Consider the following 57,671-nt stretch of genomic DNA (forward strand, 5'->3'; position numbering starts at 1 on the left):
CCCATCCCTGTACATACTACACGGCCCTTACAAGCCAAAATCATATTTACAGCATTTACAAAATTGTGATCCAAACGAGAACTTAATTCTTCAATAGCACGAGCTTCCTCATGAAGCACCTGTGCCGCTTGTTCTAAAATAGTCACAAATAACCGCCCCTAACCTTTTACGATTTTATCAATAGCTACTAAATCTTTTAGCAAAGCTTCAAAATTATCCAAGTATAACATGTTTGGACCATCGGATAATGCTTCCTCTGGATTATCATGTACTTCAAAGAACAGACCATCTACACCACTGGCAACGGCAGCACGCGCCAAGTTTGGTACGAACTCGCGATTACCACTGGATTTTGTACCTGCACCACCTGGTAATTGAACACTATGTGTAGCATCAAAGACTACAGGATAGTCAAAGGAACGCATAATAGGGAAAGATCTCATATCCACAACGAGATTATTATAGCCAAAGCTAAATCCACGTTCTGTAAGCATAAGATTTTCATTGCCTGTTTCTTTCATTTTATTTAGGACATTTTCCATATCCTTAGGTGCCATAAATTGACCTTTTTTTACATTTACGCATTTACCAGTTTTAGCAGCGCCGTATACAAGGTCAGTTTGACGACATAAGAACGCTGGAATTTGTAAAACATCCAGTACTTCTGCAGCAGGTTCAATTTGCTCAATGGAGTGAATATCACTTACCACCGGTACATTGAGTTCTTTTTTAATAGAAGCAAGGATTTTTAGGCCTTCTTCAAGGCCTGGTCCGCGGAAAGAGCCGTAGCTAGAACGATTGGCCTTATCAAAAGAAGCTTTGAAGATATATGGAATACCTAAGCGCTCACAAATTTCTTTTGCTCGTTTACCAATAGCCAATGTGCGATCATAATCTTCAATAACACATGGCCCAGCAAGGACGAAAAGACCTTTGCCGCCACCAACTGTAATATCTTTAATTTGAACTGTTTTCATTTATTTCTCCTCTTGCTCGTAGATTGCATTTACACGAGCTAAGTCTTCCGGTGTATCAACACCGATAAATCGTTTATCTGTAAGAATAACACGAATAGTATAGCCATTTTCAAGAGCGCGCAATTGCTCTAACGATTCTGTTTGCTCTGCTGGTGTTGGTTCCATCTTTGCATAATTTAGCAAGAAATCTCTACGATATGCATAGATACCAATATGTTTTAGTGGAGCACGTACAAAATCATGACGTGGATACGGGATTAAGGACCGAGAAAAATACATCGCATCATTGCGATTATTTAAAATAACCTTTACTGCAGATGGCTCATCGTATTCATCCTCTAAGAGAGGAGTCGCAACAGTTGCCATCTGTAAGTTTGGATCTTCTTCAAAAAGTTGAGCCAAGTCATCAATGAGTTTTGGCTCAATCATAGGTTCATCACCTTGAACATTAATAATGACATCTAAGTCTGTATAATGACTAGCAACCTCTGCTAATCGGTCAGTTCCAGTAGGGTGATTAGGATCTGTCATCATAACAGCTCCCCCAAAGTTTTGAACAGCAGAATAAACACGATCATCATCTGTAGCAACAATAGTACATTCCGTTTTTGTCGCTTGTGATACCCTTGCATAAACCCGTTCAATCATTGGTTTGCCCGCAATATCCGCCAATGGTTTACCTGGTAATCTTGTAGAACCATAACGAGCAGGAATAACGCATCCAAACTTCACAATAAAACCCCATTTCTGTTATTCGTGTATCTTATTATTATACACTAAATCTCTAAATTTTCTATGAATTCTTGCTTTTCAGCGACAAACTCAATCCCTATGGATAGCACGAGAATCGGTATTTTCAAGTCTTCAATTGCATGCAATTGACTCAGTTTCACTGCATCTTTTTCAGTGATACAAATAACATCCGCTTGATGAGCAAATGCCTCTTTCCAAATATCTACGACATCATCATTTTCAAAATTATGATGATCACCAAAAGGCATTGTATGAACAACATTGTACCCAATATCGGTCATCGTTTGTGTAAAGGATTGAGGATTTCCGATACCACTAACTGCCATAATTCGATGCTCTTGATACGCATCGACAGAAGAACCAGGTTCCCCATTAGCCCACTCTTCTAAGGTATACATAGATTGAGGCTTGTGGATTGTTTCATATACAGGTGTATTAGGTAACATATGCGCTAGACGCTTACGAATTCCAGAAACAACACCAGGCGCCACTTGATCGACCTTGGTCAGTATAATTATATTAGCTCGTTGTAAACCACTAAGCGGTTCGCGTAGTAAACCTCTAGGCAATACATGGTCATAACCAAATGGATTAGACGCATCAATGAGAACGATATCAATATCTCGGGCTAATGCGCGATGTTGAAAACCATCATCCATAACTAAACAATCTGCTCCGAGCTCATCTATAGCAATTTTTGCCGATAGAGCCCGTTCTCGGCCGATAATTACATTGGACTTTTGCAATACCTTAGCCAATAGCCACGCTTCATCACCACTGATAGATGGCTCTACTAACATCGTACCATCTTTGGAAATAATGATATTTTTCTTATTGTCCTCAGCTCGATAGCCACGGCTAAGTACGGTAGGATGAAGTCCTTTTCGGGCGAGTACATCACATATAAATCTCACCATTGGCGTTTTGCCAGTACCACCGGCAGTAATATTACCAACACTGATAACAGGCACGGTAACTCTAGTAACCCCCTTGCCCGCATCAAATCGAGCATTTCGTATGGATACAGCCTTTTCGTAACCTTTACTTAGAAAGCCCAAGCTAGAACGAGCTATATCACCTAATATGGATTGATTTTCACCACTAACGATGGATTTGAATAATGCTTCCCCACTCATAGGTGACTCCTCCTATTATGTAATATCATAGATGAATCTAATAAATCATATCGATCTTATGGAACAATATGGTGTTTTTCAAAGAGTTGACGTAACTCTTGTGTATTACGTTGTGTTGCACCGCGATTTTCACGAATAATATCAAGACAATTTTGACCCATTTCCGTTGCCAAACCTTTGTCTTTACATAAGCGCAACACCATAGCGGTTAATTCTTTACCATTCTTCACTTGTTCACAAGCATGACGAGAGTTTAATAATGCGAAAATCTCTTTGAAATTAAACATATATGGCCCCACAAGAATTGGTTTACCATGTGCTGCCGGCTCGAGAATATTATGGCCTCCAGTCTTCACAAGAGAACCGCCTACAAAAATAATATCCCCTAAGCTATATAAACGACCTAGTTCACCAATAGTATCTAAAACAACTACTGGTATCCCTTCATGAACTGGCTCTGTCATATCACTACGACAAATAGCATTTAATTCATAATGTTTCGCTAACGTTTGAACATCATGACCGCGATATATCTCACGAGGTGCAATTAACAAGCGAGCTTGAGGATATTCTTGTAAGACTTGTTTAAAGGTCTCAAAGATTGTTTCTTCCTCACCCTTATGTGTACTACCAGCAATGATGATTGGATGATTATTACCAAAGCCAAACTCTTCAAGAAGTGATTGTTTTTCTTCAGCTGATACAGTAGCATACGTTTGGTCATATTTCATATTACCTGTTACGGTAATATCAGATGTTTTTGCACCTAATACTTCAATATGCGCTGCATCAAATTTTGATTGCATACAGAAACGCTCAATGGAACGCAACATTTCTTTCGTGAACGCACTAATATATTTATAGCGTTTCATACTACGATCAGAAATACGACCATTAACCATCATAACAGGAATATTTTCTGATTGAGCGATTCGCAAGAAGTTAGGCCAAATTTCTGTTTCTACAAGCAAGATAGCAATCGGCTTAATAATATGTAAAATCTTACGTGTCAAATACGGCAAATCAAGAGGGAAGAAAATAATTCCTTCTGCCTCAGGAATGATGCGATGGGCCATTGCATGGCCTGTTGCAGTTACAACAGACACCACAACAACCGCTTCAGGAAATTCCTTTTTTACTTCCTTTACTAATGGACTAGTAGCTACAATTTCCCCTACAGAAGCAGCATGAATCCAAATAGCACGACGTCCTTCAATTTTTTTTAGTAGTGAGGCTGGCATATAGCCTGCACTCTGTTTGATACGCTCATAAAATCCATCTTCAAAGGCAAGGCGGTATAGAATAACCGGAATCAAGCCAATCCAATAAAATATGAGCAATACGTTATATATCCAGTACATGATTATCCTTTGTTGGAGAATTGAACGGAATAGAGATGATTGTACAATCCGCCATCAACAGCTAATAGCTCTTGGTGAGTCCCCTGCTCTACCAAGTGGCCTTGATTAAGTACAACAATTTGATGAGCATTTTGAACTGTGCTCAATCGATGGGCAATTACAAATGCAGTACGCCCTTTCATAAGGCGATCTAGCGCCTCTTGTACAAGCTTTTCACTCTCAGTATCTAATGCAGATGTCGCTTCATCTAGAATTAGAATACGTGGGTCTTTCAAAATAGCACGTGCGATAGCTACACGTTGACGTTGACCACCAGATAAGGAACTGCCTCGCTCGCCCACCACTGTGTCGAGACCATCAGGCATCTTTTCTACGAATTCAAGTACATTGGCAGCCTTAGCAGCTTCATATACTTCTTCATCAGTAGCATCTAATCGACCATACAAGATATTCTCTTTAATTGTGGCATTAAACAACACAGTTTCTTGTGGTACAAGCCCGATTTGTTCACGTAACGATTTAAATGTAACATCTTTTACGTCATAACCATCAATCGTGATAGCGCCACCCGTTACATCGTAGAAGCGAGGTAACAAATTCGCCAGAGTCGTTTTACCAGCACCAGATGGACCAACAAGAGCTACGCTTTCACCAGCCTTAACAGACAAAGTAAAGTTTTCGAGCGCTGTTTTTTCACCATCGTAAGAGAATGAAACATCTTTAAATTCTACATTGCCTTTGATAGATGGCAACGTAATAGCATCAGGTTTTTCCACAACGTCAGTTTTAGTATCTAAAATTTCAAATACACGATCAGCTGCAGCCAATGCTTTTTGAATATTGCCGTACACTTGGCTCAAGCGTTTAACTGGGTTAGACAAGTTGATTGCATAAATTAGGAACGCAATCAAAGAACCTGCTGTAATAGTCCCTGTTACTACAGAATAGCCACCATACCAAAGGATGACTGCCACCGCAATGGCTGCAGAAAACTCAACCATTGGACTTAACAAGCTAGTTAACTTAGTCGCTTTAATAACAGCTTTAAAGTTGCGATCATTTTCATCTTCAAAACGCTTCCGTTCAAAATCTTCACGAGCGAATGATTTTACTACTCGAATAGCGCTGATTACCTCTTGTAAAAGTGCTGTAATGTCAGCCACACGACCTTGTACATCATGACCTGCTACACGAAGCTTTTTACCAAATACATTTATAATTACTAGCACTACTGGAACTGTAATAAAGGTAACAAGTGTCAATTTCCAGTCAATAAGTAGCATAGACACGAGAGAACCGATAAGTGTTACAGATTCCGTAATAAAAGAAATCAAATTATCAACTACAGCAGTCTGAAGTGCAGCAACGTCATTAGTAAGATTACTCATGATAACGCCAGTCTTACGGCGATCAAAATAAGATAAGCTTAATTTTTGTAGATGATTAAAGATGGCCTCCCGTACATCGATGATGACACGTTGTCCAATGTAAGACATATTATAGGTTTGACCATACGTAGCAAAGCCACGAATTAAGAATATAAGAATGATAGACCCTACTATGAGGTTCAACATAAACATATTCTTATCATCTAATACTTGGTCTACTACATTTTTAATAAGCCAAGGCACTACCAAGTATGCCGCAGCTGCGACGATCATGCAGAACACTGCAAAAATCATACGCTTATAATAAGGCTTTACAAAATATAAGAGCCTAGAATAACTATTCATTACATTTCTCCTTACCGAGGTTATATACCAGTTCTGCTACGCGCTTTACAGCACCTGGTTCACCTAATTTATGATGTACTTCACGCAATTCACTACGCATCGCTTCATTGCGTTCCACATCAGTTAGAAGAGGTTCCACAAGAGATACAATAGCCTCAGGTGTCACTGCATCTTGTAATAACTCAGGAATTACTTCTTTGCCAGCTACAATGTTCGGCAAACCTACATGGGTCACATTGACGACCATCTTACCAATGCCATATGTAATTGGAGATACACGATACAATAAAATAGTCGGTAACTCCATCATAGCTGTTTCTAATGTAGCAGTACCTGATGCGGCTAGACATACATCACAAATCTGCATCAAATCATACGTATGATCTTCTGTAATCGTCACCGGCACTTTGTGAGCATCAATGAAAGTTTCTAATTCACTACGGTCGATGGTATGTGCGCGAGGCAAGAAGAATTGAATATCCTCATGGTTCGCCATCAACTGTTCGCCACTTTTTAACATCGTATCTAGCAAGGATAACACCTCTTGCTTACGGCTACCTGGCATGAGTAATACTTTTTTAGCATCCTTACGAGCTCCAAAATATTCCTCAGCCTCTTCTTTGCTCATCGTAGGATGTACAATATCCAATAGTGGATGGCCTACAAAGTCTACATCGCATTTATATTTGCGATACGCTTCTGCTTCAAAAGGAAATATAGATGCCACCTTAGTGACATACTTACGAATTGTATTTCCACGGCTACTATGCCATGCCCAAATCGTAGGAGCAATATAATAAAGAACGGGAATTCCCAATTTATGAGCTACAGCTGTTAGTTTCATATTAAAACCAGGATAATCTACACAGACGAGAATATCTGGTTTTTCCTTCATCATGACACGTTTTAAGTAGGTGCGAAGTTTAAAGAATTTCGGTAGTGATTTTACAATCTCTACAATCCCAATAACGCCTAAATTTTTAATATCATATACGATGCGAACACCAGCGCGTTCCATCAAGGTACCGCCCATGCCAAACATGTCAACCGAAGGATCTATTTCTTTCAGTGCATTAGCAACACTGGCTGCATGAGTATCACCGGATGCTTCACCGGCGGAAAACATGACTTTCATTATGCATCCTTTCTGGAATCTACAAACTCTTGGTCAACAGCACAGATAACAATACCATGACGGTTTGCCAAATCTAGTACATCTTGTTGTTGAACAAAAATAGTCTTTTCAGCCTCTACAGCAAGGACTTTACACCCACTATCAATCATGGACATTAATGTTTTTATCCCTACAGCAGGAACATCAAAACGAACATCTTGATTTGGCTTTTCCGTTTTAACCACAACCGCATCGCCACGACCTAATTCACCACCGCGCAAAATGCACTTATCAGTGCCCTCAATAGCTTCAATAGCCATAGCCGCTTTATGTTTTACAACTACTGTTTGACCAATATCAAGTCCACCCATTTGCTTAGCTAGTTCAAAGCCAAAGCAAATATCTGCCCATTGTTCATCAGTAGGCTGTGTTTTTGAAAGCACCCCCACCTTTGGCATAAATGGTTTAAGGTATACAGTTTGATCTAACACTTTAAACCCTTCTCGTTCGATTTCATCTACGATAGCGAGCATGATAGTGTCATCTTTACGATTTTTAAGGCGTTTAAGAACACCTAAGGTTTTTAAATCAGGGAATGTAAGACCTTTGAAGAGAATTTCCTTAGTCACTTTACCTAACATAGTTAATTCTTCAACGCCTTCTTTTTTCAAGGTTTTAAAAATCTTACCTAATTTGGCAACACCAATATCATAGAAAGCATCGGCCTCAGCCTTTAAAGCCGGGTCTACATCTGGAACTACACCGATAACCACTACCTCATGACCTAATACATGAGCAGCGCGCATGAATTCTACAGGCAAAACACCAATGCCTGCAATCAATCCTACCTTTGCCAAGACTATACCTCCTAGATGACCTACGGCCTATATATCAATGAGTGATTACAAATTTACAATACTTAATGCCTCAAAAAAGACATAATCATATACAATATATTGTACTATAAATAGGCATTTTTTACCATTAAAACACCATGTTTTATGCCTATTTCTTCAACATTTTAGTAGATTTTTTTTATTCCTCTTTTTACGTCTTATGAACGCAAAAAAACTTCAAATATTTTATCAAAATATTTTATATGTATGACCTAATGTTATAAATTTCACATCCCATTAAAAGCATGATATTTATTAAGTACATAAAAAGACCTCGTACATAGTACGAGGTCTTTTGAATTAGTCACGACGTGTACGCATAATACCACGATCGGCATTGCGTAAGAAGCGTAATAAATTTTCAATTTCTACAGAAGAATCAAGTTGCATTTCCATTTCTTCGATAGCCTTAGATAAACTAAAGCCAGAACGATAAATAATACGGAATGCTTGTTTTAAATCTCGGCGTACTTCTTCTGAAATGCCCGCACGAGACAATCCAACAGAGTTAAGGCCAATAACACGTGCTGGTTGACCATCAGCAATGACATATGGTGGAATATCTTGAACCACCTTTGCCATACCGCCAACCATTGCATTACGACCAATTTTAACAAACTGATGGATACCTGCAAGGCCGCCAATAACAACGCGATCTTCAACGATAGCGTGACCAGCAAGGCCTGCACAGTTACTCATAATTACATTATTGCCAACGATACAGTTATGAGCCACATGTGTACATGCTTGAAGCAAGCAATTATTACCTACACGTGTTTCTTCACCTTCTCCAGTAGCGCGGCTAATAGTTACGAATTCACGGATAACCGTTTCATCGCCAATATTACAATAGCTTTTTTCGCCTTTAAATTTTAAATCTTGCGGTTCCAACCCAATAGATGCATTAGGATAAATCTCACAACGCTTACCAATGGTTGTCCAACCACCAATTACAACATGTGCACCGATTTGTGTGCCATCGCCAATCTCGACGTGTTCGCCGATTACGGCGCCAGGACCTACGATTACATCTTTGCCCAATTTAGCATTTGGATGGACTATGGCTGTACTATGGATGTTGGATTCTGCATTTTCCATGCCTACAACTATCACTACAATCACTCCTCAATTATTATACAAGGGCAAACATGTATTCACCGCTAGCGCACAATTTGTCGCCAACATAGGCACGGCCTTCAACCTTACCCATTTTACCTTTGATTTTAACAATATCCACTTCCATGCGCACTTGATCACCAGGTTTTACAGGGTGACGGAAACGCACTTTATCAATACCTGTAAACATAGGTGTAAGACCGCGATTTTCTTCAGGATATAGTAATGCAATACCACCAACTTGAGCAATAGCCTCAGTCAATAGTACACCTGGCATTACTGGATTACCTGGGAAGTGTCCTTGGAAGAACAATTCGTTGAATGTAGCATTTTTAATGCCCACAGCACGTTTCATTGGTTCTAACTCAACGATGCGATCTACCAAAAGCATAGGATAACGATGAGGTAAAATTTCTAAAATGTCTTCGTGATTAAGAATCATGGCTGTGTCTCCCTTATTTCTTCCATTATACTGCGAGCCAATCTAGAATTTAATTCATGACTCGATTTTAAAGCAATTACATGACCTTCAATTGGTCCCAATAAGAATAAGTCGCCCATTACATCTAATGCTTTGTGACGAACTAATTCGTCGTCAAAGCGAGGTACAGACAAACACTTCTCATCATCATAAACTAAAGCATTATCAAGGTTACCACCTTTTGCAAGGCCCATAGCCTGTAATTGTTCTAATTCCTTCATAAATCCGATAGTTCTAGCAGCACTGATGTGTTCTTTAAAGTATTCTGGCGAAACTTCAAAATCACAATGTTGCGTGCCAAGTAACGGATGGCTGTTAATCGATGTAAATGTAATGCGATAGCCGTCATATGGCAAAATAACTACAAAGCGATCACCATCATAAATAGCGTGAGATCGTGTCACTTTATATACATGACGTGGCGCTGTTTGTTCTTGAATGCCTGCCTCTTCTATGAGACCTATAAAAACTGCACTACTGCCATCACCTACAGGAGGTTCAGGAGAATCCATCTCGATATAACAGTTATCAATATTCATAGCACTGAACGCAGCCATCACATGTTCTACAGTGAAAACCTTCGCTTCACCATTTTCCAATGTAGTAGCGCGCATAGTGTTCGTCACATTATCAATGTGTGCTCGCACAGAAGGATGACCTTCAATGTCCGTGCGGACAAACACAATTCCTGTATTTTCAGGTGCAGGTTTAAAAACCATATTTACTGGTTCACCGCTATGAAGGCCAATCCCTTGATATGAAACAGCCTGTTTAATTGTTTGTTGTGGCTTACTCATAAGAAAGTCCTTTCATAATCTGAATTCACGTTTACTATACACCAATATGTATTATACCCTATTTGCATAGGTGATACAAGAAATTTACCATATATTCAGTGATTTTGAAAGCATTTTTCACATAATTAAATTTATATAAATTTAATTATAAATACTGTATTATACACCATAAAAATAAAAGAGACTTTACTATGCTTAATTTATGCGGTATTTAAATCAATACTACATAAGTAGGCATGTAAAATCTCTTTATATTTATTAACTAGTGAAATACATCTGGAGGTGTTTCAATTTGTTCGCCATAGAAACGACGTGTCCACTTCCAACGATTGTGAAGCCAGAACCAATCTTCAGGATATCGACGAATATAATCTTCAATAAACTCATTTAAAAGAGTTGTGGTAACCGCTATATCACGCTTTTTATCATCTGTACGTTCCACATAAATTGGCGGATGTACCTCAATCTCATATTTTTCAGAAAACGGACTATAATGTATAGTCACAAAAATGATTGGTACATCTTGCATACGAGCTAATACAGCTGGACCTGCAGCCGTCAAAGTTTCATAACCAAAGAATGGAACAAGTACACCATCATCACCAGGATCCTGATCCATAATAAGGCCTAAGAAAGCACCTTTTTTAAGTTCATTGATCATTTCTCGTACACCAGTTTTATAGGTTACATGTTGGTGCATGATACGACGATATTCATTGATAAACTTGTCCGCATCACCATTCTGTTTCATTGCCACAGAAATCAACGGATACCCTTCCGAAGCAAGAACACCACCAAGGAGTTCCCAGTTACCACTGTGAACAGCGGCTAAGATTGCACCTCGACCATTTTCCAAGGCATCATCTAAGTACTCTCGATTAATAAACTCCACCATATCTTTGTATGCGCCATCCTTAATCTCTGGATAGCGTAATACATCAATAATCATGCGACCAAAGCGTGTAGTACTAGCTTTCGCAATACGTCGAGCTTCTTTTGGATCATCTGTAATATTACAGAATAGAATTTGGCCGATTGCTAGGCGCTTGCGTTTAGGCGGCACCGCTAGCCACGCAATTTCACCAAGCAATGTACCAATAGCATATTGCAAACCTTTAGGTAATAAGCAAATAAAGGCACTAAAGATTTTCATAAACCTATACATGGATTATTAGCTCTCCTTAAGCTGTGCTTTCAAAGCGTCAATTTCTTTTTGTAATTGTTTTACAGTTTTCACCATATCTGGCAAACGATTTTCATAAGCAGCCAATTTTAACCATTCTTTATGAGGTCTCATTGGATAGCCTGCCATAATAGAGTTGGATGGTACATTACCTGTAATACCAGTTTTACCAGCAAATTGTACATTATCACCAATCGTAATATGACCAGTACAACCAGTTTGTCCAGCAAAGATAACATGATTACCACATTTAGTACTTCCTGCAATACCAACCTGAGCGATTAGGAAGCAATCTTCACCAATCTCAACATTGTGACCAAGATGAACAAGATTGTCAATCTTCGTACCACGACGTACTAAAGTAGAGCCCATTGTAGCATTGTCGATAGTTGTACAAGAACCAACTTCAACATCATCTTCAAGAATAACATTACCAACTTGTGGTATATGTGTATGTACACCATTTTCTGTAGCAAAACCGAAGCCTTCGCCACCAATTACTGCTTTAGCACGTAATACAACGCGTTTGCCTAAAATACAATTTTCATGAACAATAGCACCAGCGTAAATATCAGAACCTTCACCAATACGCACATTATGTCCAATATAAACATATGGACGTATTGTTACATCATCACCAATGACTGCATTATCATTAATTACACAATAGGCACCAATAGCTACATTTCTGCCTATTGTTACATTTTTACCAATAATAGCTGTGCTATGCACTTCTCTAGGAACAACAACAGGTGGATGGAAGAGTTCTAACACTTGTGCAAATGCTGCTTTTGCATTATCGACTACGATTTGTGCTATCGGTGCATCTTTCACTTCAGATTCAACGATCACAGCACCCGCTTGGCATAACGCAATATGTTCAACATATTCACCTACTGCAAAAGTTATGGATTGTTTTACTGCTTGTTCAAAGCTACGTGTTTCAGTAATAACAATAGAGCCATCACCTACAACACGACCGCCTACTAATGTTGCGAGTTCCTGTAAAGTTTTTTCCAAGGTAAACTCCTCCCCCTGTGATAATTCTTAATTATTGTGCACTTTCTTCAGTATTAACTGCTGTAGCTTGACCAGATTGTTGAGCATTTTGTTGCGCATCTTGTTGTTCTTGCGCTTTAGCTGCATTTTCAGCTTCCTTGATTTGGTCATCAGAAGCTTTACCCATTTTAGCGATCAAGTCGTCAGTTACATCAGAACCGCCACCTACAACAGCACCTTTTTCAATAACTACATCAAGTTTTTTCTCTTTTACAAGTTCACCAACTTTTTGTTCCTGATATTGACGATATTCTTGAGCTTTTGCATTTGCAAAGGCATTTAATTCTTGATTAGCTTGGTTAAATACATTTTGTTTAGATGCTTCATCAGCAGCAGCAATTTTAGCATCTAGTTCAGCTTTTTTAGCGTTAATTTCTTTAGTAATTTCAATACCTTTTTCAGTACTATTTGCTACTTTCACGCTATCAACGTAACCAACATTATTAGAACCACAACCACCTAAAATAGCCATGGAAGCTACTAAAGATGCACCTAATACTAAAGATTTAATACGTTTATTCATAATATAACTCCTTATTGAACTCGATAGGACGCCTTCACTGCATCAGTAATATCAAGCCCCTTAATATTACCACCATCATCGATGATGACTAAATCCAAATGTTGTTCCTCTGCAATAATTGCTACGCGCATACGAACATCTTCTAAAATGGCTTCATGAAGTGCACTCACTTCAGCTTCTTTATCTGAAAGCTTTTTAGCCCAAGAATCATTCCAATCCTGTGCTACAGGTAAGTTATTATTAGCAATGATCGATTGTGCTTGTTGTTGAACCATAGTATCTCGTTTAGCCGCCAATTCCTTTTGTAAGGATGCAGCATATTGGTTAAGTTCTTCTTGACCTTTTTGTTGCATAGGCGCAAGTTCTGCCTGTACTTTAGCCTTAATAGAGTCTACATCAAGATTCGATGGTTTTCTCTTAGCTAATAATTCCTTTAATCGCTCCTCTTTCTTAGCCTTCTCTGCCATAGCTGCTTCTTTTTGTGCATCATTAATGTATACACGAGCATCATAAGCATAAAGATCTAACTGTAGATTAACGATTTCTAAATCATATTCATTAGAGCTAACTTTTAACTCAGCCAAATATTTTTGCATAAGTTCGTTCCGCTTTGCATTTAATTGCTGATTCAATTCATTTTCTTTTGTTGCAATACGAGTTTGTAATTCCACCGTAAGAGCATCTGACAAGGTTGAATCTAATGCAAGAGATTTCAACTGTTCCTCTTGTGTCTCTGACTTGGCATTTAGAGCTTGTTGTTCAAGTTCATACTGACGTTGTAAAAGGTCCAATTCATTTTTAGCTTGTTTATAATCCTCATAAGAAGGATTAAACTCTAATACATCATCAATACGTACAACACCTATTGATACCCCATCAGGACTCTGCTGACGATTCGTCACAAATCCATAGGCCCAAACCATAGCACATAATGCAACAACGAGAAATATGGCAAATCCGATATATCGTTTATTCCCGTTCATTGTCGTTCTCCCTTACATAGAACTACAGTTTATTTTTTCGCATCATTAGCTAATTTTTTCAATACTTGATCTGTAATATCTACACCACCATATAATACAGTGTCTTTAGTCATTACAACGCTAAGGCCTTTTGCATCACCTACAGCTTTTGCTGCTTCCATCGCTTTATCTTGAACGGATTTAGCAATTTCTTGATCTTTTTTTGCCAAGTTTTGACGTGCTTCTTCAGCTAATTTTTGTTTAGTCGCATCATCTTGTGCTGCATCAATTTTTGCTTGTGTTTCTTGTTGTAATTTGCTTTGATAGCTCATATATTCTTGAGCTGCAGAGATATAAATTGGATTATCTTGAGACATCATACGAGATGTATCGATAACACCAATTGTGCTGTTACCACTACTACCAGTTGGCGTAGCCATTTGAGTATATGCCAATGCACCAATACCGATAATAAAAATAGCAGCAATGACGATGGAGAAAATTTTCACATTCGCCTTGTTGTTCATCATTCGCATCATAATAGAGTGCCCTCATTTCTTTAAATTACTACATCAAAGGATGCCATATAGAGATATTGGTGAAAGCCTCTTTAGAAAAGAGGCCTCCACCATATACATTTACTATATTAGAATTGTGTGCCGAAGCTGAAGTGGAATTTATTTTTATGTTTACCCACGCCATAATCAAGTTTAACTGGACCAATAGGTGTAGTAATACGAACACCAGCACCAACGCCATAGTTGAATGTTTTCTTGCTATTGTACCAAGAAACATTTGGTGCATCCCATGCATCACCGATATCAGTGAACAATACACCACTAACCTTTTTAACGATTGGGAAGCGGAATTCCAATGTAGCATTGTACATATACTTGCCACGGAATTGATCATCTTCGTAACCACGTAAGGAGTCTGCACCACCCAATGTGAACAATTGGCTATAAGGAGCATCACCTTGGATAAAACCACCACGCGCGCGGAATGCCAATACATTCTTAGCACCTAGTTTTTTATACATACGTGCTTCAGCTGTGAATTTGTAGAAGTCGAAGTCACCGCCTAAGCCATGACCAGCCCATTGTGCTGTATAAGAAATACGACGACCACGTGTAGGTTCATAAATATTATCACGGGAATCGTATACCTTTTGCCATGTAATGGAATTGATACGGCCAAAGTTTTTATCTACATATTTATCATTTGCAAAGTTGTAGGAACCATTATTCCAATTTTTACCTTTGCCCGCATTTTTATCATAACGGAAGCCGGAGCTGTCATCATCATCCCATTTATAAGAATCTTTACGGGATTCAAGAGTTAAGTAATCACGAGTATATTCCCCTGTTTGACGACCGAAGGAAATATTGAAACCACGAGATTTCTTGTTATATTCAGCTACTTCATTACCATCTTCGTTGTAATCAGTGTATTCATCTTCACGGTTGAAGAAGGAGAAGCCCAAGGATGTACCTTTGCTATCAATCCAAGGTTTCAAGTAAGAGATTTGGTAGTTTTTGTATTTTTTCTTACCACCGATTTCCCAGTGAACTTTGAATTTATCACCAGTACCACGGAAGTTATCTTCACCAAATTCAATGATACCCATCAAACCATCAGATTTAGAGTAACCAGCACCTAATGTAATAGTACCTGTTTTATGTTCCAAAACATCGATTTCAATGATTACATTGTTAGGGTCTTGATCACCTGGCAACATGCGAACATTTACATCATCAAAGAAGCCTAGGTTGTATACGCGTTCTACAGAACGGCGTACCAAGAATTTATTGAAAGGTTTACCTTTCTTTTGAACGAATTCGCGAGTAATAACTTTATCGCGAGTTTTCTTGTTACCAGCAGGAACGATATCTTCAACAATGCCTTCTACGATATGAACATGAAGCACGCCTTGGTCATCTACGCGAATACCATCAACGTGTGCCAACATGTAGCCATCACGAGCGTATGCTGCGTTGATACCTTGAACCTTTTGGCCTACGTATACAGAGTTAAGAACTTGACCTGGTTGAAGATCCATGAATTTAGTCAATACTTCAGAAGTATAAACTGTATTACCTTCGAATGCCACGCCAGTAGTAATCGGATTTACTGTAACAGCAAAGTCCAATTTAACGCCTTCAGGTACTGTTGTAAATACAGGGTTTACTTCAGAGAAGTAACCAGTATTACCAAGGTTAGTTACGTCTTTAAATACGCCATCAACAGATACAGCATCGCCGATTTTTTCTGTCAAGATAGGCAATAATTGTGCTTGTTGTTCAGCTGTTACACCAGAGATAGATAAACCAGTAATCAATTTACCTACATATGGATTAATAGACTCAGCATTAGCAGATGTAACATATTGAGCTTCTACAGTTGTAACAGCTTGAGTTTGGCCATTTTCAGCAGCCTTATCAAGGTCAGTACCACCAGTAGTTTTAGACACCATTTTTACTTGTTTGTCATCTGTTTTCAAAGCAGCATTATTGACTGTAACAGTTCCGTCAGAACCTCTAACTACAGTACCATCGCTAGATACAGTTGTATCACCACGAGCTGCTAAGATAGCTGCATCAGTTTCATCTTGTGTTGTTGCAGGTGTAGCTGCATCAGCATTGTAAACAGCTTGTGTAGTAGTAGCATCATTAGTAGTTGCTGCACTAGTTGTTGTTGTGTTATTTAAATCTGGAGTATAGCCAGCTTGTACCTCTGCAGCAAATACACTGCCTGTCCCCATGACAGCAGTCAACACAGATGCTGCAAGCATACTTTTATAGGCTTTTGGTTTAAACATAAATTCCTCCTAGAACTCATCCCCATAAAAAGTTTACATCTTGTTTTATAAAGACTAATAAATCCTTATTATTATAGCATAAAATACTGGGAATGAGTACTATATTAAACAAATTTTATGAAATTAATATGACTAGAATGTGCATACCCATGGGATTTGCACACTCTAGCCATAAACTTAGAAGCTTCTTGTCCAACGACCACCTAAATAATTGTTTCCTTGCGATGTACGCCATGCAGTAAACTTGAGGTTTCGTTTTACAGAATACTCAACACCATATTTATTTTGTTTATTATTGATACCTTGAGAATAAGTAAGCATTACCTTTGGCACAATATACTTGCCAATTTCAATATTATAATTACCTGCCGTTTCCCTATTAGTTGGTTCATCAGGGTCAATGGAACCTGTCGTAATATTAATCCGATCTAAACCTAATGTATTTTGTAATGCATCTTGCACATAGCCAAAGGCAAACATTTGTAAGCCTGCTGTAGCAACAGCATTCACATCATCATTTGTCAATGTACTACTATTAGAATCGGCACCACGACCAAAGGTTAACATGGAAATAATTTGCTTTCTAGACAAACTAGGATTAGACGACAAAGTAAGATCCATATGGTCTACAGTCCCTTTTACACCAAGCATAATATTGTAGTTGCTTACATTCGTTTCAGCCTCTAATTGTAAGTTTGGTAAATAAGAGCCACCTACAAAGTGTGCATTCCCCTTCGTAATATTAAATACATGACTTAAGTATTTGAACGTACCAGATTTAACATCGAACTGGCCACTAGCAGTTGGGTTTTGTAATGTGCCACCGAAATGAACATCACCACCGATAAACATGTTATATAGAGTTCGATCATATAAGCGTACGCCCTTGCCAGCATGAATATTAACATCTACGCCCATGTTGGTGCTACTTTCACTAGACTGCAAGGAAAGAGGAATCTTAAATTGGATGTTTTCTAGGTCCAAATTCCCTATCAAGGTAGGTAATCCATCACGTTCCGCAATGTAAAGTTCACCATTTAATGGACCTCTCACATATTCACTACGAACATCGAGTCCATCAAGTTGAACGGCAGCCTTATAGTTGGTAAGCTCATGACCAGACCAATTTACCTTAGCAGCTAAACCAGCACTACCTTTCCCCATATTGATACGAGATTGGAAATCCCCTTGTTGTCCAGAGAAGATTAAGTCTCCGTCAATGCCTGTAATTTCATTATCTACATTGGCCAATTTCATAGTACCATTACGTACAGATACTGTGCCGTATGCCTCAGGTTGGTCTATAGTCCCCGTAAGCCTAATTGCACCCTTTAACGGCCCCGTTGCATCTTTAACCCTAGTAGTAACAAGAGGAATAACAGCCATATCAGCTTCGTTAAAGTCAATTTTTACATCCATAGATTTAGCATCACTAGCTTCTAAATAACCAGATGTATAAAGAGCCGCCAATGGAATTTTGCCATAAATACTGAGTTTATAACCACTCTTAGCACCTTGAATACGCTGAATTTGAATGACATGATCTTGCATTGTAGCTAACGCAAAGCCTTCATCAATGCCAATTCCATTAAACGAACCGGACTCTACGGCACCGGATAATTCAACCTTAGGATTTTTCGTTTCTCCAGTAACATTCACAACACCTGTTACCCAGCCTGTTGCTTGAATATCCTTACCTACGAGTGGTAGGAATGGCACTATGTCGACATCCTTTAAAGCTACTTGTAAATCAGCTTGCCCATCAAGATCCAAAGTACCACCCATTGCAATGAGTCCTTCACCAACAGGTAGTTTTAAGGTAGTAATTTTAAATTTACGATTTGCAAGACTCGCATCAATTGTTGCATCCCCTACTACCTTATCATCAATGCTAACATCGTTAATTTTACCATTTACAATAACACTTGGATTGTCCTTCGTACCTCCAAGTTCAACGGAACCATTCAATTGACCATCGAGGTGCTCATCGGCTCGATCTAGTAATGCCAACAAATTCTTTACACTACCATTGGTAACATCTAAAACGCCAAATAATTGTTTGCTATCGTCAAGCTTCATGCCACCTTTAGCAACATAACGACCACCATTCGATTCAGCAAACGAAAAATCTTGTACATTTACAACAGACTTATCGGCATAAACATGGCCATGAATATCCGTCAATAGCTGTCCATTAATGGATAAAGCATCTGATAAAATATAGCCATTAAACTGAGGGTTATCCATGGAACCCGTTATAGTACCACGGCCTGCTAGTAAACCATCCACCTTATAATCGGTATTGATGAGCAATCTACCCATATCGATTTTCTTACCTTCGAAGTCAATATTAATAGCTTCTTTTGATACAGTACCGCCACCAGTAATGGTCGCACCATAACCTTCAATATCAAAGCGATAAAATTCTAATCTTTCATTTTTATAGTTGTATTTGGCAAAAGCATTAGTAATAAGCTTGCCATAGGCAGACCCATCCCATAAATGAGCTCGCCCTTCTACAATCGGACTAGCAACAGTCCCTGTTATATGGTTGTCAGTTTCAAACCAACCTGTAATAGGAATATCTGTTACAGGACGAATTAAATTTTCAATGCGTACAGCACGAGCTTTAGCATTTAAATCTAATTCATCAGTATTGATATTATACCAACCAGTAATATCATAACCGCCACTACCGTCACCAATATGACCATTTGTAAGCGTCAAGACATGGTTATCTAATGTAATATCGCTATGAATATCATTAAAATGAGCACCCTTATAGAGAATTTCTTGTCCCCATACTGTTCCAGTCATATTAGGGTTATCTAAGGCCCCTTTTACATTAATAGAAGTGCTAAGTGTGCCAGCTACATCTTCACCTATGATCGGACTAAGTGATGTCAACGGTAAGGCATTACCAGAAACTGTGGCATCCACTTGACCATTTTGAATCGAACCATATCCACTAAAGGAGCCAGCGCCCATATTCCCAACCATAGTAATGTTGGTAAGATTATCACTATGAGTTAAATCTGCTTTTACAGAGTCAAGGATGACACCACGCACACCAATGTGATGACCTTGAACAGCACCAACCAGATCGGTAAGTTGATTATTCTTACCCAAAACGTGGATTTCTCCATCAATGGTTCCCGTAATAGGCATAGTCATATCTTGTGTGAAAGTATCCAACGATAAGGCATGAACATTTGCAACCGCATCAAAATCACCTGTGTCTACGACATATTGACCTTTAACTTTGGCATTACCAGCGCCAATAGATAATTGGGCATCATCGATACGAACCAATCCTTTATCGTATACTACATTTCCTTGCACTCGGTCCACATGGTACCCTTTGTAAGAAATACCATCACCACCGATTATCGCATCTACGCGAGGCGCTACAGTGGTACCACCAATATGTGCGCGACCGCCAACAACACCTGTAATCCCCACATCAGTAATAGCTTCTAGCGCTACCTTATCCGCCACAACATTAAGGTTTAAATATTCTTCCTCTTTTCCTAACGTAATGAGACCATTAAGTTTTGCTGCTTGATCATTAATACGCCAAGAGCTATGGCTAATAACAATTTGGTCATGATTGAGCATAATACGACCTTCACCATCAGTAATGGTATACATCGTATTTCCTCGCTTAAAAGTGCCTGTTAAACCTTTAAAGCCTACATTGCCACTCATAACATATTGTCCATCTTCACTTTTAATATTGAGATGTAAATCTTGTAATTTCCCCTTCGTTACAACAAGATCTTTGCGCAACGGAACAAAGCTCATAATACCAGCAGTATCAATTTCATCAGCTTGTACAAACACATCAAAATTAGACACATCATCCATATCTATTTTGCCATTTACAAGGACAGATGAACCATCTACATCAGCAGTAAAAGCCCCTTTGGACATACCACTCATATTAAGAGCAACGGTACCATCAAGGTTTTCAACATTGCGTTTAATGCCATCTTTAGTACGTAGCGCTACATGGCCATTATTAATGGTAATATCACCATCAAAACCACCCGATTTATTCGGATCAGATGGTTTTACTAATTTTTTTATACTCCAAGATTCATCGTTCAATTGCCATATATGAAGATCAGGTGCCTCTACAGTAACAGTCGATATAGCTGTTGCCCCTGATGTATTACCCCCAATTATACTTGGTAATGCAGATAGTTTAACCCCAACGGCTACATCTTGTGCCGTCCCTACTAAGTGACCATCCCGATCTTTAATCACCACATCTGATAAAACTACATCACCATTCCAATTGATACGAAGAGAATCATAGTCCACAGATCCGTTTATGGCATTATTTACTTGTTCTTTAACCATAGGTGCTACATAGGTCTGAGCTATAGGGTTTATACTAGCACCAACTGCAGATAAGCCTAAAATTGCAGCCCCTATGAGACACCACTTTTTACGGGTCATAATGATCTCCCATACACATTATGAATAATATAAATATATATACTAATCTTACCACACACAAAGTAATAACTATAGTATTTTAAGGGTAAATTTTATAAAACTAATATATTTTTTTACTAATCATTTTCTGCAATAACTACAGATAAAATTATTTTAAACATTACCATAACATAAAAATGAAAATATACAATGAATTTACGCTTTATAAATCTATAACAAAAAAAAGACGACCGAAGTCGTCTTTTTTAGTATTCTATTATTGATTGCCACCAAGTTGTGCTAATTGTTCAGCTGCACCACTGTTTGCAATAATTTCTGCACCTTGTCCAACTGGAGTATTCAATGGAACACCTGTCAATTGTTCAAGAGCTGCAATGCTAATATTGTAATTATAAAGAGCTTGTACATAGTTATTACGAGCATCTGTTAATTTAGTTTCCGCATCGAGTACATCAAGGTTTGTACCAACACCAGCACGATAGCGAAGTGTAGCAATACGGAAGCTTTCTTGACCTTGAGCAACTGCAGTTTGAGTGCTTTGGATTGTTTGCTCTGCAGAACGCAAGTTCAAGTATGCTTTTTGTACTGCTAATAATACAGCATCAACAGTAGCTAAATTAGCCTCTTTCGCTTGTTCAAGTTGTGCATTTGCTTTTTTAATAGCATTTTGTGTTGCACCGCCATCCCATAAGCTCCAAGATGCAGTAGCACCTACACTCCAGGATTTTGTACTTGTTCCAAAGTAACCATCTGGATCGGCATAACCACGACCAGCTTTTACAGCTACAGTTGGCAAGTAGCCAGATTTAGCAGATTTTACAGCCTCTTCTGCAGATTTTACATCGAGAGCAGATTTTACAAGGGCAGAACGGTGAAGCAAAGCATATGCTTTAGCTTGTTCCAACGTAATATTGTAAGGTTTATATTGTAAGTCATGTTCTGCTGTATTAATAGCTGTTTGTGCAGGATATGCAATGACTTGATTCAAGCTAGCCTCTGCTAAATTTGCAGAATTTTGCGCTTTTACAAGATTTGTTTCAGAATCAGCAAGATTTGTTTTAGCAGCCAATACATCAGAACTTGCTACCAAACCAACATTATATTGAGCTTGAACATTTGTTACATGACCTTGGTAATCTTTAACAGCTTGTTGAGCCACATCAACAAGATTACGATTCATGATCAATGTATAGTAACCACTAATAGCATCATATTTTGCTTGTTGCAATGCTTCTTCATAGCTAGCGCCAGTGCCTTCACGAGTATAACGTGCAGAATCAATACTTGCATCGAGTTGAGGATTAAATACGGGAGCACTAATGGAGAAGTTATGACTACCAGATTTACCACGTCCAGTGTCACCGCCTGTTTTTTGAGCAGACCAACCATAGCTTACACTAGGGTTCTTGCCTGCTGCTACTTGGCTCACTGCAGATTTAGCAGCTTCATAGCCCCATTTAGTTTGTTTTGCTGTACGGTTATTCGCCAACGCCAACTCTATGGTACGAGACTCATCGAGGTCCAATTTGCTCTCATATGTTTTGCTATCTTGAACAGATTTTTCGGCTAATTGCTTTTGTGTTAATTGAATCGCTTCTTTTTGATATTTGCTTAATTGGTCTCCATTATTAACGGAAGTTGTAACTACATCAGCAGCCATTGCACCTGTAGTAGCCAAGGAGAGCATTACACCTAAGGATAAAACCTTTTTATTCATAATATGTACCTCCATACTCACCTAAAGTGAATGTATTAGTCTTTAAAATACTTGTTTGATACCAAAGTAGGTACCACCATTCGTGGAACCGAACGGTCTGGTCATTTGAATAACCCCATAAGTATCTTTATGTAAACGTATATCACTACGAATACGATATTTGCGATTGTTAAGGTCATATACCGCTGCGGATAATGAAACTGGACCACGTAAATTATAGTCAACGCCAAGTCCTAATTCACTTTCAAAAATACCGCCCCGTACTAGCCATTTAGAGCTAATGAATCGACCTGCATTTAAATCGAATTTAGTGCCATCGCCGATATTGGAAAGGCCAAGCTCAGCCATACCTTTATCATTATAAGCACGAACGCGACCATTGATGCGGAATTCATCATCTGTTGTGTTATATAACAAATCTACAGAAGGCTCAACTTTAGTAGATGACTTTTTTTCAACATTATTTCCATCTACTACATTTCCACTTGCATCAGTTTGATAGGCTTTACCACCCATCAATTTGTTGATGCGAGCTGAAATTTGTGCCGTATTATGTAATGTTTCCTTAATATTTTCCTGTGCTTTAGGATCTGTTACAGTTGACTCCATAGAACGAGCCATATTATCTACACGATCCGTAGTTTGTTTTAAGTTAGTCAAAATAGCACGCATATCATTGCCTGCATTACCATCTGCATTAAATTGTTGAGCAGCTTGATTTAGCTGTGCCGTTACATCAGCCATATTTTGTGTAATCGCTACAGCATTATCAGCCATCGTCGCAGTAGATTGCAAGGAATGTTTAAGTGCATTTTGCGTTGCTGGATCACCAATAATATTATTGATAGATTGCAACATTTTTTCGGTGCCATCCATTAGTTTTTGAGCGCTTTGCATCGCTTTATCCATAGCGTCTGCACCTTCGCCCTTAACAGAGTCACCATCTTTTAAAAATACCTTAGATTGGCCTGGTGAAATTTGAATAAACTTATCACCTAAAAAACCATCTGATCCCAATGTGAACGTAGAGTCACTTGGAATTTGTGTTTTTTCATCAAGCTTCATTTTTACTACTACACCATGTGGTGTAATCTCGATATCAGAGACATTACCGATGGCCACACCTGAGTATTTAACTTGATTGCCATTTTTTAGGCCATTAACTTGAGCAAAATCACCGGTAATTGTCATTTGCGGTTTAGCCCATATATCAATGCGGCCTACAAAAAGTATTCCCGCAATAAATAGAGCTATACCTATTATTGTGAAAGCCCCTACCTTGGCCTCCGTCGTCCACTTCATTACACATCTCCCATCGCAGATACATTAATTGGTTCTGCTTCACCATGAATAAACTGTTGTACCTTTTTATTTGTAGAATTCTTAAAGTCTATTGTATCAGAAATTTCCACAAATTTCCCCTTATCAAGTAAGGCTATGCGATCTGCCACGTAAAACGCGGATTGCATATCATGTGTTACTACGATAGAAGTACAACCAAGCCGTTTTTGCATCCCCTTAATTAGCATACTAATCGTACCAGATGTAATAGGATCCAAGCCGGATGAAGGTTCATCATAGAGAATTAAGCTTGGGTCTAGCGCTATGGCGCGAGCTAAGCTAACGCGCTTTTTCATACCGCCGGACAACTCGTTAGGCATATAAGATTCATAACCTTTCAAACCTACCCAATCTAGTCTCTCTGCTACAATGCGTCGTATCTCATCATCCCCTAAGTCCGTATGTTGACGTAAACCAAAGGCTACATTTTCGCCTACCGACATAGAATCAAATAGAGCAGAGTATTGGAATACCATCCCCATTTTTCTTCGTACTGTATTAAATTCATCTTCAGATAATGTTGTAATATCTGTGCCATCTACAATAATCTGTCCCGATGTAGGGCGCTGCAAGCCAATTAATAATCGAAGCAATGTACTTTTACCACTGCCACTACCACCTAATATAACCAACGTCTCCCCATCATTGATAGTAAGATTAATGGAGTCTAAAATCACACGTGACTCATAGGCAACTACAACATCGCGTAGTTCTATCATAAATCCCTCTAGCGTATCTACTAATATAACAAGGTAGATAAAAAGTAATTTAATACAAATACTAAAATAATACTAGTTACTACAGAACTAGTTGTGGAAAAGCCTACGGCTTCTGCGCCCATTTTAGTTTCCATCCCCTTATAGGAGCCTACCAATGCAATAACAGCACCAAACACACTGGACTTAACTAAGCCTAATGTGAAGTCTGAAATAGTAGAAAACATTTGAATAGAATCTAAATAGGTACTTGGCGCTAAACCCTTAATTGCAGTAGCCACAAAGTAACCACCTGCAATGCCAATTACTACACCATAAAACGCCAATATAGGCACCATAATCATACATGCTACTACACGAGGTACCACAAGATAACCAATAGGATCGACAGCCATAACACGAAGCGCATCGATTTGTTCGGTTACCTTCATTGTACCAATTTCAGCCGTGATGGCAGCGCCAACACGGCCAGCTAGTACTACCCCTACTAAGATGGGACCTAATTCACGTCCCATAGCAACAGCCATAAGACCACCTACAGTGCTTTGTGCACCATATGTAATCAATACATCTGTAATCTGTAAGGTCATAACTGCACCTGCAAATAGTAGCGTTAAGCTAATAATCGGCAATGAATCTACACCTAGGTGAGCCATCTGCTGGAATACATGCCACAGATTAATCATTTTCAGTTGTCTAATTGTGTGCCACACCAATAATGTAGCACTCCCCATCTGTGATAGGCCGTTCATTACAGCTCGTCCTATCGATTCTAGCCAATTCAACAGTTTAGCCCTTTCCCCTTACATTTTCAGCTTATTCAGCTGCATTAGTATCATTTACTTTAGATTCATCCTTTTTATCAGGTGTTTTTTGGTCTTGTTTATCAGATTTTTTCACATCTTGTTTATCAGACTTTTTCACATCTTTTTTACTGGATTTATCCTTTTTGGATTGGTCTTCCAATTCTAATTTATGTTCCATCTTGCTTTGATTTTTAACTTCTTTTACGCGTTTAGCTAATGCTTTATCGCGATCGGCTGGTTTCATAACATGAATTGTAAATTGACCATCACCTTGAACGATGTATTCCGTATCAATAGCAGTTTTTTCTATTTGATTATCATCGTCCTTACTAGAACTCAAATCTTCTTGACCTGTTTTTTTCTTTACATCCCCTGGCATAGGTTTTGATTCCACATCTTTAAGTTTAGCTTTTTTAACAGATTGGGAACCATCTTCATCAACAAGACTAATGCCATCTTCTAAAAACTCTACAACGATTTGATTATTTGTATCAGTCTTTTGAATTTCATCATAAAGTTCATTAAAATCTTTATGAACTTTTAAGCGACGTAAAATTTCATCAGTTAAATTATATTTTTGCTTTTCTAATACATAAGGTAATGGGATTTCACCGCCCCCACGCACCTCTAAGGTATACTTGCCAACAGCTTGATCCTCAGGAACCTTAAAGAAGATTTGTTTAACGACCTTCTCACCGCGGAACGGCTCCAACGTTACATCTACAACGATTGTATCACCAGGGGAAACAATGGTTGAAGATGCAGAGGCATCAACAAGCTTAGCTGTTTTCTTATCTTGTGTCACCTCAGTTTCTACAGAGATGTCAGAAATTTCATAATTAATGAATCGGTTATTCATAAGAACGTCGATAACATTATAGAACTCATCAACAGCCTTCTCAGAGATAGAGTCAGAGCTATAGAACATATTAGTTCGCGTCAACGGTTTATGCTCTTTACCTCTTGGTGTGATTGTATAAGAAATGGTAGCCGTACCAGCGCCACTACGATCCAACGTTTTATTCAACATGTTATATAGAGATGTAGCCGCTAAAGTCGGTGTCATCTCACTATCTTCAATAACCTTAACAGAGCTAGTTTTATCACGCCCCATATCAAGGTCTTTCAAATGGAATCGCATAGGGATCCCTGGAGAAATCACACCAGAAACACCTGCAATACCAGCACCTCTATCTTCAGTTACAGAGCCAACTTCCTTGCCCATAGAGCCCAATTTGAAAGCAGCATCATAACTTTTAACTACTGTAAAGATGCTTGCATTATGCATGAAGTAGTTTGAGGAGCCATGTTTTAAGAATGGATGACCAAAGGCAACAATCTTTTCCCCATCTACATAGGTAACAGTACCAATGGCCCCCAGTTTTAGGTCACCATCAACTAGTAATGCTGCTACAGAACCACCGGCTTCTAGAGGTTTAGCAATTTCATCACCACTAGCACTAGCCGTATCATATGTTTCATATTTATATTGTGGCAACTTGGATTTGAAGTAATCCATGGATGCTGCATCAAAGCCATAAGCCATAAGTGGCGTGCCAAGAGGGATCAATTGTTTATCATCCCATGGTTTGGATAAGTTCTTCTCATATGGAATATTCCATAATTTCACCATATCCTCGATAGGGGTAATCATCCCAATCGTACCATCTGCAAAGCCCCAGCCATAAGCAACAGCACCAACGAGCTTACCATTTATATATACAGGACTACCACTCATGCCATGAGCGATGCCGCCTGTTTTTTCCATAACAGGACCAGAGAACTTCGCTAAAATAAGATGACCAGATGGTCCCTTATCCTTCATGACACCAAGTACCTTTACATCAAAGGTAGAAATGGTATCTCCTACAATTACAGTTTTTGCAATGCCTTCCATACCTGTAGTTACATCATTGACAGGCATGAAATCAACAGCCTGTGCAGCTGTAAGTGAAGTACAGAAGAAAAGCGCCAGTATCGCTTTTCTATACCGACGCCAAGAATGAGAAAACTTCATTCCTTCTCTCCTTTATTTACTTTCTACTGTGACAACGATTTGATCACGAGAAACGTCTGAGCCCACTGTAACATTGACCGCCGTTACAGTACCAGTTACAGTAGATTTAGCAGCAGCCATAGGGCCAGCCAATGTCTCTACAGTTACCAATGTTTGACCTTCTGTTACAGCAGAGCCAACAGAAACTGTAGAAGCAACTTTACCTGTTAATACACTTTGGTATGATACAGGGGCCGCCATTACAGAGCTAACACTTAAAATGCCTAAAGCAGCTAATGCCAACACTACTCTTTTCATAACGATCCCTCCTTTTACAAAATTAGTTATGTATTTATAGTATACTAAATTATTACTAATATTTCAAACAAAATTGTATGCAACGAATTCATTTTATAATTACAATATCCTCATAGGTCGTAGGATTTGAAGTCGCTTTATGAACATATGTATCATTGACTACTAAATCAACACTACCTTGATTCGATAATTCAGCACCATCCACGACGCCTAGTTTGGATAATAGTTGAGCCCCTTCTTGTTGTGTAACCCCTACGGATTGAAGCCCAGCTTTATCAACAGTAAGAACCACCAAATTATGATCTTTAGTAGTTCCTATAAAACTACGAGCTTTATTATGGGTCCCATCAGCACCAACATAGTTACCATTTTTCAAAACCATAGTACCTGCTTGTAAAGCTGCTCCACCAGTGGTATTCACTTGTGCCAACTCCGGTCTATTTTGAATCGTAATCGGTGTGCCCACCTTTAATTTACGTAACGCATCCCTAGATTCTCCATGACCAGATAATACGTATTGGTTTTCTCCAATTTTAGAATTCCCTTTTTGACCACTAACCACCTTGCCATTAGCAACAGTCACTTCGTATCCAAAGTCATTAGTCTTTGTAGATGCCCCATACGCTGATGTATATAGAGTCAAAGCATTTTCTTTACGACTTGTATTAACAGAGGTAATCAGGAATGTATCCTTCTGTGTTTTAGCCTGTAGTAAAGGTCTTTTTTCTTCAATAAAATATCCACGATTTGGTGTATATCGCAAGGTGCCACGGTTAGAAATACGCTCTAAATCAATAGTTCCATCACTTGCTACCGAATAAGGGCGATCAAAACTACTACCTTTTACCTTTGCGCCAATTATAGCAGTATGCGATTGAATCACAGATGATAAGGCTTTTCCTTCTGAAACATGGGCTACTACCATAGGTGAATCATTATCAACAGATAGCGCAAAGGCTTGAATCTTACCTTCTGCTACAGTGTTATTAATCTTACTATACGTAACGGATTTATTTACGTCTTTTGTAGTTTGTTGGGCATAGCTAGAAAATAAATCGACTACAATACGCGATGGCTTTTCCAATGTAAACTCATGGTGTTGTACATCCTTATTAGCTGTCAATGTTACTTGTAAAGCTCCCTTAACAGGTTGCAAGCCAATACCTTTTAAAACACCTGTTTTCGTATTATTTTGAGCTATAGGTCCAGTCAATCCATTTGTCGTACCCCCTAGGTTAAGAGTAAGAGCATGTGTGGACTCATTATAAGATTTCGTCCAAGATACAGGCATTTCAGATACATCTAATACAATTCGACTTGTACCGTCGTGATTAGATACACGTACACCTGTTAAATTTCCAGCTTCAGCATAAGGTATTGTACTGCCTAAAAAGCCTAACACAGCAAAAGTCATATATAAATATCGTTTCATTTACAATTCCTCTATAGCGACAATCCATATTAATAGGTTTATATTCATACATCAATTTTATACAATATACTTTTACTATAGTATACATCATAAAGATGAAAATTTCAAAAAGGATGCACTAAAAAAAGGAGTTACTATCTACAGTTATTCCATTCTACAATGGCCTATCTATAAATAGTAACTTCCTTAAATTCTACATTATTTCAATAAAATATTTTATTGTAATTCATCCAATGTATCACGCAATTGTGACATTTCATCAAGAGCCTTTGCAACCCCTTTGATAACAGCATATCTTGGAGACTCTACCAAATAAGACGCAATACCAACAGAACGTGTAATAACACGATCTAAACCATCGATGAGAGCACCGCCACCTGTCAGAATGATACCATGATCATTAATGGCTGCTACAAGTTCTGGAGGTGTTTTTTCTAAAATCGATTTAATACCTTCTAGAATATTCATCACTTGCGCCTCTAAGGCACGTTGAATTTCTAAGGAATTAACAGCAACCATCTTAGGTAATCCAGAGCTAGCATCACGTCCTCTAACCTCTATAGTTCGCTCCTTAGCACGTCGATCTACAGTACCTACAGAAATCTTAATCTTTTCTGCTGTTAATGGTCCGATAACTAGTCTCTTCTTACGGCGTATATAACGGATAATCGATTCATTGAAAGAATCGCCCCCAATACGAAGGGATTCACTTACAACAACGCCCGTATCACAAAGAACAGCAATATCTGTAGTACCGCCTCCTACATCGACAACCATGGCGCCAACTTGGTCAGCATCATTAAGGCCTGTACCCATAGCTGCCGCTAATGGTTCCTCTATAAGAACAGTCTTTTTAGCGCCTGTTCTAAGTAATGCCTCTAAAATAGCACGTTTTTCAACAGGCGTAATTCCAGACGGTACGCATACGATAATACGTGTTTTCATTAATCTGGAAGCAGGCACAACTGATCGAATAAAGTATTTTAACATAAATTCGGTCATATCGTAATCTGCGATAACTCCCGCTTGAACAGGACGAATAACAGATATTCCTTTAGGTGTACGTCCAACCATAGAACGTGCAGCTTCACCTAAGGCAAGAATATCTCCAGTTTTATCATCCCGTGCAATATAGGCAGGCTCATCTAAGACTAGCCCTTTCCCTTTAGCAAAGATAAGAATATTAGCAGTTCCCAAATCTATGCCTAAGTCAAAGTTTAAAGAACGATTCAATCGCCCCATTAAATCGCCCACCTGCTCAGGACGAACTAGACGCTTTAATGTCATAGCAGGTGTAGTTTTCGCTATGGCAACGGTTTCACGATTACGACGCTCAATACGGCGCATTTTGGTGACTTTAACCATGGCTTCACGCATATTGGAAGCTAAATGGCTAGCTTGCTTTGCTACACCCTCTGAAAGCTTCGTAGACTTGCGTTTCGTCCTCCGTAATGGTTTACGATTAGAACTAGTTTTAGCATTTTCAACCTTTGCAGCACCTAAGTTTTGTTGCTCGTTGTATAAAGCCGGCCCTTTTGAGCGCCGGCTTCGTTTCTTTTTATTCTGTTTTGGCTCTGTACTTTTATTCGTCAACCCGAACAATATCAGCACCTAACCTTTGCAATTTACCTACAAAATCATCATAACCACGATCGATATGATGTAGACGACCAACTTCAGTTTTACCTTCTGCAGTCAATGCAGCACAAACAAGAGCTGCACCTGCACGCAAGTCTGTAGCATTAACTACAGCACCATGTAATCGTGGCATACCTTCTACAATCGCTTGACGATTGTCGATATCGATATGGGCACCCATTTTGCGAAGCTCCGCAACGTGCATGAAGCGGTTTTCAAATACAGTTTCTGTTACAGTACTTGTACCTTCAGCGATTGTAGTAAGCGCCATAAATTGAGCTTGCATATCTGTTGGGAAACCTGGGTATGGCAATGTTTTAATATCAACAGCTTTAATGCCTTTACCAGTGCTGATAACGCGAATACCATCAATTTCTTCCTCTACAGTAACGCCAGCTTCTTTTAACTTAGCTACTACTGGTTTCAAATGTTCTGGCAATGCATTTTCTACAAATACGTCGCCACCAGCCATAGCAGCGGCAATCAAATATGTACCAGCTTCGATACGGTCTGGAATAACCGTATGAATTGCACCATGTAATTGAGGCACACCTTCAATGCGGATTACATTTGTACCAGCACCGCGAATATTAGCACCCATTGCATTCAAGAATGTTGCCAAATCAACGATTTCAGGTTCTTCCGCTGCATTTTCGATAACAGTTTTACCTTCAGCCATGGAAGCCGCCATAATTACGTTTTCTGTAGCCCCTACACTTGGGAAATCCAAGTAAATTTGAGTACCTTTAAGGCCTTCTGGAGCATGAGCATATACATAATCTTCAGTAACCTCAATTTTAGCACCTAACGCTTCGAAAGCTTTTAGATGAAGATCAATAGGACGTGCACCAATCGCACAACCACCTGGCATAGAGATTTTAGCCTCCCCTTTGCGCGCCAAAAGTGGCCCCATCACAAGGAAAGATGCACGCATTTTGCGTACAAGCTCAGAAGGAGCTTCCGTACCAGTCAATGTAGACGCATCGAAGATAATTTCATCATCTGCTTTATTACGAGTAATTTTAACCCCCAAAGACTCGATAACTTGGCAAATTGTACCTACATCTTCCAAATTTGGAATTTCAAGTAATTTACTAGGTGTTGATGCTAGCAAAGTACCGGCAATAATAGGGAGTACCGCATTTTTAGCACTACTAACACGTACACGGCCTTCCAACCGGTTGCCACCTTGAATGATTAGCTTTTCCAACAGAATTCCTCCTACACTTTATATCGATCATCTTGTATAAACTACAAGACGTTGTATTTATAACGTCATATACTAATTGTTATTATACTATTTTTCGATATATCTCATCAAGAGACTGTGAGAAAATACTGAGAAAAAAAGCCCCTCATTTTGAGGGGCCTAATTATTATTTTGCTTTTAAGGATTTTAGCTTCTCATCCATATGCACTGTATCTAAGAAACGAACAGTACCTGTTTTAGAACGCATTACGATAGTATGTGTACGCGCACCACCTGGGAAGTATTGAATAGCATTCAATAAGTTACCGCGAGTAATAGCAGTAGCCGCAAAGATAACATCATCTGTACGAACTAAATCATCCAATGTAAGCACTTGATTTACATCGGTAATCCCCATTTCATGACAACGACGAATTTCTTCTTCTGTTTCTGGTTTCAAACGCGCTTGCATATCGCCACCTACGCACTTTAAAGCTGCCGCAGCCAATACGCCTTCTGGTGCACCACCAGTACCAACAACCATGTGCACACCAGAACCTTCAATACAACATTCCATAGCTGGATTAACATCGCCATCAGAAATTAACATAATACGTGCACCAAGATCACGCGCTTCTTTCATCAAACCATGATGACGCTCACGATCGAGCATTACAAGTGTAATTTCATCAACATTGCGATTCATTTTTGCAGCTACATTTTTAATATTTTCTGTTAAAGATTTAGTAATATCGATAGCACCTGCACCACGAGGACCAACACAAAGTTTTTCCATGTACATATCTGGCGCATGTAACAAGCCACCTTTTTCAGCAATAGCCATAACTGCAATCGCACCATTTTGGCCTTTTGCAATCAAGTTTGTGCCTTCAATAGGGTCAACTGCGATGTCTACTTCTGGGCCACCTGCACCTACATGTTCACCAATATAAAGCATAGGCGCTTCATCGATTTCGCCTTCCCCAATAACAACTGTACCAGAGATACGAACAGAGTCAAATGCTTGACGCATTGCGTCTACAGCAAGACCATCCGCTGCATCCTTTTGACCGCGACCAAGCAAACGACCACTGCGCAAAGCAGCCGCTTCAACGACACGAGCAAATTCCAAAGATAATGTACGATCCATAATAGGCCTCCTTATAAGTCCTGTGTGTATTGTAATATGACCCTTACATCGAGCCGAATACTTAACTTATTGATTAGCTTGTTTCCAATCTGCCATAAATTTTTCAAGCCCTGCATCTGTTAGTGGATGTTTCATAGCTTGCATAAGCACTTTAAATGGCACAGTTGCAATATGAGCACCAGCTTTTGCACATTGAATGATATGCAATGGTGTTCTCACACTAGCCGCAATAATTTCAGTTTCAATGCCATGAATAGCAAATATATCTGCAATATCTTGAATCAATGTAAGACCATCCATACTGATATCATCAATACGGCCAACAAATGGGCTCACATAGGTAGCACCTGCACGAGCTGCTAATAAGGCTTGGTTGGCAGAGAAGATTAAGGTTACATTAGTTTTAATGCCTTCTTTGCTTAAAACTGCAACAGCTTTAAGACCTTCTGGAGTCATAGGCACTTTAATAACTACATTAGAGCCTAATTTTACAAGCTCATGAGCTTCCCCGATCATACCTTCTGCATCAGAAGCAATAACCTCTGCACTCACAGGGCCCTCTACCAAATTAGCGATTTCAGAAATAACTTGTTTTAAATCGCGTTTAGCTTTCACGATAAGGGATGGATTAGTAGTAACACCATCGATAAAACCAAAAGCATACGCCTCTTTAATCTCATCAAATTCTGCTGTATCAATAAAGAACTTCATAGAATGCCCCCTCTTATTTTCCAGCCTTAATTACTTCTACGCCGCCCATGTAAGGTACAAGTACTTTAGGAATCACAACAGAGCCATCAGCTTGTTGATAGTTTTCCAAGATAGCTGCTACTGTACGACCTACAGCAAGACCAGATCCATTTAATGTATGAACGAATTCTGGTTTACCTTTAGGACCACGACGGAATTTAATATTTGCACGACGAGCTTGGAAATCAGTCATATTAGAACAAGAAGAAATCTCTCTATACTTGCCTTGAGCTGGCATCCATACCTCTACATCATATGTTTTAGCAGAACCAAAGCCAATATCACCTGTACAAAGTGTAATTACACGGAATGGCAACTCCAATAAGCGCAATACTTCTTCTGCATTATCAGTCAATGTTTCTAATTCTTTGTAAGAATCTTCAGGTTTAGCTAATTTAACCATTTCAACTTTGTTGAATTGATGTTGACGGATAAGACCACGAGTATCACGACCTGCGGAACCTGCTTCAGCACGGAAGCATGCAGTAAATGCAGTATAATATTTTGGCAATTCCTCTTCGCTCAAGATTTCGCCACTATGGTAGTTAGTCAATGTAACCTCTGCGGTAGGAATCAAGAAATATTCAGTATCTTCTACATGGTACATATCTTCAGCAAATTTAGGTAATTGACCAGTACCTGTCAAAGTTTCACGCGTTACCATGTATGGAGTCATCATTTCAGTGTAGCCTTGTTTATCTACATGAAGATCAACCATGAAGTTAATGAGAGCACGTTCTAAACGAGCACCCAAACCTTTATATACAGTGAAACGAGCACCGCTCATTTTACCAGCGCGATTAAAATCAAGAATATCGAGATTTTCACCTAAATCCCAATGAGCTTGTATATCAAAGTCGAATTGACGTGGTTCGCCCCATTTGCGTTGTTCTACATTTTCATCTTCATCAGCACCAACAGGAACAGATGCATCACACATGTTTGGCAACATCAATGCCGCATCACGTAATTTTGCTTCTACATCGCGAATACGATTATCAAGCTCAGCAATATCATCGCCTACTTTTTTCATTTCTGCGATTTTATCATCCGCATTTTCTTTATTGCGTTTTAATTGACTAATTTCTTCAGTTACGGAGTTACGAAGAGCTTTTAACTCCTCTACTTTACCAATCAACTGACGACGTTCATCATAAGCGGATACAAAGGTTTCTAAATCGCCTTTCGTATGACGATTATCTAAGTTTTGTTGTACTAAATCAATATTTTCACGGACAAATTTCAAGTCTAACATACTATAAACCTCATCTTCCAACTATGCTACGAACAATATATTCAATACGTTTAAGTATACCATATATTGGTGTATTTATCATTAAATTATAAGCTACCTACTAGATTACTAGTTAATTTTTATACTATTCATCATCATCTTCTTCTAGTAAATAATCTTTCGCCATCCATTTTCGGGTTCCTGTGAAAGAAATGGTAACCCATTTTTCTGAAGGATTCCCTCCGATTTCTTGGTCTATTTCATTGCGAATCGCATCGATTTCAGCAATCGTTTGATACGGAAAATTCTTGCGAACTAAAATATCAATTTCAATAATTCGAGTGTTGCCATATACTTGTACGCTAGAAACATAATCCTTGAAATTGTACTTTTCCATAAAGCGATCCATTATTTTTTGCACTTCATTATGTAATGAAGTTGGTGCCCACCCCAACACTTGTTTTACAGATGGGATGATAATGCGGAACGCAGACGGTATCATTTGCACCGCTAATACAATGAGAACAATCGGGTCAATATAAGCTGCCCAATCAGCATATTCAGTTCCTTCTAACATGATGGCCACGACGAAACTGATCAAGATAGCTGCTTCTAACAAAGCATCAACATACCAACTTACATTATCAAATTTGATTAAGTTGGACTGCAGACTCTTATTAATGCGACGCACATATAAATAATATATTGTGTCCGCCACGGTAAAGAAGATAGCATAATAAATAGCGGGTCCAAAATCTACATGACGACCACCCGATATAAGATCTGTAATACCACTAGATAAGGCATAGATTACAATGAGTAATATAAAAAATCCTTCTACGGCCAATACTAAAGGTTCAAACTGCCAATATCCAAACTGAAAGCGCTTACTCGTTTCACGGGCTATTAATTTGGCTGTCATTAACATCATGATTTTAATAACAACATCGACAAAGGAAAATACACCATCTAATAATACCGCACTAGAACCTGTGACAATCCCCATTATAGTACCGCTTACCGCTACTAGAGCCATCAGGCCAACGGATTGCATAAGTAACTTCTGCTCTATAGAGCGCCTTGCCCCTAATATATCCATCAAGTACCCCACTTTCTTAATTTATATATTATTTTATTATACACCAAGGGTATTGATGCGCAACATGAGGCCAAATCAAAACAGGTAGTTTGCCTTATATACAAACTACCTGTTATAAATAGTATTTAATTTTATTTTATATTCCCATGCTATTACATATCACATATTAACCTTGAGGATTAGGTACTATATGGCCAGCTACATAGCGCTCAACAATATGTCGATCATCACCAACATATAACCAACGTTCAAGCCGTTCCTCTAAGGTGCGTTCATTAGGGTCAAATATTGATGTATCGTCAATGATAAGGGCATCTAAGTCACAACCTTTTTCAAAGCTACCAACCTTACCAAAGAACTTGCCGCCCCCCTTTGTAGCCATATAAAAGGCTTCACTTAATGTAAGTGGCGCATATGTTTGATCAACTTCTACCCATTTCATTTTTGACAATCCAATAGCTTCCGTAAGAACCTTCGCCATCGATACAATATGACCACCAGAGATATCGGAGCCCAAACCAATCGGTATATTCCGTTTCATTAGCTTACGAATCGGTGCAATACCACTTGATAGATTTACATTAGAATATGGACAGTGAGATACCATAGTTTGAGTTTCTGCCATACGATCTATTTCTACATCGCTTAAATGAATGCAGTGAGCCATCACTGTAGGTACCTGTCCCATTAAGCGGTGTTCATAGTACACATCTGTATAATTTGGTGACTCTGGATGTAATGATGCAACCCAATTAATTTCACCGTGATTTTCGGACAAGTGAGATTGAATTGGTACATTATATTCTTCTGCTAATTTCCCTAGTCCACTCATTAATTCACTTGTACAAGATGGTACAAATCTAGGTGTAATAATGGGTTTAACCAATGGACCAAACTGCGAGGATGCATCCACCCATTCTTTTGTATCAATCAAGGACTGTTGTGTTTCCTCAATCAAGAATTCTGGACTGTTACGATCCATATTTACCTTACCTACATAGGCTGATAGTCCTGCTTTTTGTAAAAGCTCCATCAATACTAATGTGCTTTCTTTATGGATGGTACCAAATAGTATACTTCTAGTAGTCCCATTGCGCCATAAATCCTGTACAAAGGCGCCATATACTAACCGTGCATAATCTGGATCACTAAACTTTGCCTCTTCAGGAAATGTATAGGTTTCTAACCAAGGCAGCAATTCTTTGTCCATGCCAAGACCACGATTACAATACTGCGGAGCGTGAGCATGTGTGTCTACAAAGCCTGGAATGATGAGATTATCACCATAATCAGTGACCTCACACGCTGCATAAGCTGGTGGAATACTTTCCCCACAATATACGACCACGCCATCAACGGCAATGATATATCCATGTGGAATAGATATAAATTCTGAAGGCCGCGGTGTATATAAGATATTTCCTTTTAAAATAACTGTCGAATTCATATAACCTCCTCGCGTAATTAGAGCCCTAAAATGCTAAGCTCATATAACACGCTAGTTTTTTCTTTAATAGACTATGCTATATGATTCATAGTATATGCTATTTAAATAGCAAAGTGAATGATGAACGCCACAGTCATGATGTACATAATAGGATGAATTTCACGACGACGGCCCGTTGTCAGTTTAATCAATGTATAAGAAATTTTAGTAAATTCCTACAGTCCTTGTATCAAATCGTATAAATTTACATTTCATATTCTTTTTTTAATACATAGCCATACGCTTGTTTATAGCCATTAGCTTGTTCAGTAATGTATACGCCTTGTATTTCTGGCGCAAACCCCGGCAACAGATTAATACCTTCCTCTAAAGCCAAGAAATAGTCGCAAGCGGTCTTCGACCAACGTTCTCCTGGTTGCACACACAATACACCTGGCGGATACGGAAGAGCCCCTTCAAGGGCAATACGTCCTTCTGCTTCGCTTAGCGGTACTAATTCTCCTTTATTTCGTTGGAACTCAAAATTTGCCTCTTGTGGATTCATTACATAGTCAGGGAAGTATTCACCCAAGAATAATCGCTGTTGCAAAAGACTTATATTTCTAGACTTATAAAAGTCATGCATTTCTTGGCATAACTGACGAATGTGGTAGCCTTTATATTTGTCTATATGACTATAGTAAATCGATGGCAACACCTCTTCCATCGGTACATCGCGATCTATGAGTTCTTCAAACCGAACGAGTTCCGCTACTAGCGCATCCATCTTATGCTTAGATTCTGCTGGTGTCATGAGGAATAAGATTGTATTTAAATCACATTTTTCAGGAATAATTCGATTTTCTCGTAAATAATTAGCAAGAATATTCGCAGGGATGCCAAACTCTTCATATTCTCCAGTTTCCACATCGATTCCCGGTGTAATCAGTTGAAATTTACATGGATCAATGAAATACTGTCCTTCACCATAGCCGTTAAAAGAATGCCACTTGGCTTCTGGCTCAAAAGCAAAATATTTTACATCACAAGCCATCTCCTGGGTATTTCCCTCTTCCCATGGTTTACCATGAACAATTGGAGGTACTAAGGGGCGTAAATATTTACATTGTTTCAATACGGCTTTACGTGCATCAATAGCTACCTCAACACATTCACGCCATAATGTTTGTCCCAACTCGCCTTCATGAATTTTCGCATTTACATCAAGCGATGCAAATAATGGATAAAACGGAGATGTAGATGCATGCATCATAAAGGAGTTATTAAAATGCTTATGATCTACATAACGGTCTTGTCCTTTGATATGTTTATCTTTCTTATGGATTTGAGAGGTTTGTGAAAAGCCAGCTTGTTGCTTATGTACTGATTGAGTAACTAAAATACCAGGGTCATTTGGGCCCAATTCTAACAACAATGGACTACAGTCTTTCATCATAGGAATAAACTGTTCATACCCAACCCAAGCAGAATCAAAGAAAATGTAGTCGCAAAGATGGCCTATTTTATCTACTACTTGCCGAGCATTATAAATCGTACCATCATAGGTTCCTAGTTGAATAACTGCTAATCGAATAGGACGTTTTGCATTTGCTTTTTCAGGTGATTTTTCAGCCACTAATTCACGTATATAACTTTCATCAAAGCAATGATCTAAAATACCACCAATGGAGCCAAAAGGATTACGTGCTGTTTCAAGATATATAGGCGTAGCACCAGACATAACGAGGCCACCATGGCAGATAGATTTATGATTATTACGATCATATAAAATAATATCCCCTGGTGTTAAAAGAGCATTAAGCACCACCTTATTCGCAGAAGATGTACCATTCAATACAAAATAGGTTTTATCCGCATTGTAGACCTTAGCTGCATGTGCTTGAGCATCATACGCATAGCCTTCATGAATTAAGAGGTCCCCTAATTTTACATCTGCATTGCAAAGGTCAGCTCTAAATATATTCTCTCCAAAGAAATTGTAAAAGGCACTACCCGTAGGATGTTTATAGAAGAATTGGCCCCCTTGATGACCTGGACAGTCAAACTGTGAATTTTCATCCCCTACATAATCAGACAAAGCCCTGAAAAATGGTGGTAAAATAGATGCTTCATAGTTTGCTACAACTTTCTCTATCTCTGATGTACAGTCGTCGATACTCATAGATAAGAGCTCTATAATGGACGTAATACGATTTTCATAAAGAGATATATCTCTAGATGCATCAAGTCTTAAGACAATAATAGGTATACCAAAGGAGCTAATTTGATTATTATTCACAAGATCTAGGTCACCATCATCGATAACAACGGCACCTACATCTGTAAAATCTGTTTCAAAAACGCCAACGCATGTGCGTCCTGCTATGGATTTAATTTTGGATTGCACGGAATCAGATAAAGCAACCTTTAAATGTTTCACAGTCTTCTCCTTTCGTAACTAAATATCATAGTCAACATATACTACAACACCACATATAGAATAAATATAATATTCATAGAATACAATAATCATAAAACATAATATTCGTATCATATAACGAATAAAAAGGCTCTCTACTCAAAGAATAGAGAGCCTTTTGGTTTTAGATTATTCAGCTGCTTCTTCTTCAGCTTCAATATGCTTAGGAGCTTCTGGTTTCATCAATGGGAACAACAATACATCGCGGATGGATGCAGAGTCTGTTAAGAACATAACGAGACGGTCAATACCAACACCTAAACCTGCTGTTGGAGGTAAACCGTATTCAAGAGCTGTAACGAAGTCTTCATCCATACGGTGAGCTTCATCATCGCCAGCTTCGCGTTCTTTCAATTGATCCAAGAAACGTTGTTTTTGGTCGATTGGGTCATTTAACTCGGAGAAGCCATTTGCCAATTCACGACCATAAATGAACGCTTCAAAACGTTCTGTAGCCAATGGATTTTCACGACTTGCTTTCGCAAGTGGAGAAATTTCTTTTGGATGACCATATACGATAGTTGGTTGAATCAAGTTTTCTTCTACATAATCTTCGAAGCAAAGATTTAAGATTTTACCAATACCATCATTTTCTGTATATTCTACATTCAAACGATCTGCAATGGCACGAGCTTCTTCTACAGTAGTAACTGCATCAAAGTCTTCACCAGTGTATTTTTTTACACCTTCAGCCATTGTGATACGATTCCAAGGTGGAGTCAAATTGATTTCTGTACCTTGGTATGTGATTTCTTGTGTACCTAAAACCTCTTGTGCACAGTAGGACACAAGGTTTTCAGTTAAGCGAATAGCATCCTCAACATCGCCATAAGCTTGGTAAGATTCGATAGTAGTGAATTCTGGATTATGACGGTTGTCGATACCTTCGTTACGGAAGCAACGGTTCATTTCGAATACGCGGTCCATACCACCAACGATCAAGCGTTTAAGGTACAATTCTGGTGCAATACGCATGTAAATATCGATATCAAGCGCATTGTGGTGAGTGATGAATGGACGAGCTGCAGCACCACCAGGGATAGCATGCATCATTGGTGTTTCTACTTCCATGAAACCATCACGCATCATGTATTCGCGAATTTTAGCAACGATTTGGGAACGTTTTACAAATGTATCACGCACTTCAGGATTTACAATCAAATCAACATAACGTTGACGGTAACGAAGTTCTGTATCCTTTAAACCATGCCATTTTTCTGGCAATGGACGTAAAGATTTAGATAACAAAGTTAATTTGTTAACTTTAATTGTAACTTCACCTGTATGAGTTTTAAATACATGACCTTCTACACCGATGATATCACCGATATCAAGCATTTTTACGTATTTATAAGCCTCTTCGCCCAATACATCTTTACGGAAATATACTTGAATATCCCCAGATTTATCACGAACATTGGCAAATGCTGTTTTACCATGGGAACGGATTGTCATCAAGCGCCCTGCAATAACTACAGGTTGACCATCATATTTCAAGAAGAAGTCATCTTTAATGTCTTTTGCATTATCTTTTACAATAAAACGTTGACCAAATGGATAGATGCCATCCGCTTCGTATTCAGCCAATTTGTCGCGGCGAATTTGCATTTGCTCATTCAGCTCTTCTTGTACATTTTTAATTTCTTCACTCATGTTATCGCCTCTTCGTCAGTAAATGTAAATTATTGGATTGCTAACACTTTGAATGTAACAGGACCATCTGGTGTGGAAACTTCTACTTCATCACCTTTACGTTTGCCCAAAATAGCTTTACCTACAGGAGATTCGTTAGAGATACGGTTGTTGAATGGATCCGCTTCAGAGGAACCAACGATAACATATTCTAATTCGTCATTGTACATTGTATCTAGTACCGTTACTTTGCTACCTACGGATACAACATCACCTTTTACGGATTCGTCGATGATTTTCGCAGTGTTAATTTTATTTTCAAGCTCTACAATATGACCTTCGATGAAAGCTTGTTCATTTTTTGCATCATCATATTCAGAGTTTTCACTGATATCGCCATATTCAATAGCTGTCTTAATACGTTCAGACACTTCAATACGACGTACAGATTTATAATACATTAATTCTTCTTCTAATTTCTTTAAACCTTCGGCGGTAAGTAATGTTTCTTTTACGTCTGCCATGGGTACCCCACTCTTTCTACATATAAATTAAATAAGAAAAAAGTGCCATAGTAAGATGACACCTTATCTTTTATTTCTAAATTATCTCAACCATTATATAAAAATACTATTCATTTGTCAATCTGTCTACATTTCAGACAATATTTTACGGTATGATTCTAGCTCATTGTGAAAGCTTGTTACAGTATGAATTGTATTCACACGATTGCGCCAATATGCAGATTCAGGGAGGCCCTTCATATACCAGCCTGCATGAGTTCGTATTTCCTTAACGGCCATACTTTCACCCTTATATTGACATAAGAGATCAAAATGCTTTAACAACATGTCGAGACGTTCAATATCGCTCGGCGCCGCCAATACTTCACCAGTCGCCAAATAGTGATGAATACGATTAAAGATCCATGGATTTCCCTGTGCACCACGGCCTACCATTACCGCATCACAACCCGTTTCATCAAGCATTTGTTTTGCATCTTCAGGCTCTACTATATCGCCATTACCAATAACCGGTACAGACACAGCCTCTTTTACAGCCTTAATATAAGACCAATCAGCATGCCCACTGTACATTTGTTCCTTAGTACGGCCATGTACTGCAATAGCCGCCACACCTGTAGATTCGATGCGCTTAGCAAAGTCCACAACATTGATGGAATCACTATCCCAACCGATTCGCATTTTTACGGTTACAGGCACATCGACGGCCTTAACCGCAGCCTCTGCTACACGAGCTGCTAAATCTGGATTTTTCATAAGCGCAGAACCATCACCAGAGGTTACTACCTTTTTCACAGGACAGCCCATATTAATATCTACAATATCGGCACCTGCATCAGCTACTACCTTTGCGCCTAATGCAATTGCTTCTGGATTGGAACCAAAGATTTGCATAGATACAGGGCGTTCTACCTCTTCAATACGCAACAATTCATGGGTGCGTTCATTTTTATATTTAATGCCCATGGCGCTGACCATTTCGGTGCAAACCAAAGCGGCCCCATGCTCTTTAGCAAGTAAGCGATAAGCGATATCGCTGACCCCTGCCATTGGCGCTAATATGGCTTGTCCGTCAATTTTGACAGCTCCAATTTGCCATTGTTTATTATTCATATATATCCCCTAATAAAAAGGGTACAGCATAAGCTGTACCCGAATGTACACTACTTTGTTACATATTCGTAACTATATTATAGTAGCATTATTTATTTCTTTCGTAAATAAGGCGTAAACCTTCTAATGTAAGCATAGGTTCTACATGATCAATGCAGTCCGTAGCACTGCTAATGAGTTGTGCTAAACCGCCTGTAGCTACGACAGTTACATGATCACCCATTTCAGCTTTCATACGTGATACAAGTCCTTCCACTTGACCTACATAACCATAGAACATACCCGCCTGCATAGAGGATACGGTATTCCGGCAAATGACTTGACCTGGGTCTCTTACATCAATACGTGGTAATTTAGCAGCCCTTTGGAATAGAGCCTCTGCAGAAATGGTAACACCTGGTGAGATAACACCACCCATATAATCGCCATTACCTTTAACCGCACAATAGGTAGTAGCCGTACCAAAGTCGATAATAATCAAGTCACCCTTGTATTTCTCATGAGCCGCTACAGCATTTACGATACGGTCAGCACCTACTTCACGAGGATTATCATACTTAATGGCGATACCAGTCTTAGTGCCAGGACCAACAATAAGAGGATTTACATTGAAATAACGTAAACAAACGCGCTCTAATGTAGGCATCAATGGTGGCACAACTGAGGAAATGATGATATCTTTAATATCCTTCACATCAACCTTACGGTCATGGAAGAATAGGTTCATCATCAACATGCCATATTCATCGGTGGTCCGAACCCGATCCGTGGAAATACGCCAGTGACCTACAAGCTCCGTCTTGTCGTATACACCGAGAACAATATTGGTGTTCCCCACATCAATTACTAATAACATGAATGCCTCCTATTTGCGCGGACGAATTGATACGTCCCCTGCCATAATACGTTTAACTGTCCCATCTGGGATTCTTACTAATAAGTTACCATCTTCATCAATATCTGTAGCTACTCCTTCATAGGTATTTCCTGGTGCTCTTACTTCAATTTCCTCACCAAGTGTTACCGATAATTGACGCCATTCATTGAGAGTTTCCTCAAAACCACTATCGAGGACTTCATAATATTGATGTTCTAAGGATTCTAATATAATTTTAAAAGCTTCCGTCCGTTCAATATCAATGCCTTCCATAGTTAAGGATGTAGCGATCAACTTCAATTCTTCCGGGAGCTCTTCTTGTTTAGTCTTTACATTGACACCTATGCCCATAACAATATAGGAAATTTCCTCCATAGAGCCAGACATTTCAGTCAAGATGCCAACTAGTTTACGACCATTCACAAGAATATCATTGGGCCATTTAATGCCTGCATCGGTGAGTCCCATTTTATGAAACGCTTTTGTTAAGGCTACGGCTGCCATCAATGTACATTTTGGTGCTTCTACAGGTGCAAAGTCAGGGCGCAAAATGAGACTAAACCATAGACCTTTCCCAAATGGAGAATACCAGCCCCGCGATAAACGACCTCGGCCAGCAGCCTGTTCCTCTGTTACAACAACAGTACCTTCTTCTGCACCTTGTTGTGCTAAGCGACGAGCTTCTAGGTTAGTAGATTCGGTAGTGTCCATATAGACATACCGTTTTCCAAATACATCCGTTTTTAAGATTTGCTTCATTGCTAATGGACTCAACAAATCAGGTTCCTCCAATAATCGATACCCCCTCTTGGTATAAGATTCTATTTTATAGCCTTTTTGACGTAATGCCTTGATATGCTTCCAAATAGCTGTACGCGAAACATGACACGCTTCCGACATATCTTGTCCCGATACGAAACCACCTTGGTTTTGTCTCAAGAATTCTAATACTTCATCACGCATAGTTTAGAGCCCCTTTCTTTGTCAACCTAGGTTTACAATTCGATTGTACAAGTGTACCCTGTAAAATGCAAGGGGTATTTAAAAGAATTAATGGTATAATACATGTAGTATTAAGTTATACCTTATGCAAAAGATAACAATAGTATGGTCTATCATTATCTAGGGAGATATATGCGACAATTTACATTAGAAGAAAAAAATGAGGTTCTAGAGAATCCCTTTATCCATATTCATAGAAAACTTGATGTCCTATTAAACATAGGCAAACTACTCATGGAATGTGGTGCAGATACAAATCGAATCATTGAAGAAATGTTAAAATCAGCCACATTTATGGGGATACCTCATAATTACTTAAATATTCATATTTCATATACCACTATCATGGTGAATCTATTGCATAAAGAGCGTTCCATAACAGTTTTTAGAAAAACACCGGTTCATGTTCCCAATATGGCCATGATCAATGCCGTATCTAAACTCACATGGCGCGCCTTTGAACGACATTACTCGCTCACTACCTATGAACAGTTAATTTCAAAATTAGATTCCACTATTCCAGTATATCCTGATTGGATAAAGGGTATTGCTTGTGCCCTCGGATCAGCAGGCCTTGCCTTTTTGTATAGTGGCGATATGATAGCTTTTATAGTAACAATTATTTGCTCATTAATCGGTTATTTTGGTCGCACCTTATCGGTACGCTTTGGTTGCAACGAATATGTAGGCATTGCATTAGGTGGATTTGCCGCCATGGTATCCGCCTATGGTTTTTATTCTCATATTGAACAAGCTTCACTAGTCTATGTACTCGTATGTTGTACCTTATTCATGATTCCTGGAGTACCACTCATCAACGCTGTTATCGACACCATTAATAACCATATTCTATCAGGTATTACGCGGGCAATCAGAACTATCCTCATTGTAGGCAGTATGACCTTAGGCATGGCCATGGCATTATACTTTAGCCCTATGCCGGCCTTTAGCTTTGTAGATATTAAGCCTCATGTATTATCCATTGAGCAAATTATAGGGGCTTTTACAGCAGCCGCATCCTTTGCAGTATTATTTAACGCTCCTGTACGGTTACTAGTATCCATTGGTATTGGTGGTATATTATGCGTATTTATCCGCAATTTATTAGCTGTTGAATTTGGCTTTTCCATTCCAGGTGCTACCTTTGTAGGCGCTGCTGTAATGAGCGTGATCTATGTAAAAGTTTCTACTTGGCTGAGAACATCTAGCACAATTATCATCGTCCCATCTGCTATAGCCTTAATGCCTGGTATTCTGTATTATCGTTTTCTATTCGATATGCTTCACATCAACGCACTCAACGAATCCGGTCTCGTACATATGGTACAAAATGGTGTAACAGGTATTTTAACAATCGTTGGCATCGCGGTCGGTGTGGCCATTCCTAATGTATTAGCACAGAAATACTTAAAATCACTTAAGGAACGTCGTATACAAGAATATTTAGCAACCCGCCACATCAATGATGGACAATAAAAAAGAGCTGGTCTCAATTGAGATCAGCTCTTTTTATTTGGACAATCCATTATTTAATTTCGTTAGAAGGTGTTTCACTAGGAGCATCCACTGTAGCAGTGTTTTCTTTAGCTTCAACCACCTCTGGTACGACAATACCTGCCGCTTCTAGAGCTTCTTTAGACTCCTCAACTTCAGGGGCTTTCGTTGTACCATATTTGTAAAGATTATCTACTGCTTTCGCATCGATTGTTTCTTCCTCTAATAAAGCATTTGCCATATCATGTAAGAATTTCTCGTTATCGCTAAGAAGTTTTGTTACGTCTTTATACGCTTCTTCAACAATGCGATGAATTTCAGCATCAATTTTTGCAGCAATTTCTTCACTGTAGTTGCGTTCATGGCCAAGGTTTTTACCCAAGAATACTTGTTCTTGTTGTTCACCAAATACGATAGGACCAAGCTCATCGCTCATGCCCCAACGCGTTACCATAGCGCGTGCTGTATTCGTTACGCTTTGAAGGTCACCAGAAGCACCTGTACTGATTTCATCTAAAATCAAAGCCTCTGCAATTCGACCACCAAGGGCTACGCGAATATCTGCCAATAATTGAGATTTTGTTTTGTAGTTTTGTTCCTCTGTAGGAAGCATCATAGTGTAACCACCTGCTGCGCCACGAGGAATGATTGTTACCTTATGAACAGGATCTGCATGAGGCAACAAATGTGCCACGATGGCATGACCAGATTCATGGTAGGCTGTTAACTTGCGGTCTTTCTCGCTCACAATATGACTGCGACGTTCAGGACCCATGCTAACCTTTTCACTAGCTTCTTCAACTTCAGCCATAGTGATAACTTTTTTGTTAAGGCGAGCTGCCAATAAAGCCGCTTCATTTAACAAGTTGTTCAAGTCAGCACCAGTAAAGCCTGGAGTTTTCTTAGCAATTGTTTTCAAGTCTACATCGTCAGCTAATGGCTTGTTACGAGCATGTACTTTTAAGATTGCTTCACGACCGCGTAAGTCTGGACGACCTACGATAACTTGACGGTCAAAACGACCTGGACGCAAAAGCGCTGGGTCAAGAATATCTGGGCGGTTTGTGGCAGCGATAGTAATAATACCTTCGTTGGCACCGAAACCATCCATTTCAACGAGTAATTGATTCAATGTTTGTTCACGTTCATCGTGACCACCACCAAGACCTGCGCCACGTTGGCGACCTACCGCATCAATTTCGTCGATAAAGATGATACATGGAGCATTCTTTTTCGCTTGTGTGAAAAGATCACGCACACGAGAAGCACCAACACCTACGAACATTTCTACGAAGTCAGAACCAGAAATCGTAAAGAATGGTACCCCTGCTTCACCAGCAACGGCTTTAGCAAGCAATGTTTTACCTGTACCTGGAGGACCTGCGAGCAATACACCTTTCGGAATTTTAGCACCGATTGTTGTAAATTTACCTGGATCCTTCAAGAATTCTACTACTTCTTCTAATTCTTGTTTTGCTTCTTCAGCACCTGCTACATCTTTAAAGCTAACCTTTACGTTACCTTCACCCATCAATTTAGCACGGCTTTTACCAAAGTTCATCACTCGGCCACCGCCACCTTGAGTTTGTTGCATAATAAAGAAGAACAATACAACCAAGATGATAATAGGAATAGCAGAACCTAACAGGCTCATCCACCAAGCTGGTTGCTCAGGTGGAGCTGCTGTAATTTCTACGCCATTATCTTGTAATGTTTTAATTAATGTTTCATCACTTGGCGCATAAGAATTGAACTCTGTTCCATTTTTTAGTTTACCTTTAATACCATGATCATTGGTAATCGTTACGGACTCAACCTTTTTCTGTTGTACTTGTTGAATAAATCCTGTGTAACTTAGTTCAGATTTATTCGCACTTTGACCAGAGAAAGCGTCAATGGCGATAACGAAAGCGGCAATGATAAGTAAGTAAAGGACGATATTTTTTGTAAATCGACCCAAAAGATTACCCCTTTCAATAATAATTTAGTTGTATAAACGAATTGAGTACATCTCATCGAGAGATGCACTCATATATTATATCATATTTTTAATTTTGATACATTTCTTCCTTTAAAATACCGATATAAGGCAAGTGACGATATTTTTCCGCGTAGTCTAAACCATAACCGATAACAAAGTAGTCAGGAATGATAAAGCCTACATAGTCTACTTCTACGTCCATTTTACGGCGCTCAGGTTTATTCAATAACGCTGCAAGACGTACGCTTTTAGCGCCACGAGCATGTAAATTTTCTAGCAAGTAATGTAATGTTGTACCAGTATCACCGATATCTTCCACAACAAGCACATGCTTCCCCTCTACAGAGCGATCCAAATCTTTTAGAATTCGTACTACACCTGTACTAGTTGTGCCACTACCATAGCTAGAGCAAGAAATAAAATCAAAACTTACATCTACACTATCATCAATAGCGCGAGCTAAGTCTGTAAAGAAAACGATGGCTCCCTTTAACACCCCTACAAGCACTACAGATTCATTTTTATAGTCTTCGCTAATTGCTTTACCTAACTCGGCTACACGAGCCTGTAATTGTTCCGCTGTATATAAAATCTCTTTTGCGTCTTGATGCATCTATATGACCTCCACGATTCATATTAATGTTTGCAATATACCTTTATTGTATCACATTGAGCAATTACTTTTATACTTTTTATAGTGAAAGTTTTCGCTTCTCCGGTGTTAACAATATCTAGTAATTGCTCTTGATGGGCTGTAGTAAGCGTTATATCAGAGTCAATAGAGCTTACCAAACGCTGCCACAAACGACGTTGTATGGCTAATGGTTCCTTTCGTAAAGCCCTACGAGATAAACGCATTTCACCCTTATCAATAGTCACTAATCGCTTAAAAGCTTGCACTGTCAAATCAGAGATCACAGCTAAATCTTCACTTACAGAACCTCCTAATCTAGCGATAGCATCTACTACATTAGGGTTAATCGATTCTAACTCAGGTATAACGCGATGACGAATTTTATTTCGCTGGTATCGAATATCATCATTTGTAGAATCAATACAATACGTGAGCTTTCTATCGGCTAAATAAGCTAATAATTCCTCTTTTGGAACATCTAATAAAGGTCTAATCACAGGAATATCATAGTCATTGCTGACTACAGCCATACCTGTTAGCCCGTTTAATCCTGTACCTCTAATGAGATGCGCTAGAATCGACTCAGCTTGATCGTCTTTGTGGTGAGCTACTGAAATATAATCATACCCCTCAGACTGGGCAATTTCATTTAACCATTGATAACGTACTTGGCGGCCTATAGTTTCTTCAGACTTTTTATGTTCCTTACTTAGGCTCGGTACATCAAAGGTAGCGGAATAAAATGGCAGACCTAATTCTTCCACTTGATGTTGGAGCCATAAGACCTCATCTTTACTTTCAGGGCGAATACAGTGATCCACAATGGCTACACCTATTTTGTATGTTGTATGACGATGCGTAGCAATATCATGTAACAAATACAATAGAGCCATTGAATCGGGACCACCAGAGCAAGCTACTAGAATTCGACTATTTTCAGGAAATAGATTATGTGATTTTAAGGTGTGATTAATGGTTCGAATAAGTTCTTTTACATTCACGAGCCATCGCCTCCATACCATCTTGATCGCTCACAAATACATGAGGAACCTCATAGGCATCCATAAAGGACGTCAAAATTTCTGCACCAGCTACGATGATATCAGCACGGCCTGCAGGTAAACCTTTTACCTGTAATCTCTCGTCGCGACTCATGTAACGCAAGTTTAGAATAATGCCCTCTACTGTTTCACGACTTAATTTATGACCTTGCACCTTTGTACCATCATAATTTTCAAGGCCTAAATCTATAGCAGCTAGCGTCGTTAATGTACCACCGATACCAATGAATTCACCAAATTCACCTTGAATCATCATCGGATCCCAAAGTAATCGAGTTTCTTCCCATACTCGTTGAGGACCTTCATCAGACATAGATTGAAGGCGTACAGCCCCTACAGGATAAGATCGGCTCCAGTAAACGCCGTCCTTATTGCCTAATGCTAGCTCTGTACTACCGCCACCGATATCGATAGTTGTATAGTGACGACCATCATTCAACTGATCTCCTAAGGCACCATTAAAGCCATAAATAGCCTCTTCATCGCCCGTGAGAATACGCCATTCCATCGGACAATGTTCGCTAACGTGCTCCATAAATTCAAGGCCATTAGATGCTTCACGAACAGCGCTCGTTGCAAAACCAAAGCAGCATTCCACCCCATATTGGTCTGCTAGTTTTTTTATTTCTGTAAAAGCTTGATAGGACGCTTCCATCGATTCAGTACGCAATGTACCATCTGAATTACGTTGGCCTAAACGAGTAGTCCACAACTGTTTCGGCTCATAGTGCCATATATTATTTTCATAAGTAGCCAATAATAAGCGTACTGAATTTGATCCAATATCAATAATAGCTAACTTCATAATTGCTCCTTACATAATTAGTATGCCTCTAACACTATTATACTGTTAAGGCCTATACATAAGTAAAGAGATGGCTCAATGCCATCTCTCACTATTAATCTCGACGACCGCCTCGGCCTCCGCGTTTACCTTCTGTATTGCGTTTTAAATCGTGTAAGCGTTCATTGCTATCGCGCAAGAATGATTTCATCTTTGCTTCAAAAGCCTCTGTGCTTTGTTTAGATTGAACACGACGAGGACGTCGCTCTTCACTTGCTGTCTCTTTAGGTTGTGTTTGACGAATAGAAAGGCCGATTTTATTACCTTCAATAGATAAAACCTTAACCTTTACTGGATCTTCAACCTTTAATACGGTATTAATATCTTCGACATACCCATGAGCTACTTCAGAAATATGAACTAGACCTGTTTGCTTCTCTCCTAAATCAACAAATACGCCGAATTTTGTAATACCAGATACGGTACCATCAATAATGTTACCAACTTCGATTGCCATGCAACCTCCTAATTAATACGGAAACCTCAAACTACAAACTAATGCGAATCTAAATTACTACAGTCAAACCTATTTTACATAAGGCACTTCACCAGGTTTTACAAGGCCGAGCTCCTCACGAGCCACCCCCTCAATGGTCTTTGGATCTTGCAACTTAGCCTTTTCCTGTTCTAATTCTTCATTTCGCTGTTTTAATTCTTGCAATTGTTGCTCAATATGTTGTTTTTCTTGATATACAGCCACCAAGCGATAGGCTTGCCCTAATAATAGCAGCACCATAATCCCTATACCAATTCGCTTGATCCACATGAGGATAATACGTTGATCCTGCGCTTTGCGATTAGGTCTAACCCGTTTGCGCGGCTTTTTTGGACGTTGTACTTCCATAGTGTCTTGAGTCATAATATCCCCCAAAAATATTCATCATCTGTATACTGTCATTTTTTAATTATATCACAGAACCTCGTTAGGGACTAAATAAAATTATCTATAGTTTATCTTATATCTATCATATAGTTAAAAAGGTCTTATCAGAGATAGATTTATTAGTAACAGCCACTATGGCCTTATAAAGTCTCTGCTTTATGAGCATATTCACGAATTACGGCACAAGACTTTTTAAATAAAGCTAATTCATCTTCAGTAAGCTTCAATTCAAATACATCTTCGATACCATCTTTGCCAATAACTGCTGGAGTCGATGCAAAGATTCCTTCTTCACCATATTGGCCATCTAGATAACAAGAACATGGCAACACTTTCTTTTCGTCATGGAATACAGCACGAATTAATTCTGTTGTTGCACTAGCAATGCCGAACTCTGTGGAGCCTTTACCAGCCAATACGTGGTAACCACCAATTTTTACATCATCTAGCACTTGAGTATGATCAAGTGTAGGGAATCTATGAGGCAATTCTTGTTGTAATTGTACTAACGGTTTTCCTTGTACATAAACATGAGACCATGGCACCATAGCACTACCACCATGTTCACCTAAACAATACGCTGTAATTGTACGGTTACTAATATTAAAAATGCGCGCCAATTCTTTTTGTAATCGCGCTGAATCTAAAGCTGTACCACTGGAAATAATACGTTTTGGATTCCAATTTAAATGTTTACATAAATAAGTAGCAACAACATCAGCAGGATTAGAAATAGAGATAATAAAACCATCAAAGCCAGACTTTTTAATTCGAGGAATAACATCCTTTAAAACCTCTACTGTATCACCAAGACTTTCTAAACGATCTTGATATAAATTTGGTAAAGGACCAGCGCTAAATACGAGAATATCACAATCCCCACAATCTTCAATAGGACCTGCAGTAGCTGTTACTTTATGAGGAATATAGCTAACAGCATCATTTATATCCATTGCTTGTGCTTTAGCTTTTTTCTCGTCAATATCCATCATATATAGTTCATCTACTTCACCTTGTAGAGCAAGAGAAAATGCTACATGAGAACCTACATGTCCAGTGCCAATAATACCTACTTTACGTAATTTCATAAGCGCCTCCTACGATTCGCACTAAAAGATATACATCTTCTAATACAATTCCACTTAAACCAGCGATTGCCATTATATGAATCGACAATGTTAAGTTATATTAAAACATATTGCTTGTAAAATACATAAACTATTATATACCTATTTTCTCATAGGTATATAAGAAAATAGATTTATAGCGATAAAAAAAGACTATTATAGGAAATCCTATAATAGTCCTTCTATTATATAGTTAGTCTCGTCCAGTAAAGAAGCTTACTACAGCAATCACTATAACTGCACCAACGATGGACGGAATTAATGCCATGCCTGCAAGACTTGGGCCCCAAGTACCAAGCAAAGCTTGACCTACAGAAGCCCCTACTAAACCAGCAATAACACGAAGAATAATCCCCATGCTTTGCGCCTTTTTAGTAATACGACCAGCTACAAAACCAATGAATCCGCCTACAATAATTGACCAAAGCATAATATACCTCCTATAAAGTCATCTCATCAAGATTAAGCGGGAATAAATCCTTATTCTCCATCACTTGTGGTGACTTTTCTAAATATTGTTTTCGCATTGACCATAAAATTTCTAAATCCTTTGGATCTAACTTGGACAATGCATATATCATCGTGAAATCTGAACCATAATGGCCACGCAAGCTATCGGGTACTCCTTTGGGTCCTTCTCCACCTAGACGATTATTAAAGAACCCTTGAATACGGCGACTATCTAAATCAATGATAATAAACCCTGACGCATCATATACATACAATGTATGATTTATACGCTTTAAAGCTCGTACCGTATTCGTTATAAAATATTGGTCCTTCATGTCAATGAGGGATGACTCATAACCTGAATGGTAAAAGTCCCCATAATAATGAGCTCCTCTATCTGTAGATTCCAACAAATCCTTGAGTACGGATTGTTCTGGCCCACTAAAATCAGAGAAAGTTTTTACCATAGTAATCTCTCGTAAACCACGTTGGTAATTCTCGGTCTTCGGTGGCTCAATATGTTGGCCACGAAAGGTAATAGGCATCAACCGAAGTGTATTATCAGCTAAATTATAAATACCATACCCTTCATAACCTAGAAAGTACACTTGTGAGTCGATAGACTTCATCGCTAATATTCGTTTTGAAATGATGGCATCACTAGAATTTACTAATGTATGCTCTTCTGGGTCTATGCGTACTGTTTTACTGTCGTAATTGCCACCTACTGCAAGCCAATAGGAGAGCCCCACTACAATTAATGCTAGTATGCATAAACCGATACGTTTTATATTCATTTATACTCCCTATGAATCCCCAGGCATAAAACGTAATAATATATTGCCATTACAGTAAATCCCTATTAATATAATCCCAATTCTAGGTATAACTGTAAATTTTTTTAATATCTTTGTGGACTTCTATGCCAAACTTAATGTAGCTAGTCGCTCGCTAATTGAGATACCCTTATAGGTAAAAGTTGGTAACAACTCATGTAAAGGTTCTAAGACAAAGGTTCTATCCCAAAAATAAGGATGCGGTATAGTTAGAGTTTCAGCACAAATGGAAATCATAGAACCGGCTTCATCAAAAGCCAAAATAATATCTAAATCTAATGTACGTGGTCCCCAGTGAATGAGTCGTTCACGACCAGCCCCTTGTTCTAAGGACTGAAGGACACTTAACATTTCATGAGGATTCAAAGTACTTTTACAAGACCACATGCCATTAATAAATAACGCCTGATCTGTATATCCCCAAGGTTCCGTTTCTATCAAAGAAGAACTAATAACCTCTGAAACGGCCTCATGCCCTTGTAATAGGTGAAAAGCGGAATTAATATAGCCTCTTTTATCACCTATATTTGAACCTACACTGATGTAATAGGTATACATCAAATTTGACCTCTTGTAGTGACAACCTCAACATAATCCAGGATACCAGCAATAGGTACAGATGGTTTGCGCACCGTTACAGATAAGCCAACGATACCTTGATAATGTTGGTATAAAGAGTCGGCAATAAGTGCACCTAAACGCTCTAATAAATTATGTTTTTCTCCAGTCATAACAGATTCTACAAGCTCATATACTTCTACATAATTGATAGAATCCTCTAACTGATCACTTTGACCGGCCTTTGTAAGATCCGTAGTAATTTCAACATCTACAAAAAAGCGCTGTCCTTGCTCTTGTTCAGATGTCAAATTGCCATGGTATCCATAGAATGCCATGTTTTTTAAAACGATTTTATCCATTATTCACCTCGTAATAGGCCATCTGCTACGGCCAAGGCGCGTTTGTGCATTTTCACATTATGAACACGCACCATATCAACACCTTGGAATACACCCGTAATACAAGCCGCTACCGTGCCTTCATCGCGTTCTTCTGGAGGCAAACCGCCCAACATAGAACCGATAAAACGCTTACGGCTAGGCGCAAGTAAAATAGGGTATTCATAAGCCGTTAATTCGCCTAAACGTTGCATAACTTCAATATTTTGCTCTTCTGTTTTACCAAATCCGATACCTGGATCAAGCCAAATTTGTTGTGGTGTTACACCAACCTTTAAGGCTTTATCTACAGCAAAGAAGAAGTATGCCTTCATATCTTCAATGATGTCACCATAGTTTGTATCATTACTATTGTGCATGATGATTACAGGTACCTTATATTTTGCTGCTACCGCTGCCATATCAGGATCATAGTGTAAGCCCCATATATCGTTCAAAATATGAGCCCCTTTAGAAAATGCATAGTCCGCAGTTTTAGCATGATAAGTATCAATAGATACAGGTACTGTAGATGCATGTAGTACAGGGTCTATCAATTGGGACAAGCGTTCAATTTCTTCATCTGCTGTCAATGGTGTGCAACCAGGGCGCGTAGATTCTACGCCTAAATCAATGATATCAGCACCATCTTCAATCATTTGCGTTACATGTGCTGCTGCCGCTTCTGGAGTATTGAATTTACCACCATCAGAGAAAGAGTCAGGCGTACCATTTAGTATCCCCATAATAAGGGTACGATCGCACAAAGATAAACTTTTGCCATCATTCCATGTGTAATTTCTACGTTTAAACATTTGCCTGTCCTCCACCTAACATTGCCAACGCTTCATCTCGTAATGTGCCAGTCTCTGCTAGTACACCACGGCTTTCTAATGTAATAACCTTTGAATCTTGCTGCATGGTCCCTTTGATAAGCATACACAACTGAGTCGATGTAATGCGTACGAATACACCATGAGCAGATAAATCATTCATAATTGCATCTGCTAATTCTGATGCTAACCGCTCTTGTAGTTGCGGCCTCCGGCTAAGAATATTAACAATATCTTGAAACTTGCTAAGCCCTGCCACACACCCATCCTTAGGTTGGTACACAATATCCACGGTTCCAAAGAATGGCAACAAGTGGTGCTCACACATAGAGTAAAAAGGAATTCCTGTAACCGCTACAAGACCCTTATAATCAGTACTAAATGTTTCACCCCAGGCTGACTTTGTATCTAATCCTACGCCACTGAATAATTCACTATATAATTCTGTTACACGACTTGGTGTTTTCTCTAGCTCTGGCGCCTCAGTATCAACAGATAAAGCCGCTAAAAATTGCTTTATCCCGTCCTTTGCACGTTGATTCATCGGTCCTCCTAAACGATTTTCGTCGTCCAATCCTCAATATTCCAAATATCCGTAACCCAATCTTTATAAAATTCAGGTTCATGACTTACTAAAACGATAGTTCCTTTGAACTCACGCAAAGCACGACTCAGTTCTTCTTTTGCATAAATGTCCAAGTGATTCGTTGGTTCGTCTAATACGAGTACATTGTACTTATTTTGCATCAGTTTACATAAGCGAACCTTTGCATTCTCA

The 57,671-nt window shown here is 38.9% G+C and carries 53 protein-coding genes (2 of these 53 only partly in view); 1 reads left to right on the top strand and 52 read right to left on the bottom strand.

Annotated elements, in window-relative coordinates:
- The 38 genes from EL171_RS06830 to EL171_RS07015 all read right to left on the bottom strand — a co-directional run.
- A protein-coding gene (locus tag EL171_RS06830) for a KpsF/GutQ family sugar-phosphate isomerase (RefSeq protein ID WP_005387293.1) crosses the window boundary here: on the bottom strand, positions 1 to 146 show its beginning. Its footprint begins 826 nt before the window's first position; 146 of the gene's 972 nt are visible here — the first part of the coding sequence; the start codon lies at positions 144 to 146; its stop codon lies beyond the left edge, outside the window.
- Between the two features lie 12 nt (positions 147 to 158).
- The gene (gene kdsA / locus EL171_RS06835; RefSeq protein WP_005387291.1) at positions 159 to 977 is read right to left on the bottom strand and encodes a 3-deoxy-8-phosphooctulonate synthase; all 819 of its coding nucleotides are present in this window, start codon (positions 975 to 977) and stop codon (positions 159 to 161) included.
- Complete coding sequence (gene kdsB, locus EL171_RS06840) at positions 978 to 1,709, bottom strand: 3-deoxy-manno-octulosonate cytidylyltransferase (RefSeq protein WP_005387289.1); 732 nt, start codon at positions 1,707 to 1,709, stop codon at positions 978 to 980.
- 44 nt (positions 1,710 to 1,753) lie between these two features.
- Positions 1,754 to 2,866 carry a tetraacyldisaccharide 4'-kinase gene (gene lpxK, locus EL171_RS06845; RefSeq protein WP_005387287.1) on the bottom strand — a complete coding sequence of 371 codons (1,113 nt, stop codon included), beginning with the start codon at positions 2,864 to 2,866 and terminating at the stop codon, positions 1,754 to 1,756.
- 56 nt (positions 2,867 to 2,922) lie between these two features.
- Complete coding sequence (locus EL171_RS06850; RefSeq protein WP_005387286.1) at positions 2,923 to 4,227, bottom strand: 3-deoxy-D-manno-octulosonic acid transferase; 1,305 nt, start codon at positions 4,225 to 4,227, stop codon at positions 2,923 to 2,925.
- 2 nt (positions 4,228 to 4,229) lie between these two features.
- Positions 4,230 to 5,960, bottom strand: a complete 1,731-nt coding sequence (locus EL171_RS06855) for an ABC transporter ATP-binding protein (RefSeq protein WP_005387284.1) — start codon at positions 5,958 to 5,960, stop codon at positions 4,230 to 4,232.
- Positions 5,953 to 7,095, bottom strand: a complete 1,143-nt coding sequence (lpxB, locus tag EL171_RS06860; protein ID WP_005387283.1) for a lipid-A-disaccharide synthase — start codon at positions 7,093 to 7,095, stop codon at positions 5,953 to 5,955. Before lpxB ends, EL171_RS06855 begins: the two co-directional genes overlap by 8 nt.
- Positions 7,095 to 7,931 (bottom strand): LpxI family protein, encoded by an 837-nt coding sequence (locus EL171_RS06865; RefSeq protein WP_005387281.1) that lies wholly within the window; start codon positions 7,929 to 7,931, stop codon positions 7,095 to 7,097. Before EL171_RS06865 ends, lpxB begins: the two co-directional genes overlap by 1 nt.
- A 339-nt stretch (positions 7,932 to 8,270) precedes the next feature.
- Positions 8,271 to 9,083 carry an acyl-ACP--UDP-N-acetylglucosamine O-acyltransferase gene (gene lpxA, locus EL171_RS06870; RefSeq protein ID WP_174683260.1) on the bottom strand — a complete coding sequence of 271 codons (813 nt, stop codon included), beginning with the start codon at positions 9,081 to 9,083 and terminating at the stop codon, positions 8,271 to 8,273.
- Positions 9,084 to 9,102: 19 nt separating this feature from the next.
- Complete coding sequence (gene fabZ / locus EL171_RS06875) at positions 9,103 to 9,528, bottom strand: 3-hydroxyacyl-ACP dehydratase FabZ (protein ID WP_004695477.1); 426 nt, start codon at positions 9,526 to 9,528, stop codon at positions 9,103 to 9,105.
- Positions 9,525 to 10,364 carry a UDP-3-O-acyl-N-acetylglucosamine deacetylase gene (gene lpxC / locus EL171_RS06880; RefSeq protein ID WP_005387276.1) on the bottom strand — a complete coding sequence of 280 codons (840 nt, stop codon included), beginning with the start codon at positions 10,362 to 10,364 and terminating at the stop codon, positions 9,525 to 9,527. Before lpxC ends, fabZ begins: the two co-directional genes overlap by 4 nt.
- Positions 10,365 to 10,626: 262 nt before the next feature.
- The gene (locus EL171_RS06885) at positions 10,627 to 11,529 is read right to left on the bottom strand and encodes a lysophospholipid acyltransferase family protein (protein WP_039969450.1); all 903 of its coding nucleotides are present in this window, start codon (positions 11,527 to 11,529) and stop codon (positions 10,627 to 10,629) included.
- A 6-nt stretch (positions 11,530 to 11,535) separates the two neighbouring features.
- Positions 11,536 to 12,567 (bottom strand): UDP-3-O-(3-hydroxymyristoyl)glucosamine N-acyltransferase, encoded by a 1,032-nt coding sequence (gene lpxD, locus EL171_RS06890; protein WP_005387266.1) that lies wholly within the window; start codon positions 12,565 to 12,567, stop codon positions 11,536 to 11,538.
- Between the two features lie 31 nt (positions 12,568 to 12,598).
- Positions 12,599 to 13,129, bottom strand: a complete 531-nt coding sequence (locus EL171_RS06895) for an OmpH/Skp family outer membrane protein (RefSeq protein WP_005387264.1) — start codon at positions 13,127 to 13,129, stop codon at positions 12,599 to 12,601.
- A gap of 11 nt (positions 13,130 to 13,140) precedes the next feature.
- Positions 13,141 to 14,112 (bottom strand): coiled-coil domain-containing protein, encoded by a 972-nt coding sequence (locus tag EL171_RS06900; protein ID WP_005387262.1) that lies wholly within the window; start codon positions 14,110 to 14,112, stop codon positions 13,141 to 13,143.
- Between the two features lie 29 nt (positions 14,113 to 14,141).
- The gene (locus EL171_RS06905; protein ID WP_005387261.1) at positions 14,142 to 14,630 is read right to left on the bottom strand and encodes an OmpH/Skp family outer membrane protein; all 489 of its coding nucleotides are present in this window, start codon (positions 14,628 to 14,630) and stop codon (positions 14,142 to 14,144) included.
- Between the two features lie 107 nt (positions 14,631 to 14,737).
- Positions 14,738 to 16,909 carry a BamA/OMP85 family outer membrane protein gene (locus EL171_RS06910; protein WP_005387260.1) on the bottom strand — a complete coding sequence of 724 codons (2,172 nt, stop codon included), beginning with the start codon at positions 16,907 to 16,909 and terminating at the stop codon, positions 14,738 to 14,740.
- Positions 16,910 to 17,086: 177 nt separating this feature from the next.
- Positions 17,087 to 21,373 carry a translocation/assembly module TamB domain-containing protein gene (locus EL171_RS06915; RefSeq protein ID WP_005387259.1) on the bottom strand — a complete coding sequence of 1,429 codons (4,287 nt, stop codon included), beginning with the start codon at positions 21,371 to 21,373 and terminating at the stop codon, positions 17,087 to 17,089.
- A 256-nt stretch (positions 21,374 to 21,629) separates the two neighbouring features.
- The gene (locus EL171_RS06920) at positions 21,630 to 23,090 is read right to left on the bottom strand and encodes a TolC family protein (RefSeq protein ID WP_126413456.1); all 1,461 of its coding nucleotides are present in this window, start codon (positions 23,088 to 23,090) and stop codon (positions 21,630 to 21,632) included.
- 42 nt (positions 23,091 to 23,132) lie between these two features.
- Positions 23,133 to 24,392: an MlaD family protein gene (locus EL171_RS06925; protein WP_005387257.1), complete on the bottom strand. Its 1,260-nt coding sequence runs from the start codon at positions 24,390 to 24,392 to the stop codon at positions 23,133 to 23,135.
- The gene (locus EL171_RS06930; protein WP_005387256.1) at positions 24,392 to 25,150 is read right to left on the bottom strand and encodes an ABC transporter ATP-binding protein; all 759 of its coding nucleotides are present in this window, start codon (positions 25,148 to 25,150) and stop codon (positions 24,392 to 24,394) included. Before EL171_RS06930 ends, EL171_RS06925 begins: the two co-directional genes overlap by 1 nt.
- Before the next feature lie 20 nt (positions 25,151 to 25,170).
- A complete protein-coding gene (locus EL171_RS06935) occupies positions 25,171 to 25,932 on the bottom strand; it encodes an MlaE family ABC transporter permease (RefSeq protein WP_039969447.1) in 762 nt (253 codons plus the stop codon).
- 31 nt (positions 25,933 to 25,963) lie between these two features.
- Entirely contained in the window at positions 25,964 to 27,970 is a 2,007-nt protein-coding gene (locus EL171_RS06940) for a SpoIVB peptidase S55 domain-containing protein (RefSeq protein ID WP_005387254.1), read from the bottom strand.
- A 12-nt stretch (positions 27,971 to 27,982) separates the two neighbouring features.
- Positions 27,983 to 28,267 (bottom strand): biotin/lipoyl-containing protein, encoded by a 285-nt coding sequence (locus tag EL171_RS06945; protein WP_005387253.1) that lies wholly within the window; start codon positions 28,265 to 28,267, stop codon positions 27,983 to 27,985.
- A gap of 88 nt (positions 28,268 to 28,355) precedes the next feature.
- Positions 28,356 to 29,699, bottom strand: coding sequence for a phosphodiester glycosidase family protein (locus EL171_RS06950; RefSeq protein WP_039969445.1), 1,344 nt, complete (start codon positions 29,697 to 29,699; stop codon positions 28,356 to 28,358).
- Positions 29,700 to 29,915: 216 nt separating this feature from the next.
- Positions 29,916 to 31,301, bottom strand: coding sequence for a rod shape-determining protein (gene mreB, locus EL171_RS06955; protein ID WP_039969444.1), 1,386 nt, complete (start codon positions 31,299 to 31,301; stop codon positions 29,916 to 29,918).
- Positions 31,282 to 32,547 (bottom strand): UDP-N-acetylglucosamine 1-carboxyvinyltransferase, encoded by a 1,266-nt coding sequence (gene murA / locus EL171_RS06960; protein ID WP_005387250.1) that lies wholly within the window; start codon positions 32,545 to 32,547, stop codon positions 31,282 to 31,284. The genes mreB and murA overlap by 20 nt, the downstream gene beginning before the upstream one ends.
- Positions 32,548 to 32,713: 166 nt before the next feature.
- Positions 32,714 to 33,676: a class II fructose-bisphosphatase gene (gene glpX, locus EL171_RS06965; protein WP_005387249.1), complete on the bottom strand. Its 963-nt coding sequence runs from the start codon at positions 33,674 to 33,676 to the stop codon at positions 32,714 to 32,716.
- Positions 33,677 to 33,742: 66 nt separating this feature from the next.
- The gene (gene fsa / locus EL171_RS06970; protein ID WP_005387248.1) at positions 33,743 to 34,387 is read right to left on the bottom strand and encodes a fructose-6-phosphate aldolase; all 645 of its coding nucleotides are present in this window, start codon (positions 34,385 to 34,387) and stop codon (positions 33,743 to 33,745) included.
- A 13-nt stretch (positions 34,388 to 34,400) separates the two neighbouring features.
- The gene (gene serS / locus EL171_RS06975; protein WP_005387247.1) at positions 34,401 to 35,681 is read right to left on the bottom strand and encodes a serine--tRNA ligase; all 1,281 of its coding nucleotides are present in this window, start codon (positions 35,679 to 35,681) and stop codon (positions 34,401 to 34,403) included.
- A 124-nt stretch (positions 35,682 to 35,805) separates the two neighbouring features.
- Positions 35,806 to 36,759 (bottom strand): cation diffusion facilitator family transporter, encoded by a 954-nt coding sequence (locus tag EL171_RS06980; RefSeq protein ID WP_005387246.1) that lies wholly within the window; start codon positions 36,757 to 36,759, stop codon positions 35,806 to 35,808.
- A 166-nt stretch (positions 36,760 to 36,925) separates the two neighbouring features.
- Positions 36,926 to 38,206 carry a guanine deaminase gene (gene guaD / locus EL171_RS06985; RefSeq protein WP_005387244.1) on the bottom strand — a complete coding sequence of 427 codons (1,281 nt, stop codon included), beginning with the start codon at positions 38,204 to 38,206 and terminating at the stop codon, positions 36,926 to 36,928.
- A gap of 244 nt (positions 38,207 to 38,450) precedes the next feature.
- Complete coding sequence (speC, locus tag EL171_RS06990; RefSeq protein ID WP_005387243.1) at positions 38,451 to 40,625, bottom strand: ornithine decarboxylase; 2,175 nt, start codon at positions 40,623 to 40,625, stop codon at positions 38,451 to 38,453.
- Positions 40,626 to 40,793: 168 nt separating this feature from the next.
- Positions 40,794 to 42,317, bottom strand: a complete 1,524-nt coding sequence (gene lysS, locus EL171_RS06995; protein ID WP_005387242.1) for a lysine--tRNA ligase — start codon at positions 42,315 to 42,317, stop codon at positions 40,794 to 40,796.
- Between the two features lie 29 nt (positions 42,318 to 42,346).
- Complete coding sequence (greA, locus tag EL171_RS07000; protein WP_005387241.1) at positions 42,347 to 42,820, bottom strand: transcription elongation factor GreA; 474 nt, start codon at positions 42,818 to 42,820, stop codon at positions 42,347 to 42,349.
- A gap of 126 nt (positions 42,821 to 42,946) precedes the next feature.
- Positions 42,947 to 43,933: a tRNA dihydrouridine synthase DusB gene (gene dusB, locus EL171_RS07005; RefSeq protein WP_005387240.1), complete on the bottom strand. Its 987-nt coding sequence runs from the start codon at positions 43,931 to 43,933 to the stop codon at positions 42,947 to 42,949.
- Positions 43,934 to 44,021: 88 nt separating this feature from the next.
- Positions 44,022 to 44,789: a type III pantothenate kinase gene (locus tag EL171_RS07010; protein WP_005387239.1), complete on the bottom strand. Its 768-nt coding sequence runs from the start codon at positions 44,787 to 44,789 to the stop codon at positions 44,022 to 44,024.
- A 9-nt stretch (positions 44,790 to 44,798) separates the two neighbouring features.
- Entirely contained in the window at positions 44,799 to 45,773 is a 975-nt protein-coding gene (locus EL171_RS07015; RefSeq protein ID WP_005387238.1) for a biotin--[acetyl-CoA-carboxylase] ligase, read from the bottom strand.
- 171 nt (positions 45,774 to 45,944) lie between these two features.
- Here EL171_RS07015 and EL171_RS07020 point away from each other — a divergent pair, with 171 nt between their 5' ends.
- Positions 45,945 to 47,288: a threonine/serine exporter family protein gene (locus tag EL171_RS07020; protein ID WP_005387236.1), complete on the top strand. Its 1,344-nt coding sequence runs from the start codon at positions 45,945 to 45,947 to the stop codon at positions 47,286 to 47,288.
- Positions 47,289 to 47,337: 49 nt separating this feature from the next.
- Here EL171_RS07020 and ftsH read toward each other — a convergent pair whose 3' ends face one another.
- The 14 genes from ftsH to EL171_RS07090 form a co-directional block, all read right to left on the bottom strand.
- The gene (gene ftsH / locus EL171_RS07025) at positions 47,338 to 49,266 is read right to left on the bottom strand and encodes an ATP-dependent zinc metalloprotease FtsH (RefSeq protein ID WP_005387235.1); all 1,929 of its coding nucleotides are present in this window, start codon (positions 49,264 to 49,266) and stop codon (positions 47,338 to 47,340) included.
- An 88-nt stretch (positions 49,267 to 49,354) separates the two neighbouring features.
- Complete coding sequence (gene hpt, locus EL171_RS07030; protein ID WP_126413458.1) at positions 49,355 to 49,900, bottom strand: hypoxanthine phosphoribosyltransferase; 546 nt, start codon at positions 49,898 to 49,900, stop codon at positions 49,355 to 49,357.
- Between the two features lie 23 nt (positions 49,901 to 49,923).
- A complete protein-coding gene (tilS, locus tag EL171_RS07035) occupies positions 49,924 to 50,922 on the bottom strand; it encodes a tRNA lysidine(34) synthetase TilS (RefSeq protein ID WP_005387233.1) in 999 nt (332 codons plus the stop codon).
- Entirely contained in the window at positions 50,891 to 51,787 is an 897-nt protein-coding gene (locus EL171_RS07040; RefSeq protein WP_005387232.1) for a Ppx/GppA phosphatase family protein, read from the bottom strand. Before EL171_RS07040 ends, tilS begins: the two co-directional genes overlap by 32 nt.
- Before the next feature lie 94 nt (positions 51,788 to 51,881).
- The gene (locus EL171_RS07045; protein WP_005387231.1) at positions 51,882 to 52,283 is read right to left on the bottom strand and encodes a S1 RNA-binding domain-containing protein; all 402 of its coding nucleotides are present in this window, start codon (positions 52,281 to 52,283) and stop codon (positions 51,882 to 51,884) included.
- 69 nt (positions 52,284 to 52,352) lie between these two features.
- The gene (locus EL171_RS07050; RefSeq protein ID WP_005387230.1) at positions 52,353 to 52,685 is read right to left on the bottom strand and encodes an FtsB family cell division protein; all 333 of its coding nucleotides are present in this window, start codon (positions 52,683 to 52,685) and stop codon (positions 52,353 to 52,355) included.
- A 164-nt stretch (positions 52,686 to 52,849) separates the two neighbouring features.
- Positions 52,850 to 53,797 (bottom strand): L-lactate dehydrogenase, encoded by a 948-nt coding sequence (locus tag EL171_RS07055; protein WP_005387229.1) that lies wholly within the window; start codon positions 53,795 to 53,797, stop codon positions 52,850 to 52,852.
- 232 nt (positions 53,798 to 54,029) lie between these two features.
- Positions 54,030 to 54,266 carry a GlsB/YeaQ/YmgE family stress response membrane protein gene (locus EL171_RS07060; RefSeq protein WP_005387228.1) on the bottom strand — a complete coding sequence of 79 codons (237 nt, stop codon included), beginning with the start codon at positions 54,264 to 54,266 and terminating at the stop codon, positions 54,030 to 54,032.
- A 10-nt stretch (positions 54,267 to 54,276) separates the two neighbouring features.
- A complete protein-coding gene (locus tag EL171_RS07065; RefSeq protein WP_005387227.1) occupies positions 54,277 to 55,083 on the bottom strand; it encodes a hypothetical protein in 807 nt (268 codons plus the stop codon).
- A gap of 123 nt (positions 55,084 to 55,206) precedes the next feature.
- Positions 55,207 to 55,680, bottom strand: a complete 474-nt coding sequence (gene folK, locus EL171_RS07070) for a 2-amino-4-hydroxy-6-hydroxymethyldihydropteridine diphosphokinase (RefSeq protein WP_005387225.1) — start codon at positions 55,678 to 55,680, stop codon at positions 55,207 to 55,209.
- Positions 55,680 to 56,042 (bottom strand): dihydroneopterin aldolase, encoded by a 363-nt coding sequence (gene folB / locus EL171_RS07075; protein WP_005387223.1) that lies wholly within the window; start codon positions 56,040 to 56,042, stop codon positions 55,680 to 55,682. Before folB ends, folK begins: the two co-directional genes overlap by 1 nt.
- Positions 56,042 to 56,875 carry a dihydropteroate synthase gene (folP, locus tag EL171_RS07080; protein ID WP_005387222.1) on the bottom strand — a complete coding sequence of 278 codons (834 nt, stop codon included), beginning with the start codon at positions 56,873 to 56,875 and terminating at the stop codon, positions 56,042 to 56,044. Before folP ends, folB begins: the two co-directional genes overlap by 1 nt.
- Positions 56,868 to 57,437 (bottom strand): GTP cyclohydrolase I, encoded by a 570-nt coding sequence (gene folE, locus EL171_RS07085; RefSeq protein WP_005387220.1) that lies wholly within the window; start codon positions 57,435 to 57,437, stop codon positions 56,868 to 56,870. The genes folP and folE overlap by 8 nt, the downstream gene beginning before the upstream one ends.
- Before the next feature lie 8 nt (positions 57,438 to 57,445).
- Positions 57,446 to 57,671, bottom strand: partial view of an ABC-F family ATP-binding cassette domain-containing protein gene (locus tag EL171_RS07090; protein ID WP_039969441.1) — the final stretch only. 1,331 nt of this gene lie beyond the right edge of the window; 226 of the gene's 1,557 nt are visible here — the last part of the coding sequence; its start codon lies beyond the right edge, outside the window; it ends in the stop codon at positions 57,446 to 57,448.

The organism is Veillonella dispar (assembly GCF_900637515.1).
In the GTDB taxonomy this organism is placed as follows: domain Bacteria; phylum Bacillota; class Negativicutes; order Veillonellales; family Veillonellaceae; genus Veillonella; species Veillonella dispar.

Bases quoted from the DNA above. Each gene is read 5' to 3' on its own strand.
- kdsA (WP_005387291.1), bottom strand. From the start codon at position 977: ATGAAAACAGTTCAAATTAAAGATATTACAGTTGGTGGCGGCAAAGGT.
- lpxK (WP_005387287.1), bottom strand. From the start codon at position 2,866: ATGAGTGGGGAAGCATTATTCAAATCCATCGTTAGTGGTGAAAATCAA.
- EL171_RS06850 (WP_005387286.1), bottom strand. From the start codon at position 4,227: ATGTACTGGATATATAACGTATTGCTCATATTTTATTGGATTGGCTTG.
- EL171_RS06855 (WP_005387284.1), bottom strand. From the start codon at position 5,960: ATGAATAGTTATTCTAGGCTCTTATATTTTGTAAAGCCTTATTATAAG.
- lpxB (WP_005387283.1), bottom strand. From the start codon at position 7,095: ATGAAAGTCATGTTTTCCGCCGGTGAAGCATCCGGTGATACTCATGCA.
- fabZ (WP_004695477.1), bottom strand. From the start codon at position 9,528: ATGATTCTTAATCACGAAGACATTTTAGAAATTTTACCTCATCGTTAT.
- lpxC (WP_005387276.1), bottom strand. From the start codon at position 10,364: ATGAGTAAGCCACAACAAACAATTAAACAGGCTGTTTCATATCAAGGG.
- EL171_RS06885 (WP_039969450.1), bottom strand. From the start codon at position 11,529: ATGTATAGGTTTATGAAAATCTTTAGTGCCTTTATTTGCTTATTACCT.
- EL171_RS06895 (WP_005387264.1), bottom strand. From the start codon at position 13,129: ATGAATAAACGTATTAAATCTTTAGTATTAGGTGCATCTTTAGTAGCT.
- EL171_RS06900 (WP_005387262.1), bottom strand. From the start codon at position 14,112: ATGAACGGGAATAAACGATATATCGGATTTGCCATATTTCTCGTTGTT.
- EL171_RS06905 (WP_005387261.1), bottom strand. From the start codon at position 14,630: ATGATGCGAATGATGAACAACAAGGCGAATGTGAAAATTTTCTCCATC.
- EL171_RS06910 (WP_005387260.1), bottom strand. From the start codon at position 16,909: ATGTTTAAACCAAAAGCCTATAAAAGTATGCTTGCAGCATCTGTGTTG.
- EL171_RS06915 (WP_005387259.1), bottom strand. From the start codon at position 21,373: ATGACCCGTAAAAAGTGGTGTCTCATAGGGGCTGCAATTTTAGGCTTA.
- EL171_RS06920 (WP_126413456.1), bottom strand. From the start codon at position 23,090: ATGAATAAAAAGGTTTTATCCTTAGGTGTAATGCTCTCCTTGGCTACT.
- EL171_RS06925 (WP_005387257.1), bottom strand. From the start codon at position 24,392: ATGAAGTGGACGACGGAGGCCAAGGTAGGGGCTTTCACAATAATAGGT.
- EL171_RS06930 (WP_005387256.1), bottom strand. From the start codon at position 25,150: ATGATAGAACTACGCGATGTTGTAGTTGCCTATGAGTCACGTGTGATT.
- EL171_RS06940 (WP_005387254.1), bottom strand. From the start codon at position 27,970: ATGAAGTTTTCTCATTCTTGGCGTCGGTATAGAAAAGCGATACTGGCG.
- EL171_RS06945 (WP_005387253.1), bottom strand. From the start codon at position 28,267: ATGAAAAGAGTAGTGTTGGCATTAGCTGCTTTAGGCATTTTAAGTGTT.
- EL171_RS06950 (WP_039969445.1), bottom strand. From the start codon at position 29,699: ATGAAACGATATTTATATATGACTTTTGCTGTGTTAGGCTTTTTAGGC.
- glpX (WP_005387249.1), bottom strand. From the start codon at position 33,676: ATGGATCGTACATTATCTTTGGAATTTGCTCGTGTCGTTGAAGCGGCT.
- fsa (WP_005387248.1), bottom strand. From the start codon at position 34,387: ATGAAGTTCTTTATTGATACAGCAGAATTTGATGAGATTAAAGAGGCG.
- serS (WP_005387247.1), bottom strand. From the start codon at position 35,681: ATGTTAGACTTGAAATTTGTCCGTGAAAATATTGATTTAGTACAACAA.
- EL171_RS06980 (WP_005387246.1), bottom strand. From the start codon at position 36,759: ATGGATATATTAGGGGCAAGGCGCTCTATAGAGCAGAAGTTACTTATG.
- guaD (WP_005387244.1), bottom strand. From the start codon at position 38,206: ATGAATTCGACAGTTATTTTAAAAGGAAATATCTTATATACACCGCGG.
- lysS (WP_005387242.1), bottom strand. From the start codon at position 42,317: ATGAGTGAAGAAATTAAAAATGTACAAGAAGAGCTGAATGAGCAAATG.
- greA (WP_005387241.1), bottom strand. From the start codon at position 42,820: ATGGCAGACGTAAAAGAAACATTACTTACCGCCGAAGGTTTAAAGAAA.
- dusB (WP_005387240.1), bottom strand. From the start codon at position 43,933: ATGAATAATAAACAATGGCAAATTGGAGCTGTCAAAATTGACGGACAA.
- EL171_RS07010 (WP_005387239.1), bottom strand. From the start codon at position 44,789: ATGTTATTAGTAATTGATGTGGGGAACACCAATATTGTTCTCGGTGTA.
- EL171_RS07015 (WP_005387238.1), bottom strand. From the start codon at position 45,773: ATGCGTGATGAAGTATTAGAATTCTTGAGACAAAACCAAGGTGGTTTC.
- EL171_RS07020 (WP_005387236.1), top strand. From the start codon at position 45,945: ATGCGACAATTTACATTAGAAGAAAAAAATGAGGTTCTAGAGAATCCC.
- hpt (WP_126413458.1), bottom strand. From the start codon at position 49,900: ATGCATCAAGACGCAAAAGAGATTTTATATACAGCGGAACAATTACAG.
- EL171_RS07040 (WP_005387232.1), bottom strand. From the start codon at position 51,787: ATGAAGTTAGCTATTATTGATATTGGATCAAATTCAGTACGCTTATTA.
- EL171_RS07045 (WP_005387231.1), bottom strand. From the start codon at position 52,283: ATGGCAATCGAAGTTGGTAACATTATTGATGGTACCGTATCTGGTATT.
- EL171_RS07050 (WP_005387230.1), bottom strand. From the start codon at position 52,685: ATGACTCAAGACACTATGGAAGTACAACGTCCAAAAAAGCCGCGCAAA.
- EL171_RS07055 (WP_005387229.1), bottom strand. From the start codon at position 53,797: ATGAAATTACGTAAAGTAGGTATTATTGGCACTGGACATGTAGGTTCT.
- EL171_RS07060 (WP_005387228.1), bottom strand. From the start codon at position 54,266: ATGCTTTGGTCAATTATTGTAGGCGGATTCATTGGTTTTGTAGCTGGT.
- EL171_RS07065 (WP_005387227.1), bottom strand. From the start codon at position 55,083: ATGAATATAAAACGTATCGGTTTATGCATACTAGCATTAATTGTAGTG.
- folK (WP_005387225.1), bottom strand. From the start codon at position 55,680: ATGTATACCTATTACATCAGTGTAGGTTCAAATATAGGTGATAAAAGA.
- folB (WP_005387223.1), bottom strand. From the start codon at position 56,042: ATGGATAAAATCGTTTTAAAAAACATGGCATTCTATGGATACCATGGC.
- folP (WP_005387222.1), bottom strand. From the start codon at position 56,875: ATGTTTAAACGTAGAAATTACACATGGAATGATGGCAAAAGTTTATCT.
- folE (WP_005387220.1), bottom strand. From the start codon at position 57,437: ATGAATCAACGTGCAAAGGACGGGATAAAGCAATTTTTAGCGGCTTTA.